The organism is Pseudomonas anguilliseptica, from assembly GCF_900105355.1.
In the GTDB taxonomy this organism is placed as follows: domain Bacteria; phylum Pseudomonadota; class Gammaproteobacteria; order Pseudomonadales; family Pseudomonadaceae; genus Aquipseudomonas; species Aquipseudomonas anguilliseptica.
In genome coordinates, this window is record NZ_FNSC01000001.1 from 3065158 (window position 1) to 3122152 (window position 56995).

The window sequence follows — 56995 nt, forward strand, 5'->3', positions numbered from 1 at the left end:
CCAGTACGATGGCGGTCATCACGTTGTTGAGCAGGTCGCTGAGCATGCTCTGCACCTGCTGCGACTGATCCATGATGTAGCTGACCTTGAGGCCTTCGGGCAGCAGCGGCTGGGCCTTGACCATCAGCGCCTTGACCTGCTCGATGATGTTGGCGCCGCTGCGCTTGGACACCTCCAGCACCACCGCTGGCTGGCCATTGATCCGTGCGTAACCGGTGGGGTCCTTGAAGGTGCGGTGAATGGTGGCAACGTCGCCAAAGGTCACCACGCTATTGCCCACCACCTTGATCGGCATGGACAGCACGTCTTCGAGGTTTTCGATCACCCCAGGCACTTTCATGCTCATGCGCCCGGCGCCGGTGTCCAGGCTGCCTGCGGCGACCAGGCGGTTGTTGCGGCTGACCAGGTTGAACAGCTCGTTGTAATCGATGCCGTAGCTGTCGAGTACTTGCGGGTCGACGACGATTTCCAGCAGGTCTTCGCGGTCGCCGCCGATTTCCACTGAAAGCACTTCGGCGATGCCTTCGACGTTTTCCTTCAGGCGGCGGGCGATGTACACCAATTCGGTTTCGGCAATCGGCCCGGACAGGCCAATCGACAGCACCGGAAACAGCGCCACGTTGACTTCATTGACCGTGGGTTCCTCGGCCTCCTCCGGCAGCTTGCTGCGGGCGGTATCGACCTTCTCGCGCACATCGGCGAGGGCCAGTTTGGCGTTGAAGCCGGCATCGAACTCCAGGGTTACCGACGCATGGCCTTCGCTGGCCATGGAGCGCATTTCCTTGACCCCTTCGAGGCTGCGCAGCTCCTGCTCCAGCGGCCGTACCAGCAGGCGTTCGGCGTCTTCCGGGCTGATGCCTTCGAGAGTGACCGAGACATAGATGATCGGGATGCTGACATCCGGGTTGGCTTCCTTGGGGATGGCGAAATATGCCGCCAGCCCGCCGAGCATGAGAAACAGCAGCAACAACAGGCTGGTGCGGCTGCGATCCAGCGCCGCAGCGATCAGGCCATGCATATCAGCTACCCCCTTTGGCCAGCTGGCTGATCACCTGCTGGCCCGGCTCGACAAAGCCCTGGCCGAGGGTGATCAAGGCCACCTTGTCAGGCAGACCGCTGACCCAGGCGCCCTGGTTGTCGACGCTGATCAGCTGCACCGGGGTGAACTGTACTTGCTGCTGTTCGTTGACCCACTTGACGCCATGCCGGCCGGCTTTATCCAGGCTCAGCAGGGCGGGCGACAGGCGATGGGCCAGGGTTTCTCCGGTCTGTACATGCAGGGTCGCGCTGGCGCCTGCCAGGCGTAGGGCTTGCGGGTTGGCAACCTTGACCTCGATGCGGAAGCTGCGTGAGCCCGGATCGGCGGCGGCGATAAAGTGCAGCTCGCCCTGCAGTTCGCGGCCGTCGAGCAATTCGACTTTAACCGGTTGACCGAGCTTGAGCTGGATGACCTCCTGCTGGGCGATCTGCGCGCTGACCTTGAGCTGGCTGATGTCCACCAGGGTCAGCAGGCTTTGCCCGGGCTGGACGAAGTCGCCCAGCTCGACCATGCGCTGGTCATACACCCCGGCAAACGGCGCATTGATCCGTGTGTTGCGCAGCTGCAGGCGAGCGCTGTCGAGCTCGGCGCGCGCCTTGGCCAGCTCGCTTTCCAGGCGCAGCAACTCGTTGGCCGAGATCAGGCTGCGTTCGCGCAGACGTTTGGCCGCACTCACGTCGCTTTCGCGCTGGCGAACGTCGGCCTCGCTGCGCGCCACCTGGGCTGGGCGGTCATCGGCTGACAGGCTCAGCAGCAGTTGCTTGGCGTCGACGCGGTTGCCCTTGTCCTGATCCAGACGCGTCACCGTGCCGCTGATCTGCGAACGCAACTCGACCCGGCGCCAGGCCTCAATCTGCCCCTGTACCACATGCTGGCGCTGCATCGGGCTGGCTTCCAGCCACTGCGCTTCAACCTTGGTCAGACCCTTTTCCTCGGCAGGCGCATCGGCGGTGGCGGTTTCCTGGGCCTTGAACAGCGAACCGCTGAACAGCCAGAGCACGAGCAGCAGACTGATGGCGACGGCGATCAACCAGGGGCGTTTGGACAACTGACTGAACATGGTGGTTACTCGTGGCGATAGGGTTGAGCAAGCAAGTCGGCTGCCTGGGTGCGCAGGCCGGCAATGATGAAATCGGTGACGCGGGCGAAATACTCCTCCAGGGCTATCGGCTCGGCCCAGTGGGCAAAACCACCGGAGGCGATACGCGCCATCACCCCGTTGACGCAGGCTTCAACGCCCCACAACAGGTTCTGGCAGTCACTCTGGCTCAGCGCCTGGTTATTCAGGGCCACGCCGAGCATGTCGCCGAAGAACAGCTGGTACTCGCGCTCCATATCGAGGAACTGCTGGCGGTACGGGGCTTCCAGGCGCTCCTGAAACTCCGGGCGGTCGCAGTGCAAGCACAGCTGCGCCTGAATCGGGTTGTTCAGCATCTGCTCGAAGGCGCGACGAATGACCCTGCGCATGGCGTCCTGTGCCGGGCTGGCGGCATGCAGTTCGCGCAACTCCAGCAGGTTGGCGCGGCTGAGGTCGAGTACCAGGCGCGCATACAGCGCTTCCTTGCTGGGGAAGTGCTTGTACACCGTGCCTTTGCCGATGCCAGCGGCGAGCGCCACTTCGGCAATGGTCACGCGGTCCCAGGGCTGCTCGGCAAATAGCTGGCGGGCGGCGTCGAGGAGGGCATTCTCGCGTTGTTCAAACAGCAGATCTTGGTAGCGCATGGACAGTTATCGGAAGTCGTGACCAGCGGTCATGCTATGACTGTTGGTCACGATCGAGCAAGCCGGCAGTTGTAACAGGCTTTGCCGTGGCTTGATGCGAAAGGGCGATCAGGGTGCGTTGAACTGCTGCCAGAGTTGCGCGTAACGGCCGCTGTCCTTGAGTTCTTGCAGGCCCTGATCGAAGAGTTGCTGCAGGCGTTCGCTCTCAGGCAATTGACGGGAGAAGATCAGGCGGTAGTCCCAGGTTTCATAGATTTGCGTGGTGGTCAGGCGCGCCCGCTCCTTGGCGCTGAGCTGGCTGAGCACATGGCTGCCCGAGCCTTTGACGATGTCCACCGCATCGATGCGCCCGGCGGCCAGCTTGCGCAGGTTGATCAGTTCATCACCGCTGGCTTCGTACTGCACCCAGCCGCGCTGTTCGGCTTGTTCCAGCACTGGCATCTTCGCCGAACCGAGCGGAATGCCAATGCGCAGGCCGTTGAGCTGCTCGGCCCCGGTCAGACTGCCATCCCAGTTGATGGGCTTGTCGCGGCGGTAGAACAGCACCACTTCATCGCGATACACCACGGCGGAAAACAGGCAGTCGGCCTCGCGTTCTGGCGTGCGGCCCCAGATGGCCGAGGCTTGCCAGCGACCCTGCTTAACCTCGGTGTAGGCGCGCTTCCAGGGGAAGAAACCGTATTCCACGCTGAGGCCCTGGGTGGCAAAGGCTTCATTGATCAGCTGCGGCACCACACCATAGTGCGGCAGCGCCTCACCGATAAAGGGCGGCCATTCGCCGATGGCGATGCGGATATGTTCCTGGCTATGTGCGGGCTGGCAGAGGCCAGCACAGAGCAGCAGAGCTGTGAGCAAACGGCACATGCGGTGCTCGATATTTAGCTTGCGGGTCACTCAAGCTAAGCACAGTTGTTGCCGCTGCGGGATGGTGCATGGAAGCGCAGTAAGCTAATGCGTGCTTGGTTTAAGACAGGTTCCTGCAATTGTTCAAACACGTGCACAAGGCTAGACTGCCGCCATGAAAGCCTTTCGTCGTGCCTATCTGGTTTTGTTCCTGGCCCTGATTCTGCCTGTGCAGAGTCTGGCGGGTTTGCTGCAGGCCGGCGAAATCTGTCCGATGGGTCATGGTAGCCAACAGCAAATGGACTGCTGTGGCGAGATGGCAATGCCGGCCGGTAATCAGCCTTGCCCAGACATGCTTAAGTGTTCCACGGCAACTTTACCGTTGCTCGACAGCTATAGGCTTCCTATCAAACCCCTAGTCAATGCGCGTGGCCCGTTGTGGTTGGCGCATGCTGTACTCCCCTCGCGTCCTCAGTCCGCGCCTTGGCGTCCTCCCCGCGTCTGACTCCTGTTTCGTCATAAACGTCGCCGTGCCGTAATGGCAGCACGGTGGCTGTTGCGCGCCCTGAATGGGCTGCGATTTCGACAGGAGTTACCACTATGTACATGTTTCTCCCCAGCCCTGTTTGGCTGCTCGGGGCTCTGGCGGCTGCCTTGTTCAGCCTGCCTGCAGCAGCCCTGACCCTTGATGAAGCCTTGCGCCTTGCCGAGTACGAAGCGCCTTCGCTGACAGCGCAAGCCGCGCAGGTTGAGTCTGCGCGTAATTTAGCGATACCCGCTGGTGAGCTGCCGGACCCCAAATTGTTATTGGGTTTACAGAACGTACCCGTTGAAGGTAACAACCGTGGGCGCTTCGATGCCGAGCCGATGACCATGCAAATGCTTGGGGTGATGCAAGAGGTGCCCAGTCGTGCCAAGCGCAAGGCCCGAGTCGAAGTGGCAGAGGCAGGCGTCAAGCGCGCGACCCAGGAACAGCATGTGGAGCGACTCAAGGTACGTCGTGAAACCGCCTTGGCCTGGATCGAAGCACTCGGTATCGAGCAGAAGCTGGCGCTATTTAGTGACCTCTACGCTGAAAATAACCTGTTAGCCAAAGCCGTAAGTGCACGCATCAGCGCCGGTCGCGGCGCCACTGCCGACAGCATTGGGCCGAAGCAAGAGGCGGCGTTGCTGGCCGAGCAAGAGGATCAATTGACCCAGCAGCGCGTGCAGCAGCGCGCCACCCTGCGGCGCTGGGTAGGGCCGCGGGGCGACGAGTCGCTGGCAGGGCCGCTGCCGAATTGGCCGGTGGATGCCGCGCACTATCAGCACAATCTGCAACGCCACCCGGAGTTGGCGCTGTATGAGCCGATGGCTGTTGAAGCACAGGCCGAGATCCGTCAGGCCGTGGCCGAGAAAACCCCGGACTGGAGCTGGCAGCTGGCTTACCAGAACCGTGACGCTGCGTTCGGCGACATGCTCAGTGTGCAAGTCAGCTTCGATTTGCCGTTATTTCCCGCTTCGCGGCAGAGCCCGCGTATTGCAGCCAAGCAGGCGCAGCTCAACCAGCTGGAAGCCGAACGTGCCGCCGCTGAGCGTGAGCATGCGCAGCAGCTGGCCATTGACTTGGCCGAGTACCAGCGCCTTGAACGGGCACTGCGTCGCAGCCAGGGCAGCCTGCTGCCCTTGGCCGAGGAGAAAGTCGCGTTGAGCCTGGCCGACTACCGCTCCGGCGCCGGTGAATTGGCCAGCGTGATTGCCGCTCGGCGCGAATTGATTGAGACACGCCTGAAACACATCGACTTTGCACAGGCGCGCGCGCTCACCAGCGCCCGCTTGTATTTCGCGTATGAAGGGGCTGAGCAATGAGTGTCGCAACTGTAAAAGGCGCCGTGCTGATGAGTCTGATGCTGGCCGTAGGTGCTGCAGGAGGTTACTGGATCGCGCAGTCACCGATGCCCCACGGGGCTGATGCCCCCCAGATGGCGCCGATGGCGGATAAGGGCCAGGTGCTCTATTGGTACGACCCGATGGTGCCGCAACAGAAGTTCGACCAACCGGGCAAATCCCCCTTTATGGATATGCAGCTGGTGCCGCGCTATGCCGACGAGGGCGGCGACAGCGCCGCCGTCAGCATCGATTCCAGCATCAGCCAGAATCTGGGCATGCGTCTGGCATTGGTTACCCGGGGGGCTGCGGCAAGCAGCCTGGAGGTGGTTGGTAGCCTGGCCTTGAACAGCCGTGATGTGGCCGTGGTGCAGGCGCGCAGTGCCGGTTTCGTCGAGCGCGTGTATGCCCGCGCCACAGACGATGTGCTGCAAGCCGGTGCGCCGCTGGCCGATCTGCTGGTGCCGGCTTGGGTCAGTGCTCAGGAAGATTATCTGGCCCTGCGTAATGCGGGTGATTCTGGCTTGTTGAGCGCTGCGCGCCAGCGCATGCGTCTGGCTGGCATGCCGGAGGCGCTGATTGCTCAGGTCGAACGTAGTGGGAAGCTACAAACGCTGTGGACGGTCACCAGCCCCATCGGCGGTGTGCTGCAACAACTTGAGGTGCGCGAGGGCATGACCCTGGCGGCCGGGCAAACCCTGGCCACGATTAACGGTTTGCGCACGGTATGGCTGGAGGTGGCTGTGCCGGAGGCTCAGACCAAAGGGCTGAGTAAGGGGCAGCAGGTCGAAGCGCGTTTGCCGGCATTCGCTGGTGAAGTGCTCAGCGGCAGCATTGCCGATATTTTGCCCCAGGCCAATTTGGATAGCCGCACGCTGCGGGTGCGGGTCGAGTTGGATAACCGCGATGGTCGCTTGCGCCCGGGCTTAACGGCTCAGGTACGGCTGACTCGCCCAGCTGAGCGCGAGGTTTTGTTAGTCCCCAGCGAAGCGGTGATCCGCAGTGGTCGTCGTGCACTGGTCATGCTCGCCGAAGCTGAGGGGCGTTATCGTCCGGTGCAAGTGCGTCTGGGTGCTGAGGCCGAAGGTCAGGTCGAGGTGCTTGAAGGGCTCGCGGAGGGCCAGCAGGTGGTTGCTTCCGGGCAGTTCCTACTGGATTCCGAGGCCAGTCTGCGCGGTATTGAGGTGCAGGGGCTGGGTCAACCTGCCATCGATATGAAGCTGGAGGCGGCGCTGCACGAGGCTGAAGGGCAAATTGATGGCATCGAAGCGGATGGCGTGATGCTCAGTCATGATCCCTTCAAGACCTTGGGCATGCCCGGCATGAGCATGCTTTTCCCGCTTGCCAGCCCGGCGCTGTTAGAGGGCTTCAAGGTGGGTGACAAGGTCAAGGTCGGCGTGCGCGCCGATGACGATGGCCTGCTGATTGAACGCCTTGAACACGTGCCTTCGGCGCAGCAGCAGGTGCAACCATGATTGCCGCGCTGATTCGCTGGTCGGTGGCCAACCGCTTTCTGGTGCTCCTGGCCACCCTGTTTGCCACGGGGTGGGGCATTTGGTCGGTGCAAAACACGCCGATCGATGCCTTGCCGGATCTGTCCGATACCCAGGTGATTATCCGCACGCCTTATGCAGGGCAGGCCCCGCAGATCGTCGAGAATCAGGTCACCTATCCGCTGGCCAGCGCCATGCTCTCGGTGCCAGGAGCCAGCACGGTGCGCGGCTTTTCCTTCTTCGGTGACAGCTTCGTGTATGTCCTGTTCGAGGACGGCACCGACCTCTACTGGGCGCGCTCGCGGGTGCTGGAGTACCTCAGCCAGATCCAGGAGCGCCTGCCGGCCGGGGCCAAACCGGCCCTGGGGCCGGATGCCACCGGAGTCGGCTGGATCTACCAGTACGCCCTGGTCGATCGCAGCGGCCAGCACGATCTGGCGCAGCTGCGCGCCCTGCAGGACTGGTTCCTCAACTTCGAGCTCAAGGCCCTGGCCAATGTCGCCGAGGTGGCGAGCATCGGCGGCATGGTCAAGCAGTACCAGGTGCTGCTCGACCCGATCAAGCTGGCCAGCCGCGGCATCAGCCAGCAGCAGGTGGCGGCGGCCATCGGTGAGGCCAACCAGGAAAGCGGCGGCAGCGTGCTGGAACTGGCCGAGGCCGAATATATGGTGCGCGCTTCCGGCTACCTGCAGAGCCTCGCGGACTTTCGCACCATTCCCCTGCGCCTGGATGCCGGTGGTGTGCCGGTGACCCTGGGCGAGGTGGCGCATATCCAGCTCGGCCCGGAAATGCGCCGCGGCATCGCCGAGCTGGACGGCGAGGGCGAGGTGGTCGGCGGTGTGGTGATCCTGCGCAGCGGGGCGAACGCGCGCAGCACCATCGACGCGGTCAAGCGCAAGCTCGACGAGCTGCAGGCCAGCCTGCCCGAGGGTGTGGAGATCGTCACCATCTACGACCGCAGTCAGCTTATCGACCGCGCGGTGCGCAACCTGGGCGAGAAGCTGGTGGAGGAGTTCGTCGTCGTGGCCCTGGTGTGCCTGGCGTTTCTCTGGCACCTGCGCTCCTCCCTGGTGGCCATCGTCTCGCTGCCGCTGGGGGTGCTGATCGCCTTTGTCGTCATGCAGCAGCAGGGCATCAACGCCAACATCATGTCCCTCGGCGGCATCGCCATCGCCATCGGCGCCATGGTCGACGCGGCCCTGGTGATGATCGAGAACGCGCACAAGAAGATCGAGCACTGGCATGCCGAGCATCCGGGCCAGCAACTCAAGGGCGAGCAGCATTGGCAGGTGATAGGTGCGGCGGCGGTGGAGGTGGGCCCGGCGCTGTTCTTCAGCCTGATGATCATCACCCTGTCGTTTATCCCGGTGTTCACCCTGCAGGCCTAGGAAGGCCGCCTGTTCGGCCCGCTGGCCTTCACCAAGACCTACGCCATGGCCGCCGCCGCCGGGCTGTCGGTAACCCTGGTGCCGGTGCTGATGGGTTACTGGATTCGCGGGCGCATCCCGGACGAGCAGCGCAACCCGCTCAACCGCGGGCTGATCCGCCTCTACCAGCCGGCCCTGGAACAGGTGCTGCGCCATCCCAAGGCGACCCTGGTGCTGGCCCTGCTGATATTTCTCAGCGCGCTGTGGCCGGCCAGCCAGCTGGGCGGCGAGTTCCTGCCGCCGCTGGACGAGGGCGACCTGCTGTATATGCCCACCGCATTGCCCGGCTTGTCCGCGCAGAAAGCCGCGCAGCTGCTGCAGCAGAGCAACCGCATGATCAAGACGGTGCCCGAGGTGGCGCGGGTATTCGGCAAGGCCGGGCGCGCCGACAGCGCCACCGACCCGGCGCCGCTGGAGATGTTCGAGACCACCATCCAGTTCAAATCGCGCGAGCAATGGCGCCCCGGCATGACCGCGGAAAAGCTGGTGGAGGAGCTGGACCGCGCGGTGCAGGTGCCGGGTCTGGCCAACCTGTGGATTCCGCCGATCCGCAACCGTATCGACATGCTCGCCACCGGGATCAAGAGCCCGATCGGAGTCAAGGTCGCCGGCAGTGACCTGGCGCAGATCGATGCTGTGGCCCAGGCGGTGGAGCGGGTGGCGCGTACGGTGCCCGGCGTCAGCTCGGCGCTGGCTGAACGCCTTACCGGCGGGCGCTATATCGACATCGACATCGACCGGGTGGCGGCTGCCCGCTACGGCCTGAATATCGCCGAGGTGCAGGACCTGGTGGCCGGCGCCATCGGCGGGATGAACGTCGGCGAAACTGTCGAAGGCCTGGCGCGCTTCCCCATCAACCTGCGTTACCCGCGTGAATGGCGCGATTCATTGAGCCGTCTGCGTGAGTTGCCGATCTACACCCCGCAGGGTAGCCAGATCACCCTGGGCACGGTGGCCCAGATCGGTATCAGCGACGGCCCGCCCATGCTCAGAAGCGAGAATGCGCGGCCCTCCGGCTGGGTCTATATCGACACCCGCGGCCGCGACATGGCCTCGGTAGTGAGGGACCTGCGCCAGGCCATCGCCGAGCAGGTGCGCCTGCAACCCGGCATGAGCCTGAGCTTCGCCGGTCAGTTCGAATTTCTCGAACGGGCCAATGCGCGGCTCAAACTGGTGGTGCCAGCCACCCTGCTGATCATCTTCGTGCTGCTCTACCTGTGCTTCTCGCGCTTCGACGAGGCGTTGCTGATCATGGCCACGCTGCCGTTCGCCCTGACGGGTGGCATCTGGTTCCTCTACTGGCTGGACTACAACCTGTCGGTGGCCACCGGGGTGGGCTTTATCGCCCTGGCGGGTGTAGCGGCGGAGTTCGGCGTGATCATGCTCTTGTACCTGCGCAACGCCTGGGCCGAGCGCCAGGCGGCGGGGCAGGGCACACCGGCGGCATTGTTTGCGGCTATTCGCGAGGGTGCGGTGCAACGGGTGCGGCCCAAGGCGATGACAGTGGCGACCATCATCGCCGGTCTGTTGCCGATTCTGCTGGGCAGTGGCAGCGGTAGCGAGATCATGAGCCGCATCGCCGCGCCCATGGTCGGCGGCATGCTCAGTGCGCCGCTGCTGTCGTTGCTGGTGCTGCCGGCGGCCTATCAGCTGTTGCGCCTGCGCGAGTTGCGGTGTCAGGGGGAGGGCGCTGGGGCCGTGTCTGCTTTATCCGAACAGGAGCGCAGTTAGTGGGCAGGTGCCTGGCGATCAGCGTTCAGGCTTAAGTTATGGCAGGGAGTAGGCGGCTGGCTGTCCGGGTCACAGCAGCTCTGATGTAACCCGGATGGCGAGTTCACTCGGCCACCCGGGCGGGTTCAGCTGTATCACTGGCCTTGCTGCATGCCTTGGCGCATCATGCTCATCTTGTCCTGCATGGCCTTGTGGTGTTCGGCGCGGATTTTCTGTTTTTCCTCCGGGGTTTTGGCGGCGTGCATCTGCTGCATCATCTCGTGCATCTTGCCCATGTCCATGCCGCCCATCATGCCCATGCCTTGGCCTGCGGTGGCGGGTGGGGTGGCGGCACCTTGGGGGTGATGGGCCTCCTCGGCAAAGGCCGGGGCGGCCAGCAGTGCGCCGGTCAGGGCGAGGGCGGTCAGGGTCTTGTAGGTGAATGTGCGCATGGTGTTTCTCCTGCTGGGTTTTATTGGGTTTTGCGGATAACGCTCAAGGAAGCTCGCTTGAGCAGTAGGGAATTGGCGATCACCGACAGCGAACTGGCGGTCATGGCGATCACGCCGATCATCGGGTGGAGCAGGCCGACGGCGGCGATGGGAATGGCGGCGACGTTGTAGGCCGAGGCCCAGATCAGGTTTTCGACGATCTTGCGGAAGGTCAGGCGCGACAGCTGCGCGGCCTCCACCAGGCCTATCAGGCGTCCGCCGACCAGGATCACGTCGGCGGCTTCCATGGCTACGTCGGCGCCACTGCCGATGGCAATGCCGACATTGGCCTGCTTCAGGGCCGGGGCGTCGTTGATACCGTCGCCGACCATAGCCACCCACGGGCCGTATTCGGCTTGTAGCTGGCGAATCACTTCGACCTTGCCGCTGGGCAGGACACCTGCGTGTACGCTGTCGATGCCCACTTGCGCGGCGATATGGGCGGCGGCGCGCGGGTTGTCGCCGGTCAGCATCACGGTGTGGATGCCCAGGGCGCGCAGTTCGGCGATGGCGGCCTGGGCGTCCTCCTTGAGGCTGTCGGCCACCGCCACCACGCCGATCAAGTGTTCGGCGCGGGCCACATAGAGGGCGGTCTTGCCCTGGTTTTCCAGGGGTTCCAGCTGGCTGGCCAGGGCGGCGGTGTCCACCTGGCATTGCTGCATCCAGCGCGCATTGCCGACGCGGATCAACTGACCGTCCACCTGGCTCTGCACGCCCAGGCCGTTGAGCGCCTGGAATTCGCTCAGGGCACCCAGTTCCAGGCCGAGTTCCTTGGTGCGTTCGACCATGGCCTGGGCAATCGGGTGCTCGGAGCCGTATTCCACGCTGGCCGCCAGGCGCAGCAGCGCCTGTTCGTCGACTCCGGCGCTGGGCAGGCAATCGGTGACCACCGGCTTGCCCAGGGTGATGGTGCCGGTCTTGTCCAGCACCATCACCTTGATGTCCTTGAACATCTGAATGGCGGTGCCGGAACGGTAGAGAATGCCGCGCTCGGCGCCGCGGCCGGCACCCACCATCAACGCGGTCGGGGTGGCCAGACCGAGGGCGCAGGGGCAGGCGATCACCAGCACCGCGACCGCCGACAACAGCCCCGGCGACAGCTCTGGGTTGACCCAGGGCAACCAGGTTGCGCCCCATACCAGCACGCCGCGCAGCGATTCGCCCCAGAGCAGCCAGACCACCAGGCTGGCCAGGCTGATCAGCAGCACCAGGGGCACGAAGCGCCCGGTCACGCGGTCGGCGAACTCCTGGATCGGCACCTTGGAGCTTTGCGCGTGCTCGACCAGGTCGATCACCTGGGCCAGGAAGGTGTCCTGGCCGACCCTGGTGGCGCGCACGGTGAGCAGGCCTTCCTTGTTCAGGGTCGCGCCTATCACCGCATCCCCCGGGCCTTTCTCCTTCGGCAGCGATTCGCCGGTGGCCAGGGACTCGTCGACATGGCTGTTACCCTCGACCACTTCGCCGTCGCTGGGGATTTTCTCGCCGGGGCGCACCAGCATCAGGTCGCCGACCACCACGGCTTCGATTGGCACCTGGACTTCCTTGCCGTCGCGCAGCAGCACCGCGCTCTTGGCCCCCAGTTCCAGCATCTTGCGGATCGCTTGGGAGGCGCGCCCCTTGGCGCGGGCCTCCAGATAGCGGCCGATCAGGTGGAAGGTGGTGATGGTGGCGGCCATCTCGACGAAGGAGGTCATGGGGTAGATAAACCCTACCAGGCCGATAAAGTAGGGCGGCAGGCTGCCCAGGCTGATCAGCACATCCATATTGGCGGTGCGGTTGCGCAGCGCCTTCCAGGCCGATACATGGGTGCTGGCTCCAGCGATAAACACCGGAATGGCGGCGAGCACCACCACGATGGCCAGGTAGCCGGGCACCGCTACACCGGCCATGGGCAAAACCATCAGCAGCATGATCAGGGTCGCCGGTACGCCGGCTATCCACATGCGTCGCCAGGCGTCGCGCAGGTACTGCTCTTCCTCTGCGGCCCCTGTGGGTTCGCCCTCGGTAGTGGCCAGCACCGCCTTGGCCACCTGATAGCCGGCTTGCTCCACGGCCTGCTGGAGGGCGGGAAGGCTGGTCTGCTCGGCATCGAACTCGATGCGCACCTTGTGGCTGGCAATGCTGGTGCTCAGCTCGGCGATACCCGGCAGGCGCTTGAGCGACTGGCTGACCAGGCCGGCGCAATGGTCGCTACCCATGCCGGGCACTATCAATATCGCAGTCTGGCGACTGCCGATTGATTCGATCGCATTCATGGCCTGGGCTCCTGTTGAGCAGGCTTAGTGGCGGCAGTGCCGAACAGTTGTGGGATCAAGGCTGGCATTCGCGTCATCTGCTGGCGCCTCCTGGCTTAGTGCCGGTGATCGTCGTGCCTGCCATGGCCGCTGTGCATAAACAGATGCATCAGCGGGCACAGCAGCAGGATCAGATAGGGCAGGGCAGCGAGCAGATGGGTTTCGTGCTCTTCCCAGAGGAGAAACAGGGCGATGGTTGCGAAAAACACCAGTGCAGGCCAGAGGCGCCAGGGGTTGTTGGCGGCATGGGCGCGATGCGGGTCATGGGGCATGTGGGCACTCTCCAAAAAACCGAGGGGCGCAGCGCTATGCATGGCGTGGGCCGGCGCAGCGCGGCTGCGGGTTTTAGCAGGGGAGAGTGGCGCTATTCGTTATAGCGATGCAGCTGCTTGCGAATAGGCGCGGGTAGGCTGGGGTGGAATAAGGGAATGCGCAGTAAGCGGCCGCTGCGCCGCTGCAGATCCTTGAGCAGGCCAAGGCTACCAGCCAGGGCGAACAGGGCGGTCAAGGCCAGGAGCGTGAGCAGTTGCTGGTTGAACGGCGCGTTCTGCACGGCGCTGCAGCTATCCGCTATGCCATGTGTCATGGCTGGCATGCTCGTGGTCGCTGTAGGAGACGACCTCGGCGGCGTCGTGGACGTGGGCGCTGGCAACCTGAATATGGGCAAAGGAGCAGGCGAAAAGCAGCGCACACCAGAGCGCCAGCAGATGTCTGCTGAATGCTCTATGGCGGCTGCGCATCGCCTGGATCATGGAATTTTTCCGTGTCGATAAAATACTGACGCTTTGATTAAGGCTTAGTTGCAGCCATGCGCAATTGATTCAGATCACGGTTGTCGCAAGTCGTTATTGCGTGTGTGCAACGCCACTCTGTGAAGTTGGGCCAGCTGATCAGCGCGCCACGCTGACCCCTTCCAGATTGGCGAAGGAGGTGTCCTTGGCGGTGAGCAGGAAGTCGCGCATAAAGGGCGCATCGAGCATATCGGTGCGGATGCCGGCGTACAGGGTGGCGAACAGGCCCTTGTCGCCCAGGCGCTTGGCCGTGACATAGCCGCGCGAGCTGTATTCGTGCAGCGCCCAGTTGGGCAGGCCGCACACGCCCCGGCCGCTGGCCACCAGCTGCATCATCATCACCGTCAGTTCCGAAGTGCGTACCTGGACCGGCTCGACATCGGCCGGTTCGAGGAAGCGGGTAAAGATATCCAGGCGGTCGCGTTCCACCGGGTAGGTGATCAGGGTTTCCGTGGCCAGATCTTCGGGCTGGATAAAAGGCTTGGCGGCCAGCGGATGCTGGTTGGCCACGGCGAGCATGGCTTCGTAGGTAAACAACGGCACATAGGTGATACCGGCCAGCTCCAGCGGGTCGCTGGTCACTACCAGGTCCAGATCACCGCGCGCCAGCGCCGGCAGCGGGGCGAAGGAGAAGCCCGAGGCCAGATCCAGTTCCACTTCCGGCCAGGCATCGCGGAATTGGTCGATGGTCGGCATCAGCCACTGGAAGCAGCTGTGGCATTCGATGGCCATGTGCAGGCGGCCGGCAGTACCGCCGGCCAGGCGCGCCAGCTCGCGTTCGGCGCTGCGCAGCAGCGGCAATACCGTGTCGGACAGCTGCAGCAGGCGCAGGCCGGCGCTGGTAAAGCGCACCGGCTTGGTTTTGCGCACGAACAGCGGCATGCCCAGACGCTCCTCCAGCTCCTTGAACTGATGCGACAGCGCCGATTGGGTCAGGTGCAGGCGCTCGGCGGCATCCACCAGGCTTTCGCTTTCGCGCAGGGCGTGCAGGGTTTTCAGGTGGCGCAATTCGAGCATGGCGGGCCTCGGCGGGAGGGTAGGGTGGATGACGCTGTTTTCATCCACCATTGGCAAGCACCGGTGGTGGTGGATGGATGAAGCGTCATTCACCCTACATGAATAAAACTATAGATCAAGACGAATAGGTTGAGTTTGTCTCACGTAGGAGGTTTGTCGAGAATGGCGCCATCTTATTGATCTGCTGGAGCGTTTTGACATGGCCTTGTCTCATTCCCTGGGTTTCCCCCGTATCGGTCGCGACCGTGAACTGAAAAAAGCCCTGGAGGCCTACTGGAAAGGCGAGTTGGACGAGGCTGGCCTGCAAGCGGTTGGTCGCGAGTTGCGTGCGGCTCACTGGCAACTGCAGAAAGACGCAGGTATCGACCTGCTGCCGGTCGGCGACTTCGCCTGGTACGACCAGGTGCTCAGCCACTCGCTGACGTTCGGCGTGATCCCTGAGCGTTTCCGCCCGCATACCGGCAAGCCGACCCTGGATACCCTATTTGCCATGGCGCGTGGTGCCGTTGCAGACAAGAGCAGCAACAGCTGTTGTGGCGGGGCCCACGCTCAGCCCCTTCTTGCACAAGAGCTAACCAAATGGTTCGACACCAACTACCACTACCTGGTCCCCGAATTTACCGCCGATCAGCAGTTCCAGCTGAGCTGGGAACAATTGTTCGAGGAAGTCGAAGAGGCCCACGCTCTGGGCCATCGGGTCAAACCGGTGCTGATCGGCCCGCTGACCTATCTGTGGCTGGGCAAAGCCAAGGGCAGCGAGTTCGACCGTCTCGACCTGCTGGAACGGCTGCTGCCGGTCTACGGTGAAATCCTCCAGCGCCTGGCTGCTCAAGGCGTGGAATGGGTGCAGATCGACGAGCCGATTCTGGTGCTGGATCTGCCGCAAGCCTGGAAGAATGCCTTCGAGCGTGCCTACAACCTGCTGCAGCGCGAGCCCGGCAAGAAGCTGATCGCCACCTATTTCGCCGGCCTGGAAGACAACCTCGGTCTGGCCGCCAGCCTGCCGGTGGATGGCCTGCATATCGACCTGGTGCGTGCGCCCGAGCAGTTCCCCACCATCCTCGACCGCCTGCCGGCTTATAAGGTGTTGTCTCTGGGTGTGGTCAACGGCCGCAACGTCTGGCGTACCGATCTGCAGCAGGCCCTGTCGGTTCTGCAACAGGCTCAGGAACGTTTGGGCGAACGTCTGTGGGTCGCGCCAAGCTGCTCGTTGCTGCACAGCCCGGTCGACCTGAACCGTGAGGACAAGCTGGATGATGAGCTGAAAAGCTGGCTGGCCTTTGCCGTACAGAAGTGTGAAGAAGTGGCGCTGCTGACCACGGCCCTGAATGCCCCGCAGGAGGCTCAGGTGCAGGCCGCGCTGGCGGTAAGCCGAGCCGTGCAGGCCAGCCGAGCGCAGTCACCACGTATCCATAAACCAGCGGTGCAGGCCCGTTTGGCGGCCATTACCGCTGCCGACAGCCAGCGCCAGTCGCCATTTACCACGCGCATTGAGCGGCAGCGTGCACGGCTGCAGTTACCGGCCTTGCCGACCACGACCATCGGCTCGTTCCCGCAGACTGCGTCGATCCGCCTGGCGCGTCAGGCGTTCAAGGCTGGCAAGCTGTCGGCGGGGGATTACACCGAGGCCATGCACAGCGAAATCCGTCATGCCGTAGAGGTGCAGGAAAACCTCGGCCTGGATGTGCTGGTGCACGGCGAGGCCGAACGCAACGACATGGTCGAGTACTTCGCTGAGCAACTCGACGGCTATGCCTTCACCCGTTTCGGTTGGGTACAGAGCTATGGCTCACGTTGCGTCAAACCGGCGGTGATCTACGGCGATCTGAGTCGGCCCAAGGCCATGACCGTGAGCTGGATCGGTTATGCGCAAACCCTCACCCGCAAGGTGATGAAGGGCATGTTGACCGGCCCGGTGACCATGCTGATGTGGTCCTTCCCGCGTGACGATATTTCCCGTGAGCAGCAGGCGCGCCAGCTGGCTCTGGCCATTCGTGACGAGGTGGTGGACCTGGAAACAGCCGGGATCAAGATCATCCAGATCGACGAAGCCGCCTTCCGTGAAGGTCTGCCGCTGCGTCAGGCGCAGTGGCAGGGCTACCTGAACTGGGCCACCGAAGCGTTCCGCCTGTGCGCCTCGGGCGTGCGTGATGAAACGCAGATCCACACCCATATGTGCTACAGCGAGTTCAATGATGTGATCGAGTCCATCGCCGCCATGGATGCCGACGTGATCACCATCGAAACCTCGCGTTCGGACATGGAGCTGCTGGAAGCCTTCGAGCGCTTCGACTACCCCAACGACATCGGCCCCGGCGTGTATGACATCCACTCGCCACGGGTGCCGGACAGCAGCGAGATGGTCAAGTTGCTGCACAAGGCCGCGCAGCGTATTCCCGCCGAGCGACTGTGGGTCAACCCGGACTGCGGCCTGAAAACCCGCGCCTGGCCGGAGACCGAAGCGGCGTTGATCAATATGGTGGCGGCGGCTCGTCAGCTGCGTAGCGAACTGGCCTGATCCGCGGCCTGTCGCGGCTAAAGCCCCTGCCATGGCCCTGATCGGCTGTGGTGGGGGCTTGGTTTTGCTGGCAGCAAAAATACCGCTCGTCTTCCTTCATCAAATTGTCACGCTTGTGTGGCAGCGCACTCGTACAAACATCATCACACTCGCGTCTTAATGGGGGGCTGCGTTCTGCTGTCCCATGGCTGGGTGACGCCATGCGTAATTTGATTATTCTCGTCGCACTGCTGTGCGGCCTGCCGGCTTTTGCCGCACAACACTTGCAGTGTTCAGGTGCCAACGCTTACCGCGGAGGTCGGCGATGTGCGCCTGGCTTACCAGAGTATCGGGCGTGACACGGATCCGGCGTTGCTGCTGGTGATGGGCCTGGGTGGCCAGTTGATCCACTGGCCGGATGAGGTGGTCGAGCGCCTGTGCCAGCAGGGTTTTCGGGTGATCCGCTTCGATAACCGCGATGTCGGCTTGAGCAATTGGGTCGCTACGGCACCGGCAATCAACCTGACCTATGAAGCGCTGCGCTATCGCCTGGGACTGTCGGTAGCGGCGCCTTACGGCCTGCGCGACATGGCTCGCGATGCTCTGGGGCTGCTGGATAGCCTGAAGATCGAGCGCGCGCATGTGCTGGGCGCCAGCATGGGCGGGATGATTGCCCAGCATATGGCCGACCTTGCACCTGAACGGGTGCAGAGTCTGACGTTGGTGATGACCAGCTCCGGTGCCCAGGGTCTACCGGCGCCGAGCAGCGAACTGCTGAACCTGCTGGCCAAACGTGAAGCGCCCAACCGCGCGATAGCCCTGGAGCAGCAGGCCGATCTGCTGGCGGCGCTGGGCAGTCCGGCGGTCAGTGATGATCGGCAGTTGTTGTTACAGCAGGCGCAGGTTGCCTACGACCGGGCGTTCAACCCGGAAGGCGTGCAACGTCAGTTGCTGGCCATTCTCGCCGAACCGAGCCGGGTCGAACTGCTCAACCGCTTGCAGGTACCGACCCTGGTGGTGCACGGCACGGCTGACCCCCTGCTGCCGGTGATGCACGGTGTGCATGTGGCGGCGCATATCAAAGGCAGTGAGCTGCGCCTTATTCCGGGGTTGGCCCATCGCTTTCAGGATGCGTTCAAAGAACCGTTGCTAGCCGCAGTGCTGCCGCACCTGCAGGCGCATCGTTCTGGTCAGTCCAAAGAGTCCCGGCAGGTGTCTGGGCTCTTTGGGCTCATCCCCCATATCTAGGCAAACACACTGACCGTCTGACGACTGAGTACACAGGCGCGGCCATGTCTGTCCCACAGGGTGGCATCGATATGGCTGTAGCCATTTGCCGAGCTTTGAATCGCTGCGCGGTATTGCCACCAGTCATTGCCACTGCAGCTCTGCGGCACCTGCACTAGGCTCAGGGTCCAGGTCAATGAGCTGCCGCTTGCGGGCTTCTTCAACAAGCTGAACACCGCCGGCGGCCAGGGCATCCATAAGGGCCAACAGGGTACTGGGGCATATCATTGCCGGCGAGGCCTCGCACAGGCGAATCCAGCCGCCCATCTCGGTCTGCTGCCCACCCATAAAGGGCATCTTGCCCAGGGTGTAGCGGTAGTCGAAATACTGAGTGAAGTCCGGCGTCAGGCCGGGGATAAAGGGGAAGGCCTGCACCTGATCTGGCGCCGTGAAAGTCGGTGCATCAGGATGCTCCACCTGCACCACGGACTCGCGATCACTGCCGAAGCTGGCCAGCATCACCGCGCACACCTGTTCCTGCTGCAAGGCTGTGGCCTGCACCTGAGTCGCGGCCTTGCCTTCGCGCAGCAGGCGCACCTGCACCTGCAATGTACCCGGAGCCACTGGCGCGACAAAGGACAGCGACAGCGAACGCAGAGGGCGTTGGATGCCAAGCTCGATCTGTATCCGCTGCAGCATCACGGCCGCCACCAGCCCGCCGAAGGTAGCCCGCCCCTGGCCCCAGTTCTGCGGAATATCCAAGTTTTGCCCGGCGCTATCGCGCACGGCAACCAATACATCATTGAAATTCATAACGCCCCCCAATCCACTATGCAAATTGCAGTTCTGCCTCAGGCAACCTGCTGTCGGCCGCCCAGTTGCTCGTCAAGAAAACTGATGACCTGCTGTGCATAGCCCTCGGGCGCTGCGGCATAGGCATGGGTATGGCGGGCTTCGGGGACCTGCCAGAAACGGGTCGTGGTGCGTCCGCGTAGAGCCTGCCAGAGCAACTGACCATCGTGCACCGGGGTGAATTCATCGGCTTCGCCGTAGATCAGCAGCAATGCTGGGCTGCCCTGCAGTTGCTCGGCTGCATGCAGTGGGCGCAAGCGGCGCTCGCCGGCGGGGTAGACCAGCTTGGACAGCTGAATACCCATGCGGGGAATGGGGTAGCGCGACCAAAAGTGCAGCAGGGTTGGAAAGGCCGCCTCTAGTACCGCCGCCTTGAACGGGTGGGTTTCATCGGTCATTGCACACAGGCTCATCGCCGCGCCCATGGAGGCCCCCAGCACCGCCACCGGTAGTTGTGGGTACGCAGCCTGCAAGGCCTGCCCGGCGGCAAGCACATCCAAGTGGAAGTCCATGGTGCTGGAACTGCTCTCGCCAAAGCCGTTGAGGTCAAACAGCATCACGTGATAGTTAGCCTGACGCAGCAGTTCGGCATGGCCGTACTTGATCCAGAATCCCTTGGCCACGACACCCATGGGATGACACATGAGTACCGCCCCCTTGGCCGGTAAGCCGTGGGCCGGTGCCAGTAAGGCTGCCAGGCTTGCGCCGGATGCACTGGGTATGCGCATGGTTTGCCACTGACTCGGCTCGGCCTCTGTTGGCCAACGCCAGGGACGCACAAAACGGCCAAAGAAGGGTTTTTTAAAAAGTCGGTATGCTGCGTGCTTCATGCGGCTAACTCCATTGAATTATTTGTTATCGTGCCGTGTAAGCCCAGGCTATCCAGCAGTGCAGACGGCCACCATGGCGAGAAATGACAAATTACATGCGAGTTTTCGCGCCGTGAAAATCACCGGAATCTGCTGAAATGAATGTCACCCTGCTTATGGCCAATCAGTGCTCATCCACCAGCGTGGCGGCGGCCCTGGAGTTTTTCGAAACGGCCAACGTGCTGCAGCATTACGCGCAGGATAAGCAGGCCCGCCAGCAGGCCGGTGTTGCGCCACTCTTCCGTCTGCACACGGCATCGATGGATGGCCAGTCCGTGGCCTGTACCGGCGGCTTGCGTCTGACTCCGGACCTGGCTGTCGCGGAGCTGCCCATGGGCGAGCTGATTGTGGTACCGGGGTTTATGTTCAACATCCTCGGCGTACTGCCACAGTTGGGCAGCATGATTGACTGGCTGCGTCAGCAGCATGAGCAAGGCAGTTACATCGCCAGCCTGTGCACCGGGGCCTTTGTTACCGCCCAGACTGGCTTACTCGATGGCCGCAACGCGACCACCCATTGGGCTTTCAGTGAGCAGTTCGCCAGACGTTTTCCCCTGGTCAGGTTGCACCCCGAACGTACCGTGACCGATGACGGCCAACTGCTCTGCTCCGGCGGTTCCACCAGCAGCAGTGACCTGTTGCTGCACCTGATTCGCAAGTTTGCCTCTCCGCAACTGGCGGCCGAATGCGCCAAGAAACTGCTGGTGGATGTGGTGGCCCGCAGTCAGGCCCCCTACTCCAGCACGACCTTCAAGAAAGGTCATACCGACGCCGAGATTCTCAAGGTTCAGATCTGGCTGGAAAATCACCTGACTAGCCATGTCTTGTTGGAGCAGATGGCCGAACACTTCGGCCTGAGCCAGCGTAATCTGATCCGCCGCTTTAAAGACGCCACCGAACAAACGCCTATGCAATACCTCCAGGAGCTACGCATCGAAAAGGCTAAGTTGTTGCTTGAAAGCAGTCAGGCGGCCTTCGACCAGATCACGCTGCAGGTGGGCTACGAGGACGCCAACTCCTTCCGCCGTCTATTCAAGCAGCGGGTTGGCCTGGCGCCTAGCGCCTACCGCAAGCGCTTTGCCAGCAAGGCCCCCTGACAACCGTTACCGTCAGTGCAGCAGGCACCCGAGTGGCTTGCTATGGATGAGCGATGGGCGCACGTATGATGTCGCGCATATATTCAGTCGAGGCGTTTGTGCACGCGGGTCACGGCGAGACTGAGGGTCAGCAGGGTAAACAACAGCAAAGCCGCCAGCGCCGGCCACAGTTCGCTCAGGTTGGCACCGCGCAGCATGATGCCGCGTACCAGGCGTAGAAAATGCGTCAATGGCAATAGTTCCGCCAGCCATTGAGCGAGCTTCGGCATGCCGGCAAACGGGAACATAAAACCGGACAGCAATATCTGCGGCAGAAACGTGAAGAATGCCATCTGCATGGCTTGAAACTGACTGCGGGCGAGGGTTGAGACCAGTACGCCGAGCGCCAGGCTGGCGCAGATAAACACCAGTATCGCCATATACAACTCACCCAGTGAACCGCGCAGGGGAACGGCAAACAGCAGTTTTCCCAGAAGCAGCACCAGGCTGGCCTGCAGCAAGCCGATGGCGACAAATGGCAATACCTTGCCCAGGGTCAGCTCCCAGGGTGACATTGGCGTGGTGATGAGCATTTCCATGTTGCCACGCTCACGCTCGCGTACCAGAGCAATGGCCGTGAACATCACCATGGTCATGGTCAGAATCACGCCGATCAGCCCCGGCACCGTATTGACTGGTGCAAGGCGTTGCGGGTTATACAGGTTGAGCACTTCGATGCTGTTCACGTCATTGTGCGCGCGACCGGGAAGCGGGAAGGCTGCCAGCTGGCGCGCTGCTGATTGCACCACCTGATCGGAACCATCCACCACGATCTGCAGGGCTGGGCGGTCGGCCTGCTCCAGGCGCCGCTCGAAATCCCTCGGCAGCACCAGCGCGAGGTTGATCTTGCCTTGGCGCAGCAGTTCTTGCAGCTGCGCTGGGGAGCTTAATGAATAACGCAGGTTGAGTACCTGGCTGGCGCCCATTGCGGCCACCAGTTCGCGCGAGCGGGCGGTGTTCGATTGATCCAGAACTGCGGCATCGAGGTTGCGCACATCCATGTTGATGGCATAACCGAAGAGCACCAACTGCAGGGTGGGGATGCCGATAATCATGGCAAAGGTCAGGCGGTCGCGACGCAGTTGACGCAGTTCCTTGAGGACGATGGCGGCCAGGCGGCGCAGGTTCATACTGGGTGGCCTGCTGTAGGTTGGATGGCGTGAAGAGGGCGCTGAGTGACACTGACAAACACGTCCTCAAGATTCGCCGCTGCCGCTGTGATCCTGGCCGGGATACCGGCAGTCTTGAGGTGGGCAGCTATCAATTCGGCGGGGTCGCCGGCAGTGCTGGTCATCAGTACGCGCAGGGCGTTGCCAACCTGAGTCAGGGCCAGCACCCCAGATAGGCTTTGTAGGACTTGCTGTGCCAGGCGTGGTTGAGGGCATTCAACCAACAGGGGATGGCCAGGCAGGTTGGCCATCAGCTCACTGGGGCTGCCGTCGGCAACCAGGCGACCGCAATCGAGAATACCCAGGCGGGTGCAGCGCTCGGCCTCGTCCATGTAGTGAGTGGACACCAGCAGGGTGGTGCCAGCATCGGCCAGCTCGAACAGCGAGTCCCAGAACTCGCGGCGTGACTGCGGGTCGACCGCACTGGTCGGTTCATCCAACAACAGCAAGTCGGGTTTGTGCAGCACCGCCCCGGCCAGCGCCAAACGCTGTTTCTGCCCGCCACTCAGGGTGCCGGCGAGTTGCTTGCGTCGGTCGCCCAGCCAATAGCGCTGCAACAGTTCGTCGATTCGCTGGCGGGCCTGACGCCGATTAAGGCCCTGAATAGCGGCAAGGAACTCCAGGTTTTCGCTGATGCTCAGGTCTTCATACAGTGAGAACTTCTGCGTCATATAGCCAATACGTCGTTTCAGCGCTTCGGCATCACGGGGAATCTGGCTGCCCAGTACCTCAATACGGCCCGCGCTGGGCAGCAGCAGGCCACAGAGCATGCGAATGGTGGTGGATTTGCCGCAGCCATTCGGGCCGAGAAAACCGAAGACTTCGGCACGACGCACGCTGAGGTTGAGCTGATCGACGGCCAGCAGTTCACCGAAGCGTTTGCTCAGGCCTTCGGCGCGAATGACCAGATCATTCCCCGGCATGGTCAATACGCTCGGCGTGCAGTGGTAGTCCGGCGGGCAGCTGCCGCGCCGCATCGCCTTCGAGGACGGCTTCGGCGCGGTAGCTGAGGCGACTGGAATCATCACCGACCAGGGCATAGTAGGGGGTGAAGCTGGCCTCACTGGCAATGCTGCGGATACGCGCGGCGAAGGGTTCGGCGATGCCTTCGACCTGCACCCGCAGCCGATCGTCAATGGCCAGCCCGGTCCGTTGTGACGCCGGTATAAACAAGCGCGCATAGGGCGCTTGACCGCCCAGCAGGCTGACCAATGTGGCGCCGACCGGTGGCTGGTCACCCGGTTTGAAGGGCAGGGCATCGACGCGACCGGCATGCGGAGCATGCAGACTCAGGCGTTCAAGGTTGAGCTGCTGCTGTTGCAATACAGCGCGGGCGGCGGCCAGTGCGGCGCTGGCCTGTTCCAGTTGTTCCACACGGGTACCGGCAGTCAGTTCGTCCAATTGTGCGCGGGCGTTGTTCAGCTCGGCTCGGGCGCTGTCCCGGTTGGCACGGGCCTGATCCAGCTCGGCATTGGCGGCCATGCCACGCCTTTGCAGGGCGGCGATGCGCTGAAAGCTGCGTTCGCTCTCGGTCAGTTGTGCTTGGTTACGCGCCATCACGGCCTGGGCGGCTTCGATATTTTCCAGGCGAGCACCGTTGCTTAGTTCACGCCAGCGTGCGTTGGCCTGTTCGACCTCTGCCTGCGCCTGCGCCACACGGGCCTGTTGCCGGCGTGGGTCGAGCTCGAGCAGCAAATCCCCTGTTGCGACCTGATCCCCTTCGGCCACTACCCAGCGCAGAACCGGTTCTGAGGCTTCGGCGGGCAAGGCAATGCGATCCCATTCCAGGGTCCCCGGCAGGCTGTCGAGCGTTTGCGGGCCGCAACCTGAGCACAACAGGGCAACTGCCAGTAGCAGGTGTCTAGCGTTCATAGGGGTTCTCCAGGCCGTGTTCGAGCAGGGCGATGGTGTGACGGGCCAAGGCGTCATCATCCAGCTCGGCAGCGGGGAAAAAGCCGCGCCAGATCGGTGCGGCTGCATAGGGGAATAGGGTCAGACCGATCAGCGAAACCACCAGCAAACGCGGATCGAGGTCAGGGTTGAGGGCCCCGCGTTGCTGGGCCGCCGTGAAGCGCGCGGCAAGCATGTGCGGGAGCAGGGGAGCCAGGCGGCTCATCAGCAGATCACGTAAACCGCCGCCTTCGCACAGCACCTCGCGCACCCACAGGGGAGGGAGCCAGGGGTGCTGCGCGACGACTCCGCGCATGCCCTGGATAAATCCGCGGACAAGTTCGATGGGCTCATCGCCGGTCTGCCGCAGGTTTTGTCCCAACCCCATCAGTAATGGCAACAGCCGTTCTTCAACAACCGCTACGAGCAGTTTCTCCTTGTTACCGAAGTAGTAATTCACCAGCGCGGGGGTCACGCCAGCGGCACTGGCAATGGCACGCAGGCTGCTGTTGGCTATGCCCTGGTGGGAAAACGCGTGGAGTGCAGCATCCAGCAGGCATTCGCGCTGGGCGATGGACTCGCCGGCTGGGCGGCTGGGCGGCCGGGGGCGCGGGGTGTGGTCTGTGAGAGAGAGCGGTCTGAGGTCGTCATAAATTGAATTTAAATTTAAATTTAATTAAATGACAAAAGCGATTTTGTAACGGCCTTGGGGGTGTGTGGAGGGGGGATAGCAAGCCCAGCGGACAATTCATGTGTCCGCTGGGCTAACGGGCTAGCGCGTGCCGAGGAAGTCGCGCTTGCCGAGGTTGACACCGTTGTGGCGCAGGATGGCGTAGGCGGTGGTGTAGTGGAAATAGAAGTTCGGCATGACGTGGTCGAGCAGGAAGGCCAGGCCCTGGAACTGGGTTTCCTTGTCGCGACGCTTGAGGACTACGGTGCGCGCTTCGCTGTCGTCGATCTGCGCGGCGTCGAGGCTGTGCAGGAACTCCAGGGTCTTGCTGATACGTGCCTGCAGCTCGGCAAAGCTGGTTTCATCGTCGGCATGGCTCGGTGCGTCGACCCCGGCCAGCAGAGCCGCGCCGGCCTTGGCGCCGTCACAGGCGATCTGCACCTGGCGGCTCAGTGGGAACATATCGGGGGCCAGGCGCGCGTTGAGAAATATGCTCTGCTCGATCTTCTTCTCTTCGGCGTGGGTGGCGGCGAGGCCGAGGATGGTCGAGAGGTTGTTCAGCTGGCGGGTGAAGACCGGGATGGATGCTTGGTACATGGACAGGGACATGGCTATCTCCAGAAACGCCAATGCGCAGTGCCTTGGGCGCGGCTAAGTAGAAGGGCTGAGCACCGTCTCAGCTGTGGCGGTGCTCTTGGGCTTACAAGCTTAGAAGCAGATCAGGTTGTTGCTGCGCCGTTTCGCGCAGCCGAGCCGCGGCAGGTTGTTAGCCGATGGTGATGGGCGGCAGCTGAGTCAGTTCAACGGTCTGCGCCTTGCGCGGGGCGAGGATTTCCGCTTCGCCATCGACCACCAGCTCATCATTCTGGTTGAACACGCGGGTGGCTACACGCACGCGGAACTTCGGCAGTTTCTCCAGGATTTCCAGGCGCACGGTGAGGGTGTCACCGAGTTTCACCGGCGCGGTGAAGCGCATGCTCTGGCCGATGTAGATGGTGCCTGGGCCAGGCAGTTCGCAGGCCACGGCGGCGCTGATCAATGCGCCACTGAACATGCCGTGGGCGATACGCTCCTTGAACATGGTGGTGGCGGCGTATTCGGCATCCAGGTGCACCGGGTTGTGGTCGCCGGAGACCTCGGCAAACAGCTGGATATCGCGTTCGCTGACGGTCTTGCTGTAGCTGGCGGTCTGGCCGACTTCGAGGGCGTCGTAGGGCGTGTTGCTGCTCTGGGTCATGGGTGACTCTCTTGGCTCTGTTGGTGGCACTGGCGCGGTTGGCTGAGGGCCTGTTGCAACCAGTCGAGGATGTAGGCGGTGACTTCGTCGCGGTTGCTCTCGTTGAGCAGCTCATGACGCGCGTCGGGATAGAGTTTGACCTGTACGTGCTGGTTGCCGGCGGCGCTCAGAGCATTGCCCAGGTCCTGCTGACGACGGCCGTCGCTGACCGGGTCACAGGCGCCGCCAATCACCAGCAGCGGCAGGCTACTGTCGATCTGCGCAAGATTTTCCAGCGGGGTGATCTGTTGCAGCCCGCCGAGCAGGTCGACCCACAGCTGATTGCTGCAGCGGAAGCCGCACAGTGGATCGTTGATGTACTTGTCGACTTCCTGTGGGTCGCGGCTCAGCCAGTCGAAAGCGGTGCGGTTGGGCTTGAAGGCTTTGTTAAATGAGCCGAATGAAGCGAATTCGAGCAGGGCGCTGTAAGCCTGCGGGCCTTGTCGCCAGCGTTCGAAACGCGCTAGCAACTGGCCGGCGCGGTACAGCGCCACGGGCTGATAGTTGGAACCGGAAAGAATTGCGCCCTGCAGACTGCAGCTGTGTTGCATCAGGTAGGCCTGGCCGATGTAGCTGCCCATGCTGTGGCCGAGCAGGAAAATCGGCGTTTGCGGGTGAGTCTGGCGCATATGGTGGTTGAGGTTGGCCAGGTCATTGACCACCAGCTCCCAGCCCTTGCTGTCGGCATAGTGGCCGAGCAGGCCGTGCTCGGCGGTTTTGCCATGCCCGCGTTGGTCATGCGCGTAAACCTCGAAACCCTGCGCCACCAGTGCTTCGGCCAGGCGTGCATAACGCCCGCTGTGTTCGGCCATGCCGTGGGCGACCATCAGCAGCGCTTTTGGCGGCTGCTCGGCATACCAGCGGTTGACAAAGAGGGGCGCTGCATCGGTGCTGTTAAGCCAGAACGCTTGGTGGAGCATGGCGAATCCCTTAAGCCTGCAGAAGCTGCGCATTGTGCACCCCGCGCGGCGCGGCGCAAAGTCCGTGCGAGGTCAAGGGTTATGGCTGCGCAATATCTGCATATATTCGCCGCTGCTGTGTAGATCGCGCAGGCCCTGTTCAAACACGACACTCCAGTCCAGCTCGCCGGGCTTTGCCGGAACAAAACCGACCAGCAGCGGGATGCGCTCCAGCACATTGCCGTGCCAGCTAAGCTTGCCGCGCAGCTGCTCATCGTTGGCGACCAGGTGATTACCGACGATGCGCTCCAGCAGCACCATGTCGAAACGCCGGGCATTCAGTTTGCGCAGGTTGCTGATGTCGTCCACGGCGTCTTCGAGGGTCAGGCCGGCATCGAGAATATGTTGCGGGTAACCGTAACCGCGCACTATGCCCAGGGTTTTGCCGCGCAGTTCCTGCAGCTGGTTGAACTGCAGCGGATAGCCGTCGCGGATAAACAACCCCAGCTCGCTGTAGAACAGCGGGCGCGAGGGTAGCAGGCCTTCTTCTTTCACTTCCTTGGGCCACAGTGCCAGGGCGCCCTGGTAGTTACCGTTACTCAGCTCTACGCGCGCTCGCGCCCAGGGCAGAAAGTCGATTTGCAGCGGATGGCCGCGCACGGCAAAGGCGCGACGCGTCAGGGCGACGATGCTGCCGCCATTGGGCAGCTGTTCAGAGCTGTAAGGAGGGTATTCCAGGGTGGCCATACGCAGTTGTGGCTGGGCCTGCGCGAATTGCGCAAAGGATGGTCTGAAAAAGACTTCCTGATTTTGGCAAAATATCCGCACTCCACCCGCCGAGTTTTCCGATGAAGCAGATGACCTTCGCCGACGCCGAGTACGCCGGCAAGCGCAAGCAGACCCGCAAAGAATTGTTCCTGATCGAGATGGATCGGGTAGTGCCATGGAAAGGGTTGATCGCTTTGATCGAGCCGCATTATCCAAAGGGTGAAGGCGGCCGACCGTCCTATCCGCTGATGGCGATGCTGCGAGTGCATCTGATGCAAAACTGGTTCGGTTACAGCGATCCGGCGATGGAAGAGGCGCTGTACGAGACCACCATCCTACGCCAGTTTGCCGGGCTGACTCTGGAGCGCATTCCTGACGAAACCACCATCCTCAACTTCCGCCGCTTGCTGGAAAAACACGAACTGGCTGCCGGCATCCTGGCCGTGATCAATGGCTACCTGGGTGACCGTGGTTTGTCGCTGCGCCAAGGCACCATCGTCGATGCCACGCTGATCAACGCGCCGAGTTCAACCAAGAACAAGAACGGTAAGCGTGACCCTGAGATGCACTCAACCAAGAAAGGCAATCAGTATTACTTCGGCATGAAGGCGCACATCGGGGTGGATGACGAGTCTGGCTTGGTGCACAGCGTGGTGGGTACTGCCGCCAACGTGGCGGATGTCACCCAGGTCGATAAGCTGCTGCACGGCGAGGAAAACATGGTGGGGGCCGATGCCGGATATACCGGTGTCGAGAAGCGCCCCGAGCATGAGGGCCGTCAAGTGATCTGGCAGGTTGCAGCACGGCGTAGCACTTACAAGAAACTCGGTAAGCGCAGCGCGCTGTACAAAGCCAAGCGCAAAATCGAGAAGGCCAAGGCCCAAGTGCGAGCCAAGGTCGAGCATCCGTTTCGGGTGATCAAGCGTCAGTTCGGTTATGTGAAGACGCGCTTCCGTGGCCTGGTCAAAAACACGGCGCAACTGGTGACTTTATTCGCGCTGTCAAATCTGTGGATGGCGCGCCGACATTTACTGACGAATGCAGGAGAGGTGCGCCCGTAATGCTGGAAATGGCTGCCGCGAGGTGCTCGCGGCGGCTAAAAACACAGAAATGAGCCGGTAATCTGATCGTTTTTGATCGATTTATCACTTTCGAAATCAGCAGAGGCTGACGTCAGCCAGAAATGCATGGCTACTTCAGAGGATCCCAAAGAGAAACAGCAGGGTTGCAGCGAATAGAACGATAGGCATGGAGAGCCGTCAGCGCAGGGTGCAGATTGGTTATAGGCGGCGCGGCAGGATAGTTCCACAGGGAGCGGCAAGATTCAGTGCGTCAATGACGCTGTCCGGCTATTTGCCTGTTTGGCGTTAGCTGTTAACGTCCAGCCAACTCCGCAGCGCGGATCAGACCATCTCAGGGCAAGAGGATAAAAATAATGCAGCCTGATTTCTGGAGCGACAAACGCCCGGCCGGCGTACCCACTGACATCGACCTGGGGCTTACAAATCGGTTATTGAGGTGTTCGAGCGCTCGTGCAAGAAGTTCGCCGACCGGCCCGCTTTCAGTAACCTGGGTGTAACCCTGACCTATGCCGAGCTTGATCGGCTCTCGGCGGCCTTTGCCGCCTACCTGCAAAAGCACACCGATCTACAGCCGGGCGAGCGCATCGCCGTGCAGATGCCCAACGTGCTGCAGTACCCGATTGCCGTGTTCGGCGCGATGCGTGCCGGGCTGATTGTGGTCAACACCAACCCGTTGTACACCGCGCGCGAGATGCGTCACCAGTTCAAGGATGCCGGCGTGCGTGCGCTGGTGTACCTGAACATGTTCGGCAAGCTGGTGCAGGACGTACTGCCGGATACCGAGATCGATTACCTGATCGAAGCCAAGATGGGTGACCTGCTGCCAAGCCTCAAGGGCTGGTTGGTCAACACTGTGGTGAAGAAGGTCAAGAAGATGGTTCCTGACTACCACCTGCCGCAGGCAGTGGGCTTCAAGGATGCGCTCAAGCAGGGCCAGGGCCATGCGCTGAAGCCGGTCAAGGTCGGCCAGGAAGACATCGCCGTGTTGCAATACACCGGCGGCACCACCGGTGTGGCCAAGGGCGCGATGCTTACCCACGGCAACCTGGTGGCCAATATGCTGCAAGTCGATGCCTGTCTGTCGCAGCTGGGCAACGATGGCACCCCGCTGATGAAGCAGGGCCAGGAAATCATGATTGCGCCGCTGCCGCTTTACCATATCTATGCCTTCACCGCGAACTGCATGTGCATGATGGTTAACGGCAACCACAACGTGCTGATCACCAACCCGCGCGACATTCCCGGCTTCGTCAAGGAATTGGGCAAGTGGCAGTTCTCCGCGCTGCTGGGGCTTAACACGCTGTTTGTCGCGCTGATGGACAACCCCGACTTCAAGAACCTGGATTTCTCCCATTTCAAATTGACCAACTCCGGCGGCACGGCGCTGGTCAAGGCCACAGCCGAGCGCTGGCAGGCCATGACCGGTTGTCCGGTGACTGAAGGCTATGGCCTGACCGAAACCTCGCCGGTAGCCAGTACCAACCCCTACGGTGACAAGGTTCGCCTTGGGACGGTCGGCATCCCTGTTCCGGGTACGGCGTTCAAGGTGATCGATGATGACGGCGTCGAGCAGCCTCTGGGCGAACGCGGCGAGCTGTGCATCAAGGGGCCGCAGGTGATGAAAGGCTACTGGCAGCGCGAGGAAGCGACCGCTGAAGTGCTGGATGCCGAAGGCTGGTTCAAAACCGGTGATGTGGCGGTGATCGATCCGGATGGCTTTGTACGCATCGTCGACCGCAAGAAGGGCATGATCATCGTTTCCGGCTTCAACGTGTACCCCAACGAGATCGAGGATGTGGTCATGGCCCACCCGAAAGTCGCCAGTTGCGCGGCCATCGGTGTGCCGGACGAGAAGTCCGGGGAAGTGGTCAAACTGTTTGTGGTGGCGCGTGACAGCAGCCTCAACGCCGATGAACTGAAGGCCTACTGCAAGGAGAATTTCACCGGCTACAAGGTGCCCAAGCAGATCGTTTTCCGTGATTCGCTGCCGATGACCCCGGTCGGCAAGATTCTGCGTCGCGAGCTGCGCGATATCGCCTGATCGTTTCAAGGCCGTGACTGTTTCAGCGCATACCGCAGTGGCAATGGCGGGTGCGCTGAAATCCCTTCCGTCGCTGCGCAACGGCTATAGTCCGCCGGTTTCAGCGAAATTATGAAAATGACTGATTATTGAGTTGTGGTCACTTTTGTGACTGTTGCGGCGCTTATTGGTGCTAGTCGCTGTTTGGCAAAGCTGCTACTCTCGGGCGGCTTTTTTGTGATCCACCATCCATAGTGATCCGCCTTTTGGGCCGTCGCTGTATGACGTCAAAAATTGCTCACGGCAATTTTTTTGCCGTTCAAGTCGCAGAAAACACGTAAATCTACAATAAACAACCGTCTACGCGCGGTGAAGATCAAGCTGTTGCTGAGGAGTGGGCTTCCATGACCGAAAACTTTTGGAAGGATAAGTATCCCGTTGGGATTGCTGCCGAAATCAATCCTGACCAGTACCCGAACATCCAGGCGGTACTGAAAGAGTCCTGCCAACGCTTCGCCGACAAGCCAGCTTTCAGCAATATGGGTAAAACCATTACCTACGGTGAGCTGTACGAGTTGTCCGGCATCTTTGCCGCCTACTTGCAGCAGAACACCGACCTGCAGCCCGGCGACCGTATCGCCGTGCAACTGCCCAACGTGCTGCAGTACCCGATTGTGGTCTTCGGTGCTCTGCGCGCCGGTCTGGTGGTGGTCAACACCAACCCGCTGTATACCGCGCGGGAAATGGAACACCAATTCAACGATTCTGGCGCCAAGGCCCTAGTCAGCCTGGCCAACATGGCCCATCTGGCCGAGCAGGTACTGCCGAAAACCGGGATCAAGACGGTTATCATCACCGAAGTCGGTGACATGCTTTCGCCCCTCAAGCGCCTGCTGGTCAACAGCGTGGTCAAGCATGTGAAGAAGATGGTGCCGGCTTACAACTTGCCGCAAGCCGTTAAATTCACTGCGGCCATGGCCAAAGGCCGTGGCCAGGCACCCAAGGATGCCGCGCCGAACAATGGCGATATCGCCGTGCTGCAATACACCGGCGGCACCACCGGCGTGGCCAAGGGCGCGATGCTCACCCATCGCAACCTGATCGCCAACATGCTGCAGGTCAAGGCACTGATGGGCTCGGAAATGAGCGAAGGCAGCGAAGTGCTGATCGCGCCATTGCCGCTGTACCACATCTACGCCTTCACCTTCCATTGCATGGCGATGATGCTGATTGGTGGGCACAACGTGCTGATCACCAACCCGCGTGATCTACCAGCCATGACCAAGGACCTGGCCAAGTACAAGTTCACCGGTTTTGTCGGCCTCAACACCCTGTTCGTTGCCCTGTGCAACAACGAGGACTTCCGCAAGCTGGACTTCTCCACCCTGAAGGCCACCTTCTCCGGCGGCATGGCACTGCAACTGGCAACCGCCGAGCGTTGGAAGCAGGTGACTGGTTGCTCGATCTGCGAAGGCTTCGGCATGACCGAAACCAGCCCGGTGGCTTCGGCCAACCCGTTCAGCAATATCCAGATCGGCACCATCGGTATTCCGGTGCCGTCGACCGTTTGTAAGGTAATCGACGACGAAGGCGTCGAGCAGCCACTGGGTTCGATTGGCGAGCTGTGCGTAAAAGGCCCGCAGGTGATGAAGGGCTACTGGCAGCGCCAGGAAGCCACCGACGAAATCCTCGACGCCGAGGGCTGGTTGAAGACCGGCGATATCGCGGTGATCCAGGAAGACGGTTACATGCGTATCGTCGACCGCAAGAAGGACATGATTCTGGTGTCCGGCTTCAACGTCTACCCGAACGAGCTGGAAGATGTGCTGGCCACGCTGCCAGGCGTGCTGCAGTGTGCGGCCATCGGTGTGCCGGACGAGAAATCGGGCGAAGCGATCAAGATCTTCGTGGTGGTCAAACCGGGTGAAACCCTGACCAAAGAGCAGGTCATGGAGCACATGCGCGCCAACGTCACCGGTTACAAGGTGCCGAAAGCCGTAGAGTTCCGCGATGTGCTGCCGACCACCAACGTCGGCAAGATCCTGCGCCGCGAACTGCGTGACGAAGAGCTGAAGAAACTGGGCAAGAAATAACCGCCCGGTAAAACAAAACCCCGCATTGGCGGGGTTTTTTGTGCTTGGTTGAAAACCGCTCGGTCAGCCGGTGCGCCAGGTGATTTCCTCCACCCCATCGGCGCTGATGCGCATCCAACGGTCGGCTTGTTCATCGCTTTCTTCTTCCTGCCAGCCGCCCGGCGCGCAGCGCACTTCGACATTCAGTGCGGCGAAGGCGGCCTGGGCGCAGGCCAGGTCGTCGGCCCAGGGCGTGGCGTCGCTTTCCAGGAACAGGCTGTGCCATTTGCCGACTGCCTTGGGCAGCCAGGTGACGGGCACATCACCGGCCATGCACTTGAAGGTCTGGCCTTTCTGCTGCCAGGGCGTGCAGCGGCCCAGTGCGTTGTTCAGCCACTCGCCGATGGCGGTGTGGTCGGCATCTTTCAGGTAAATCTCGATATCCGGTTGGCGCATGGTCATAGTCTCTCGATCCAGTCGTAGCGGATGGCGACAGTCACGTCGCAGGGTTCGGCGATCACCGCCGCGCGGCGTTCGGCACTGGCACGCCAGCCGTGTGGGGTCATGGCCAGCAGGTCAGCACGGGCTTCGCTGCTGGACAGATGCAGATTGAACGTGAGTGTTTCGCTGTGAGCCAGGCGCATGCCCTCGGGGATCAGCTCCAGATGCTTCTGATCATCGTAGTCGCGCACTTCGTCATACAGCTTCTGCCGTAACTCCATCAGATGCTCACGGGTCGGGCCCATGCGCAGCAGGCCGCCACCGGGGGCGAGCAGGCGCTTGGCTTCCTGCCAGTCGAGTGGGCTGAAGACGCTGGCTAGCAGTTGGCAGCTGGCGTCACTCAGCGGCACGCGCGCCATGCTCGCCACCAGCCAGTTGAGCTGGGGCGCACGTTTGCAGGCGCGTTTGACTGCTTCGCGTGAGATGTCCAGGGCGTAGCCGTCGGTCTGCGGCAGGGCGTCGGCGATCTGCGCAGTGTAGTAACCCTCACCGCAACCAATATCCAGCCAGCGCGCCGGGCTATAACGGGCCGCCAGTTCGGCCAGGCGTTTGGCCAGTGGCGCGTAATGGCCGCCTTCGAGAAAGCGCCGCCGCGCCTCGACCATGGCGGCGTTGTCGCCCGGATCGCGGCTGTTTTTGTGCTGCACCGGCAACAGGTTCAAGTAACCCTGGCGCGCGCGGTCAAAACGGTGGTTGGCCGGGCAGGCGACGCCGTTGTCGAGCGTCTGCAAGGCTGCCTGGCAGATCGGGCAGATCAGACTCATGCGAGCAGATTGACCAGGGTTTGATAATAGATTTCGGTCAGCACATCCAGATCACTGGCCAGTACACGTTCGTCGACCTGGTGGATGGTGGCGTTGACCGGGCCGAGTTCGACCACCTGGGTGCCGAGGGTGGCGATAAAGCGCCCGTCGGAGGTGCCGCCGCTGGTCGATGGCTTGGTGTCGCGGCCGGTGACCGCCTTGATGCTGGCCGCTACGGCGTCGAGCAATGCACCCGGCTCGGTGAGGAAGGGCAGGCCGGAGAGCGCCCAGTCCAGCTCGAAATCCAGGCCGTGCTTGTTGAGGATGGCCTCAACACGCTGCTGCAGCCCCTCGACCGTCGATTCGGTAGAGAAGCGGAAGTTGAAGATGGCCTTCAGTTCACCCGGAATCACGTTGGTCGCGCCGGTGCCGGCGTTGAGGTTGGAGATCTGGAAGCTGGTGGGCGGGAAGAAGGCGTTGCCGTCATCCCAGTGCTCGGCGGCCAGTTCGGCCAGGGCCGGTGCGGCCAGGTGAATCGGGTTGCGGGCCAGGTGCGGGTAGGCCACGTGGCCTTGCTTGCCGCGTACGGTGAGGGTGCAGCCAAGCGAGCCGCGGCGGCCGTTCTTCACCACGTCGCCGACCAGGGTGGTGCTCGATGGTTCGCCGACGATGCACCAGTCCAGGCGCTCGTTACGTTCGCGCAGGCGTTCAACCACAGCCTTGGTGCCGTGGTGCGCCGGGCCTTCTTCATCACTGGTGATCAGAAAGGCGATACGGCCTTTGTGGTCCGGGTATTCGGCGACAAAGCGTTCAACGGCGATGATCATCGACGCCAAGCTGCCTTTCATGTCCGCCGCGCCACGGCCACAGAGCATGCCGTTTTCATCAATCAGTGCATCGAACGGCTGGTGCTGCCAGTTGTGTACTGGGCCGGTGGGCACCACATCGGTGTGCCCGGCAAAGCACAGTACGGGGCCCTCTTGGCTGCCGTGGCTGGCCCAGAAGTTGTCCACTTCTTCGATACGCATCGGCTCGATGGTGAAACCGCAGGCGGCAAGGCGGCGCGTCATCTGCTCCTGGCAGCCTTCATCAAGCGGCGTGACGGAAGGACGACGAATCAGCTCGCAGGCAAGCTCCAGCGTCGGGGAGAGGGGCGTGGCGTTGGCGGTCATTGCGGCTCCAAGGCGGCATCAAGCGGAAAGGCCGCCATCTTAAAGCAAAACGGCGGCCATTGGCCGCCGTCTGGCATTCAAGCCCGCCTGTAATCAGCTGGCACCGGCGGTTTCCTGCGTACTTGCCTGGGGCGCGGGCAGGGACGACAGCAGGGCCATAATCAGCGCCGCCAGGTACGGCAGCGACTGCACCAGTAGCATGGCCACCCAGAACTTCACATCGGCGCTGGGCAGGCCCTGGACGACGCTGATACCGATGGCCGAACCCCACAGAAGCAGCATGATGAACACTTCTTCGCGGGCCTCGGCCAAGGCCACCAGGATGCCGTGGTTGCTGGCCATCTTCGGTGTGCGGAAGAACGGGATGGTCTTGGTAAAGGTGCCGTAGAGCACTGCCTTGGCAATCGTGTGCGACAGCGCCAGCCCCGCCAGTGCAGCCTGGAACGAGCGCATCAGGTCGACGCCCATGGCCTTGCGGTAGAGGAACAGGATCTTGCCCAGCTTGAAGAAGAACAGCGCCAGGGGCGGGATGGCGAAGATCATCAGCGGCGGGTCGACCCGCTGCGGCACGATGATCATCGCCGCCGACCAGAGCAGTGCACTGACGGCGAAGAAGATATTCAGGCCATCGGCAATCCAGGGCAGCCAACCGGCGACGAAGTGATAACGCTGGCCGGTCTTGAGTTCGGAGTCCTTGCCGAGGAACAGGCTGCGTGCATGGCCTTTCATGATCTGAATGGCGCCGTAGGCCCAGCGGAAGCGCTGCTTCTTGTAGTCGATAAAAGTGTCCGGCATCAGCCCCTTGCCGAAGCTTTCGTGGGCGTAGGCGGCGCTATAGCCTTTCTCGAATACGCGCAGGCCCAGTTCGGCGTCTTCGCAGATGGTCCAGTCGGCCCACTTCAGTTCATCCATCACGGTGCGGCGGATCATGGTCATGGTGCCGTGCTGGATGATCGCGTCGCGGTCGTTACGGGTGACCATGCCGATATGGAAGAAGCCCTTGTATTCGGCGTAGCAGAGCTTCTTGAAGATGTTTTCGTTGCCGTCGCGGTAATCCTGCGGCGATTGCACCACGGCGATTTTCGGGTCGCTGAAGTGCGGCACCATGTACTTAAGCCAGTTCTTGTCGACGCAGTAGTCGGCGTCGATTACCGCTACCACTTCGGCTTCTGGCGCGGTGTGCGGCAGGATGTAGTTCAGCGCGCCGCCCTTGAAGCCGGCAATCGGCGAAACGTGGAAGAAGCGGAAGCGTGGGCCGAGAACCTTGCAGTAGGCTTCTACCGGCTCCCACACGGCCGGGTCCTTGGTGTTGTTGTCGATGATCAGGACTTCGTAGTCCGGGTAGTCCAGCGCTGCGAGGGCATCGAGGGTCTGTTTGACCATCTCTGGCGGCTCGTTGTAGCAGGGCACGTGGACTGACACCTTGGGCCGGTAGGCCGTATCGGCGACGACGGGTTGGAACGGTCGGCGGCGTGCGCGGGTCCAGGCGGTTTCGGCCAGTTCGTGGGCTTCGGTGAGCAGCACGATAAATACGCCGAAAGCGCCGATACCCAGTAACAGACCGACCAGGGTGCTGAACCAGGTGCTGTATTGCTGGCTGTAGTCGTAACCGATCCACACCAGGGCCGAGCCGCCGGCGAACGCGACAATGGTCAGGAAGGTGCGGCCGCGCTGGCGCAGGGCGCTGCCGTCGATCAGCATCAGCGCCAGGCTGAGCAGGGCCAGCACCACCGAGCCGATGGCCAGCAAACGCCACTGGGGAATCGCAACCACAGGGCCCTCGAAAGCGAACTTGGCCTGGCGCTCGAGGTTGTACACCCCCCAATAGGCGCCCACTGAGCCTTCATCGCTGGCCTTCCACGGCTGGTCGAAGGCTTCGATGACGAAGTAGTTGTAGCCCTTGGCGTTCAGCGCATTGACCAGGGTGCGCAGGTAGATAGCCTGGTCCGCCTGGGAGGCATCGGCGCCGCCGCGCATGCGCCCGTTGCTCGGCCAGCCGACTTCGGAGAGCAGCAGGTTTTTTTTCGGAAAGAGTCTTTTCAGGTCCTTGGCGCGCTCGAGGACGAACTTGGTGGCGTCCTCGAGCGGCACGAACTCCCAGTACGGCAGCACGTGGGCGGCGATCAGGTCGGTGTGCTGCGCCAGTTCCGGATGATCCTGCCAGATGTGCCACTGCTCGGAGGTGGTTACTGGCACCTTGACCGCCGCGCGTACACGATCGATGTAGGCAATCAGGTTCTCTGGCGTCACTTCAGTGCGGAACAGGGCTTCGTTACCAACCACCACGCGCACCACGCTGCGAGAGTTGTTGGCAATTTCGATGGCCTTGGTGATTTCCCGCTCGTTGCGCGCAAGGTCCGGACTGATCCAGATACCCAGGGTCACGCGCAGGCCGAACTCTTCAGCCAACTCGGGGATATTGCCCAGTGGGCCGTCTACCGAGTAGGTGCGAATGTTGTCGGTCTGGGTGCTCAGCAGTTCCAGGTCGGCGCGCATCTGCTCATCGCTGGGGTAGGTGTCCTGCTGCGGGTTTTGCCCGGCGCGGAAGGGCGAAAATGAATACCCGGAGATCTGTTCAGGCCAGTCTGGTGCGGTTATCGGGCGGTTATACAGTGCCCAGATACCGGTAAACACAGCGGCAATTGCCAGGAACATGACCAGGTTCAGTCCAAACTTACGCGAAGGCATAGTGTGCAGGTCCAGCGAAGGGGCAATAAAGAGCGACGAGCGTCGGGTGGCGCATGCTACGCCGCCGCCATTGGGCTGTATAGCTGGCTGGTCGGCATATTGATGGGGCGATTGTCGGTCTTGAAGGTTCCGATGATGGCGATATGCTATGACTGTTCATCGGTTAGGTAGGGCTAGACCAAGACAATGCTTGGGTGCAGCTCGTCGGCTACCTATAATGCGCGCCGCTTGTGGCTTGCGAGAGAGAAGAATGCCTGTGGATGAACAACGTTTTGCCGGAATCGCTCGTCTGTATGGTCGTCAGGGAGCCGAACGGCTGGCGGCTGCGCATGTGGCGGTGGTCGGTATTGGCGGAGTGGGTTCCTGGGCAGCCGAAGCACTGGCGCGCTCCGGGGTGGGCGAGATTTCCTTGTTTGATCTGGATGATGTTTGCGTCAGCAACAGCAACCGCCAACTGCATGCGCTCGACAGCACGGTCGGTCAGCCCAAGGTCGAGGTGATGGCGGCGCGTATTCGGGCGATCAACCCGGCCTGTGTGGTGCATGCGGTGGCGGATTTCGTGACGCGTGAGACCATGGCCGAGTACATCACTGAGCACCTGGATGCAGTGATCGACTGCATCGACAGCGTCAATGCCAAGGCTGCGCTGATTTCCTGGTGCAAGCGGCGCAAGATCCAGGTGATTACTACCGGCGGCGCCGGCGGGCAGATCGACCCGACGCAGATCCAGGTCGGCGACCTGAACAAGACTTGGAACGATCCACTGGCTTCCAAGGTGCGTTCCACCCTGCGCCGCGATTACGGCTTCTCACGCACACCAGGGCGCAACTACAGCGTGCCGTGCGTCTACTCCAGCGAGCAGCTGCGCTACCCCAAGGAAGACGGCAGCATCTGCCTGCAAAAACGCTTTGACGGGCAAAGCGTGCGCATGGACTGCGCTGGAGGGATTGGCGCGGTGATGATGGTGACTGCCACGTTCGGTATGGTCGCCGCCGCCAAGGCTGTGGACCGCCTGGTCGCCGGTACGCGGCGGCCCTCCGAGCGCGCCAGGGCGTCATGAGTTGCCGCCAGGCGGTAGTTGCTGCGGCCGATTCAGGCCTAGACTCTTACCTGTGATCGATTGTGAAGCGTTGATGTGCGGCTCTGACTGCGGCGTGGTAAGCGCTTCAGGTGGATTGGGAGGGGTTTGCGATGGCTGTCGTTGTCACTTGGCTGCGTTGTGCGGTGCTGTGCGCTGGGCTTGTATTATTCCTCGGGGTCCAGGCCCAGGCCGAGCAATTGGTGCGAATTGGTACGGGTGATTGGTCGCCTTACGTTGAGCAGCAGCGCGCCGATGCCGGGCCGCTTGGACGGTTGATTAGTGCGGTGTTCAGGCGTGCCGGTTACCGGGTGGAATATCACTATTACCCCTGGGTACGCGGCGTTCATCTGCTCAAGACTGGCCAGCTGGATGTGCTGATGCCTTATATCTGCAACCCGGAGCGGCAGCAGTTCAGTCTTTGCTCTGCGCCATTGCTACGCTCCGAGGCGGTGGTTTTTCATTTACGCGACAAAGCCTTTAGCTGGCAACAGTTCCGTGACTTTGAGGCCTATACGATCGCGCTTACTAAGGGCTACTCCTATGGGCCGGGCTTTGATGCGGCGCGGCAGAGCTTGGCCCTGAATATTCAGGAAAGCAGCAAGGAGGATGTTGGCATGCGCTTACTGTTGGCTGGTCGGGTGGATGTGCATTTGCAGGATCGGGCGGTGGGTTATGCCATGTTACGACGCTTGTTCACTGCTGAAGAGCAGCAGAGAATCGTTCATGATCCGAAACCAGTGAGTCGTGAGCAATTGGGCCTGCTGTTTCGCAAGAACGCAAGCGGTGAACAGTTGCGCCAGGCTTTCGATGCCGCCTTACGGCCCTTGCAGGAGAATGGCGAGTTACAGCGCTTGCAGGAGATGCTGGAGCGTGGTGAAGCTGCTGCTTGGGAGCCGCGACTCTAAACACTCTCTCCCTGGCTGATGGCACGCATGCTTTGCAGTACGGCATTCAGGCCGTTGCTGCGCGAAGGTGAGAGCTGTCGGCCCAGACCCAGTTGGCTGAACCAGTCAAGCATGTCGACGGCTGCCAATTCCTCGCTCAACAGACCATTGACCCGCGCCAGTAGCAGGGCCAGCAAACCACGCAGCAAGCGGGCATCGCTGGTAGCCTGAAAGTACCAGCGTCCCTCGTGTTGTTGGCCGAGCAGCCATACCTGGCTGGCGCAGCCCTGCACCAGATGCTCGTTGCTGCACTGCTCGGCAGGCAACGGCGCAAGACGTTCCCCCCAGTGCATCTGCAAGCGCGCGCGTTGCTCCCAGCCTGGGCAGGCGGCGAACGCTTGCAGGGCTTGGCTGGCGGCCGCCGGCAGGCTCATTGCAGCAGCTCCAGGGCTTGATCCAATGCGTTGAAGAAACGTTCGAGGTCGCTGCTGTCGTTGTACAAGCCCAAGGAGACGCGAATTGCGCCGCCAAGTCCAAGTCTGGCCAGCAGTGGCATGGCGCAGTGCTGGCCGGCACGCACGGCGATGCCTTGTTCGCAGAGTAACTGGGCCAGGTCGCTATGGTGGACGCCGGCCACGCTAAAACAAGCCAGGGCCACCTGCGGGGTGCCCAGCAACTGGATCCCGGCGCGGGCGTTGAGGCCGGTCAGCAGTTGCTGGTGCAGTGCGGCTTCGTGGGCGGTCACGGCGTTGGTATCCAGGCGGCTCAGGTAGGCCAGGCTGGCGCCGAGGCCGAGCACGCCTGCAATCGGTGGGGTGCCGGCCTCGAAGCCCAAGGGGGCAGGGCGAAAGCTAGCGTGTTGGTAGTCGCAGTGTTGCACCATCTCACCACCAAACTGCCAATGGGCCAAACGCGCCAAGGCCTCGGGTCGGCCATAAAGCACGCCGACGCCGTCCGGGCCGTAGAGCTTGTGGGCGGAAAATACATAGAAGTCGCAGCCCAGCGTCTGCATGTCCGGGCGGTCATGTACGGCGCCCTGGGCTCCGTCGATTACGGTCAGTGCGCCTTGAGCCTTGGCTAGGGCCAGCAATGGCGCCAACGGCAGCCAGCGGCCGAGTACATTGGACAGCTGGCTGACGGCCAGCAACCTGCAGCGCGAGCCGATAAGCTGGGCAGCGCTGCTAAGGTCGATGTCGCCGTGCTGATCGAGTGGGAGTACTACCAGCTTGAGCTGACGGCGCTGGGCCAGTTGCTGCCAGGGCAGCAGGTTGGCGTGGTGTTCGAGGGCGCTGATGACGATCTCGTCGCCAGGCTGGAACTGTTGCTCCAAACCGTAGGCCAGCAGGTTGAGGGCTTCGCTGCTGCCACGAGTGAAGATGGTCTGCTCGCTGCTGGCAGCATTCAGCCATTCAGCGACTTGCGCACGCACGGCCTCGAACGCACGGGTGGCGCGTTCGCCCGGCAGATGCTGGGCGCGGTGTACATTGGCTGCACCGTGTTGGTAATAGCCAGTCAGCGCCGCGATCATCGCCTGCGGCTTTTGTGCGGTGGCGGCACTGTCCAAGTAGGTCTGGCCTTCGGCTTCAAGAGCCAAAATGCCTGGAAAGTCGGTGCGCCAGGGAGAATGGATAAGCATGGGCAGGCAATCGAGACCTTAGGATGGGTTGAGCGTAGCAATACCCATAATGAGCGTGATGGGTATCGCTGCGCTCAACCCATCCTACAAAACTGCAGCGTTCGGCTTGCAGTTTGTCGCTAGGGTTAATTGTGCGCGTGTAGGGCTTCGTTCAGCTCAATCGCCGACTTGTGGGTCTTGCACTCCACGGCACCGGTTTGCGAGTTGCGGCGGAACAGCAGGTCCGGCTGACCCGCCAAGTCACGGGCCTTGAGTACCTTGACCAGCTGGTTGTCCGCATCGAGCAGCGCCACCTTGGTGCCGGCAGTGATGTACAGGCCGGACTCCACAGTGTTGCGGTCGCCCAACGGAATACCGATACCGGCGTTGGCGCCGATCAGGCAGCCTTCGCCGACCGAGATCACGATATTGCCGCCACCGGACAGGGTGCCCATGGTCGAGCAGCCGCCGCCCAGGTCCGAGCCCTTGCCGACGAATACGCCCGCCGACACGCGGCCTTCGATCATGCCTGGGCCAGCGGTGCCGGCGTTAAAGTTGACGAAGCCTTCGTGCATCACGGTGGTGCCTTCGCCCACGTAGGCGCCCAGGCGGATACGTGCGCTATCAGCGATACGCACGCCAGCCGGCACCACGTAGTCGGTCATTTTCGGGAACTTGTCCACCGAGAAGACTTCCAGCAGGTCGCCTTTCAGGCGCGCTTCCAGCTGACGCTCAGCCAGTTCGCCAAGGTCGACGGCGCCCTGGCTGGTCCAGGCCACGTTCGGCAGCAGCGGGAAGATCCCGGTGAGGCTCAGGCCGTGCGGCTTGACCAGGCGGTGCGACAGCAGGTGCAGCTTGAGGTAGGCCTCAGGCGTGCTGGTCAGCGCGGCGTCTTCGGCGAGTAGAGTGACCACCAGCGGCTTCTGGCTTTCGGCCAGGCGGGTGAGCAGGGCCGATTGCGCGGCATCGACATTTTTCAGCGCTTCGGCCAGGTCGCCGGCCTGGTTGTTGCTGATGGCGATGGCCTGGTTGCCACCCTGGTAGCCGAGTTTTTCCACCACTTTGGCGGCCAGCTCGCTGCTCGGGTTGAGCAGTGGCTGGGCGTAGAAAACTTCCAGCCAGGTGCCCTGACGGTTCTGGGTGCCTACGCCGAAAGCCAGGCTGAAGAGAGTTGTGCTCATGCTGTTTTCCTTACCGCAAATTCGTGTGAGCCGACTGGTTCAAACCAGCTCGGCGGCATAACGGTCGGCTTTGAAGCCAACCAGGGTCTTGTTGCCGAGATCCAGCACCGGGCGTTTGATCATCGACGGTTGGGCGAACATCAGTTCGATCGCCTTGTGCTGGTCGAGGTCGTTTTTCTGCGCCTCGTCCAGCTTGCGGAAGGTGGTGCCTGCACGGTTCAGGATGGTTTCCCAGCCATGCTCATTGCACCACTTCTCCAGGTTGCCACGGTCTATGCCGCAGGCTTTGTAATCATGAAAGGCGTAGCTTACCCCGTGCTCGTCGAGCCAGGTGCGGGCTTTTTTCATGGTGTCACAGGCTTTTATGCCAAACAGGGTCTTGCTCATCAGAGGCTCTTCACAAGGTCGCGGATACGTTCGGCAGCGGTCACGCATTCAGCCAGCGGCGCGACCAGGGCCATGCGCACACGGCCGGCACCGGGGTTGTGGCCGTCCACTGCACGCGACAGGTAGGAGCCGGGCACTACGGTGACATGCTCGCGGGCAAACAGCTCGCGGGTAAATGTTTCATCGTCTATCGGGGTTTTCGCCCACAGGTAAAAGCCGCCATCCGGGCGCTGTACATCCAGTACGCCATCCAGAATCGCCAGCACCGCCTCGAACTTCTCGCGATACAGGTCGCGATTGGCCTTGACGTGGGCTTCGTCGTTCCAGGCGGCGACGCTGGCCAATTGGGTTTGCACCGGCATGGCGCAGCCGTGGTAGGTACGGTACAGCAGGAATGATTTCAGAATGTCGGCGTCGCCAGCCACGAAGCCCGAGCGCAGGCCTGGCAGGTTGGAGCGCTTGGACAGGCTGTGGAACACCACGCAGCGTTTGAAATCATGTCGACCCAGTTCGGCGCAGGCGGTCAGCAGGCCGGCCGGCGGGGTGGTTTCATCGAAATACAACTCGCTGTAGCACTCGTCGGCGGCGATGACGAAGTCGAACTTGTCGGCCAGGGCGATCAGCTTCTTCAGCGTTGGCAGCGGGATCAGCGCGCCAGTGGGGTTGCCGGGCGAGCAGAGGAAGAGGATCTGGCAGCGTTGCCAGATCTCGTCACTGACCGCGTCGAAATCCGGGTTGAAACCGTGCTCTTCCAGGCACGGTAGGTAGTGCGGCTGCGCGCCGGCGAGCAGGGCTGCGCCTTCGTAGATCTGATAGAAGGGGTTGGGGCTGACCACCAAACCGTTCGCGTCACGCTTGACGACGGCCTGGGTAAAGGCGAACAGCGCCTCACGGGTACCGTTGACCGGCAGCACATGGCGCGCCGGTTCAAGTACACCGGCCGGCAGGCCGAAACGGCGACCGCACCAGTTGGCGATGGCTTCACGCAGCGCCGGAATGCCCAGGGTGGTCGGGTAGACCGCAAGCTGGTCGAGGTTGGTGCGCAATGCTTCAGCGACAAACTCCGGCGAGCGGTGTTTCGGCTCGCCGATCGACAGGGCAATCGGGCTCTTGTCGGTTGGAGCCTGCACGCTGCCCAGCAGGGCGCGAAGCTTTTCGAACGGGTAGGGCTGCAGCTGGTTTAACGCGTCGTTCATTGTTGCTTCCTGAGTTCTGCCTGCGCCCGCATCCTGGATGTCGGGCGGCTCAAGGGTATAAGAGCAAGTGGTTTAAATAACGATTCGGCTAGGTTCGACCTGCGTACCCGGTGCGTCGGAGAGCTGCGCGACCATGGTTTCCTGCAGGCGCGTGCACAGCTCGGGGTCGGACAGTGGCTGGTTGTGCGCATCGGTGACGAAGAACACGTCTTCCACTCGCTCGCCCAGTGTGGCGATCTTGGCGTTCTGCAGTGACAGGTCGAAATCGAGGAAGATTCGCCCGATCCGTGCCAGCAGGCCAGGGCGATCCGGTGCGGTGACTTCGAGGATGGTCACCGGTCGGTGCGCATCGTTGTGAATGGTCACCTGCGGCGCGAAGGCAAAGTGCTTGAGTTGGCGCGGTACGCGACGCTGGATGATGTTCGGGTAATCGTCCGGGTTCTTCAGTGCGTCGATCAGGCCCTGGCGAATTTCCTTGGTTCGCGCTGGATTTTCGCCAATCGAGCCGCCTTCACCTTCGAGCACGATATAGGTGTCGAGAGTGAACTGGCTGGTGGAGGTGAGAATCCGCGCGTCATGGATGTTCAGGTTAAGCTGGGCCATGGCCGCCACCGTCACGGCGAAGAAGTCGTGCTGGTCCTGGGCATAGATAAATATCTGCGTGCCGCCTTCGAACTCGCGCTGGGTGGTTTCCTTGATCAGCACCAGTGGGTTGCCATCGTTGGGGTGCTGGAGAATCGCTTCGGTATGCCAAGCCACATCGTTGGCGGTATGGCGCAGGAAGTAGTCGTCACCCAGTTGCGACCACAGCTGCTCGGCGTCGTCCGGGTCGGTGCCGCCGCGCACCAGGATGTCCAGGGCGGCGATCTGCGTCAGGCGAATCTGTTCTTCGCGGTCCAGCGGATTTTCCAGGCCGCGGCGCAAGGCGCGCTTGGTTTCGGTGTAGAGCTGGCGCAGCAGGCTGGCACGCCAGGAGTTCCACAGGCTGGGGTTGGTGGCGTTGATGTCGGCCACGGTCAGTACGTAGAGGTAATCCAGGCGGGTCTGGTCGCCAACCAGGCGGGCGAAGTCGAATATCACCTGCGGGTCTGAGAGGTCCTTGCGCTGCGCGGTGGTGGACATCACCAGGTGGTGCTGTACCAGCCAGACAATCAGTTTGGAGTCCCAGTTCGGCAGCTGGTGGCGCACACAGAAGGCCTCGGCATCCACTGCGCCGAGCTCCGAATGGTCGCCGCCACGACCTTTGCCGATGTCGTGGTAAAGCCCGGCCATGTAGATCAGTTCGGGCTTGGGTAGTTTGTCGATCAGCTTGCTGGCCAGCGGGAATTTTTCCGCCAGCTCGGTCCACTTGAATTTACGCAGGTGCTTGATCAGGTTCAGCGTGTGCGCATCGACCGTGTAGATGTGGAACAGGTCGTGCTGCATCTGCCCGACGATATGGCCGAACTCCGGCAGGTACAGGCCGAGGATGCCGTAACGGTTCATTCGCCGCAGGTTGCGGTGAATACCTTGCGGGCTTTTGAACAGTTCAACGAACAGACTGGTGTTGCGGATATCACGGCGGAAATCATCGTCGATCAGATGACGGTGCTCGCGCAGCAGGCGGATGCTGTTGGCACACACGCCTTTGATGTCGGGGTGCTGGGCCATCAGCACGAAGATTTCCATGATGGCAAACGGCGTACGCTTGAACACATTGGGGTGCGCGACTTCGATATAGCCATCACGCAGCAGGAAGCGGCTGTTAAGCGGCGTGGCCTGGCCAATTTCGCCAGCGTGCAGAATCTGCTCTTCGAAGTGCTGGACGATCAGATCGCTCAGTTCGGCGATCGCCATCACCACGCGGTAGTACTTCTGCATAAAGCGCTCGATAGCGCGCTTGCTGTCGCTTTCTTCATAGCCCAGTAGGGCCGCCACCTTGCTCTGATGGTCAAACAGCAGGCGGTCTTCGGCGCGCCCGGCAAGCATGTGCAGGGCATAGCGCACCTTCCAGAGGAACTCCTGGCTGGAGGCGAGCAGGGCGTATTCGCTTTCCAGCAAAAAGCCCTGGCCGACCATGGCGTGCAGGTTCAGCGTGCCGAAGTGCCGGCGCGCGACCCAGAGGATGGTTTGGATGTCGCGCAGGCCACCGGGTGAGCCTTTGACGTTGGGTTCCAGGTTGTATTCGGTGTCGTTGTATTTGCCGTGACGGGCGCGCTGCTCTTTATTCTTGGCCAGGAAGAACTGCTTGTTCGGCCACATCTGCTCGGTGCTGGTGACTGCTTGCATGCGCAGGCGCAGGCGCTCGGGGCCAGCGATGGTGCGGCTTTCCATCAGGTTGGTGATCACCGTCAGGTCGGCGCGGGCTTCCTCGGCGCATTCGTCCACGCTGCGCACGCTTTGTCCAACTTCCAGGCCGATGTCCCACAGTAGGGTGAGGAAGCGCTCGATGGGCTCGCGGAAGGTTTCGTGGTCGGCGTTGTCGAGCAGAATCAGCAGGTCGATATCGGAGAAGGGGTGCAGCTCGCCACGGCCATAGCCGCCGACGGCCAGCAGGGCGATATCGGCATCTTCACTCCAAGACAGGCGATCCCAGGCTTCGCGCAGGATCTGGTCGACAAACCAGGCGCGGTCCTCGACTAGGCGGCGTACATCACGGCCGCTGGTGAAGCGCCCGTCGAGCACTTCGCGGGCGTGGCGGATAGCCTTCTTGAACGCCGCAATAGGGCTGGCCTTGAGGGCCAGTTCCGCCTGGAACTGGCCGCGGTCGAACAGCTCGGGATCTACCTGCGGCATTGCGGCCTTCCTTCTATCTATACAGCAGACTCAGCGATAGGCTCAGGCCGATGTGCGGGCGATGGTATCGTCACTGCGCAGGGTGAAGATCTCGTAACCATCAGCGGTCACCAGAATGGTGTGTTCCCACTGGGCCGAAAGCTTGCGGTCCTTGGTGATTGCGGTCCAGCCATCACCCAACATGCGGGTTTCCGGGCGGCCCTGGTTGATCATCGGCTCAATGGTGAAAGTCATGCCTTCCTTCAGCTCCATGCCGGTGCCAGCGCGGCCGTAGTGCAGTACTTGCGGCTCTTCATGGAACACCGCGCCAATGCCGTGTCCGCAGTATTCGCGCACCACGGAGAAGCCATTCTTCTCGGCATGCTTCTGGATCACTTCGCCGATATCGCCCAGGCGCGTGCCGGGTTTGACCAGCTCGATACCTTTATACATGCATTCCTGGGTGATCTTGGCCAGGCGCTCGGCCCACTCCGGCACCTTGCCGACCATGAACATCTTGCTGGTATCGCCGTGGTAGCCATCCTTGATCACGGTGATGTCGATGTTGATCACATCGCCTTCTTTCAGTGGCTTGTCATTCGGGATGCCATGGCAGACCACATGGTTGACCGAGGTGCAGATCGACTTGGGGAAACCTTTGTAATTAAGCGGCGCGGGGATGGCCTGCTGCACGTTGACAATATAGTCATGGCAGATGCGATCAAGCTCTTCGGTGGTGACGCCGGGCTTGACGTGTTCGCCAATCATTTCCAGAACTTCGGCAGCCAAGCGACCGGCTACGCGCATTTTCTCGATTTCGTCGGGCGTTTTGATGGTGACGGTCATGTGCGGCTCTCGAACGCGAACAGAAAGGGCGACATCTTAACAGCTACAAGCCGCCAGCCATAAGCGCCACGTTAAACCTGCCGCTAACTTGGCTGCATATGTTGCTGTCTGTGAGTAGCTTGCTCCTGGCTTTTATGATATAAAACGCGCCGCTTTACGTGCTGTGTGCCCGAAAGCTTAAACCCACACACGTATCGACACGGTTTCCTGGGTGCCTTGCGACAAGTTCGCCGGGTTGGAGATCGGGATGCGTGGAGGCCTAACCCGACTTATCAAGGAACTATCATGTCCCAAGTCAATATGCGCGATATGCTGAAGGCCGGTGTGCACTTCGGCCACCAGACCCGTTACTGGAACCCGAAAATGGGCAAATACATTTTCGGCGCGCGCAACAAGATTCACATCATCAACCTTGAAAAAACCCTGCCAATGTTCAACGAAGCGCTGTCTTTCGTTGAGAAGCTGGCTTCGGGCAAAAACAAGATTCTGTTCGTAGGCACCAAGCGTTCCGCTGGCAAGATCGTTGCTGAAGAAGCAGCACGTTGCGGTTCGCCGTACGTCGATCATCGCTGGTTGGGCGGCATGCTGACCAACTACAAAACCATCCGCGCCTCGATCAAGCGTCTGCGTGATCTGGAAGTTCAGTCCCAGGACGGTACTTTCGCCAAGCTGACCAAGAAAGAAGCCCTGATGCGCACCCGTGATCTGGAGAAACTGGATCGCAGTCTGGGTGGTATCAAGGACATGGGCGGTCTGCCAGACGCTATGTTTGTGATCGACGTTGACCACGAGCGCATTGCTATCACCGAAGCCAACAAGCTGGGCATCCCAGTTATCGGCGTCGTTGATACCAACAGCAGCCCGGAAGGCGTTGACTACATCATCCCAGGTAACGATGACGCCATTCGCGCCATCCAGCTGTACATGGGTGCTATGGCTGACTCGGTAATCCGTGGTCGCACCAACGCTAACGGCGGCGCCGACGAGTTCGTTGAGCAAGCCCCGGCTGCAGAAGCTGCTGAAGGCTAAGTAAAACGCGCTTAGCGTTTGCTTAGTTCGCAAAAAAGGGGGGCTTTGCCCCCTTTTTGCCACCTTGAAAACCATCGTCGACGTGCAGTTGCAATCGTTTTTGGTCATTGTCGGCAATGCGTTACGAATTGAGCGCCCGTTTTCGCGGGTGGAATGGTTAACAACCTATCCAGAGGATTTTGAAATGGCAGAAATTACTGCAGCGTTGGTTAAAGAACTGCGTGAGCGTACTGGCGAAGGCATGATGGATTGCAAGAAGGCCTTGACCAAGGCTGGCGGCGACATCGAAAAAGCCATCGACGACATGCGTGCTTCCGGCGCGATCAAGGCTGCCAAGAAAGCTGGCAACGTGGCTGCTGAAGGCGCCATCAGCATCAAGGAAGATGGCAAGACTGCCGTCATTCTCGAAGTCAACTCGCAGACCGACTTCCTGGCTCTGCAGGACGACTTCAAGAACTTCGTGGCTGCCAGTGTCGAGAAAGCCTTTGCTGACAAACTGACCGAAGTTGAGCCGCTGATCGCTGCTCAGGAAGAAGCCCGTCTGGCCCTGGTTGCCAAAACTGGCGAGAACGTCAATATCCGTCGTCTGGCGCGTATTGAAGGTGACGTTCTGGGCTCTTACCTGCACGGCAACAAGATCGGTGTTGTGGTTGTGCTCAAGGGTGGCAACGTCGAGCTGGCTAAAGACATCGCCATGCACGTAGCCGCCAGCAACCCTGAATTCCTGCTGCCTTCGGAAGTATCCGCTGAAGCCATTGAGCGCGAAAAAGCCGTGTTCGTCAGCCTCAACGAAGACAAGATCAAGGGCAAACCAGCCGAGATCGTCGAGAAAATGGTTGCTGGTCGTATCCAGAAGTTCCTCGCTGAAGCCAGTCTGGTTGAGCAAGCCTTCGTTAAGGACCCGGAAATCAAGGTCGGTGCTTTGGCCAAGAAAGCCGGTGCTGAAATCGTTTCCTTCACCTACTTCAAGGTTGGCGAAGGCATCGAGAAGCCGGTCGACAACTTTGCTGAAGAAGTTGCTGCTCAGGTAGCTGCTGCCAGCAAGCAGTAAGACGGCTAATCGCTGTTGCCCCGAAGAGGCTGCCCGCTAACGCGCGCGGCCTCTTTGTCAAATTGAAGGCGCAGCTAAGCTGTGGAGTGGTTGGGGCCTTGGCGCCAATGGCTCGGGGTGCTGTCGAAGCGCTCGATAAAAGCGAACTTAAGGTTTGCACAGAATTCAAACGCCGCAGGAGAGACTCGCAATGGCTCAGCAGATGAGTGGTCGTCAACCGCGTTACAAGCGCATCCTGCTCAAACTTAGCGGCGAGGCCCTGATGGGGGCGGAAGATTTTGGCATCGATCCAAAGGTGCTTGATCGCATGGCGCTGGAAGTCGGCCAGTTGGTCGGTATCGGTGTGCAGGTTGGTCTGGTCATCGGTGGTGGCAACCTGTTCCGTGGCGCGGCGCTGAGTGCAGCGGGCATGGATCGGGTCACTGGCGATCATATGGGCATGCTGGCTACGGTGATGAATGCTCTGGCCATGCGCGACGCGCTGGAGCGTTCGAATATCCCGGCCATCGTCATGTCGGCGATCTCCATGGTGGGCGTCACCGATCACTACGACCGACGCAAGGCCATGCGTCATCTGAAAACCGGTGAGGTGGTGATTTTCGCCGCTGGCACTGGTAATCCGTTCTTTACAACCGACTCGGCTGCCTGCCTGCGCGCCATCGAAATCGATGCCGACGTGGTGCTCAAGGCGACCAAGGTGGATGGTGTGTACACTGCCGATCCATTCAAAGACCCGCATGCCGAGAAGTTTGATCGCCTGACCTACGATGAGGTGCTCGACCGCAAGCTGGGTGTAATGGACCTGACGGCCATCTGCCTGTGCCGCGACCATAATATGCCGCTGCGTGTTTTCAATATGAACAAGCCTGGTGCTCTGCTGAACGTTGTAGTTGGTGGCGCTGAAGGCACTCTGATTGAGGAAGATAAACATGATCAATGAGATCAAAAAAGACGCCCAAGTACGCATGCAGAAGAGCCTGGAATCGCTGGTTCACGCCTTCAGCCGAATCCGTACTGGTCAGGCTCACCCAAGTATCCTCGGTGGCGTGATGGTGCCTTACTACGGCTCCGACACCCCGTTGAATCAGGTGGCCAACGTCACCGTCAAGGACGCCCGTACCCTGCAGGTCGTGGCCTTCGAGCGCAACATGCTGTCTGCTGTCGACAAGGCGATCCAGAGCTCCGGTCTGGGCTTCAACCCGACCAACCTGGGTGAGCTGCTGCTGATCTCCATGCCAGCGCTGACCGAGGAAACCCGTAAGGGCTTCACCAAGCAGGCGCGTGATGCGGCTGAAGATGGTCGTGTAGCGGTGCGCAATATTCGTCGTGATGCTCTGAGCCAGTTGAAAGACCTGGTCAAGGAGAAGGAAATCAGCGAAGACGAAGAGCGCCGTGCGGCCGACGAAATCCAGAAGCTGACCGATAAGTTTGTCGCGGAAATCGAAGTGGCAGTGAAACAGAAAGAAGCGGATCTGATGGCCGTTTAACGGCCAGTATATCGTCATGGAAAAGACCAAAGACGGTAGTCCGTTCGCCGTGCCACGGCATGTGGCGATCATCATGGACGGTAACAATCGCTGGGCGAAGAAGCGTCTGCTGCCCGGCGTTGCCGGTCATAAAGCCGGTGTCGATGCGGTGCGTGCGGTGATTGAGGTGTGCGCCGAGGCGGGTGTCGAGGTGTTGACGTTGTTCGCCTTCTCCAGTGAAAACTGGCAGCGCCCGGCCGAGGAGGTCAGTGCGCTGATGGAGTTGTTCCTCGGTGCATTGCGCCGTGAGGCGAAGAAGCTCGATGCCAATGACATCAGCCTGCGCATTATCGGTGATCGCTCGCGCTTTCACCCTGAGCTGCAGGCTGCGATGTGTGAGGCCGAGGCGCAAACCGCAGGTGACAAACGCTTTGTCCTGCAGGTTGCAGCCAACTACGGTGGCCAATGGGATATCGCTCAGGCGGCGCAGCGTTTGGCTCGTGAAGTTCAAGGTGGTCATTTGCGCGCCGAGGACATTACCCCTGAGTTGCTGCAGAGTTGCCTGGTAACCGGTGATTTGCCGTTGCCGGATCTGTGTATCCGCACTGGTGGGGAGCATCGCATCAGTAATTTCCTGCTCTGGCAGCTGGCTTACACCGAGCTGTATTTCTCCGACCTGTTTTGGCCGGATTTCAAACACGACGCCATGCGCAAAGCCTTGGCCGATTTTGCTAGCCGCCAGCGCCGCTTTGGGAAAACCAGCGATCAGGTGGCTGCTGAGGCTCGTAGCTGATGCTCAAACAACGAATTATCACGGCGCTGGTGCTGTTGCCATTCGCCCTGGGTGGTTTCTTTCTGCTCAATGGCGCGCTCTTTGCGCTGTTTATCGGCGCAGTGGTCAGCCTGGGCGCCTGGGAGTGGGCGCGTCTGGCAGGATTTACTGCCCGGCTCCAGCGCGTGGCCTACGCCGCGCTGGTGGCTGTATTGTTGTTTGGCTTGTATCTGTTGCCCGCCCTGGCGCCTTGGGTTCTGTTGCTTGGGGTTGTCTGGTGGGGTGTTGCGACCTTTCTGGTCTTGGGTTACCCCGCCAGCAGTCGTTACTGGACGCAGGCTCCGGTCAGATTGCTGATCGGTTTGCTGATTCTGCTGCCTGCCTGGCAGGGTCTGGTGCTGTTCAAGCAGTGGCCTGAAGCAAACTGGCTGATTCTCGCGGTGATGGTGTTGGTGTGGGGCGCGGATATCGGCGCCTATTTCGCCGGCCGCCGCTTCGGCAAGCGCAAGCTGGCGCCGCAGGTCAGTCCCGGTAAGAGTTGGGAAGGGGTGTTTGGTGGCCTGCTGGCTACCTTGCTGATCTGTGTGGGCGTGGCGATTTACCGTGACTGGTCGTTTGTCGGCTTACTTATGGGGCTGCTTGGCACTGCTGTGGTGGTGCTGATTTCGGTGGTCGGCGATCTGACCGAAAGCATGTTCAAGCGCCAATCGGGGGTTAAGGACAGCAGCAATCTGCTGCCTGGTCATGGCGGTGTGCTGGATCGTATCGACAGCCTGACGGCGGCGATCCCGGTGTTTGCTGCGTTGCTGTGGTTGGCGGGCTGGGGCGCACTGTGAGACATCCGCAGCAGATTACCGTGCTGGGGGCGACCGGTTCGATCGGTCTGAGTACCCTCGATGTCATTGCGCGCCATCAAGAGCGCTATCAAGTGTTTGCGCTATCCGGTTTCAGTCGTCTGGCTGAGCTGGAAGCGTTGTGCATGATCTACCGCCCACGTTTTGCTGTGGTGGCGCAGGCTCTGGATGCTCGCCGCCTGCAGGAAGGTCTGCGTGCAGCTGGTCTGGCTACTCAGGTGTTGTATGGCCCCGAGGGCTTGTGTGAGGTGGCCGCGCATCCTGAAGTGGATACGGTGATGGCTGCTATCGTTGGTGCGGCAGGCTTGCCGCCGACCCTGGCAGCAGTTGAGGCTGGCAAGAAGGTGCTGCTGGCCAATAAAGAAGCCCTGGTGATGTCGGGTGCGCTATTTATGCAGGCAGTGCGTAAAAGTGGCGCTGTGCTGTTGCCAATCGACAGTGAGCATAATGCGATTTTCCAGTGCCTGCCGGGCGACTACGCCCGCGGCCTGCAGCAGGTCGGTGTGCGGCGTATTTTGCTCACCGCCTCGGGTGGGCCATTTCGCGAAATGCCGCTGGAGCAGTTGCATGCTGTCACGCCTGAGCAGGCGTGCGCACACCCGAACTGGTCGATGGGGCGCAAGATTTCGGTCGATTCGGCGAGCATGATGAACAAGGGGCTGGAGCTGATCGAGGCTTGCTGGTTGTTTGATGCCAGTCCTGATCAGGTTGAGGTGGTGGTGCATCCACAGAGCGTGATCCACTCGCTGGTTGATTATGTCGATGGTTCGGTACTGGCCCAGTTGGGTAATCCGGATATGCGCACGCCCATCAGTCATGCCCTGGCCTGGCCGGAGAGAATCGACTCCGGCGTCGCGCCGCTGGATCTGTTTGCCATTGCGCGGTTGGACTTCCAGGCCCCGGATCAGCAGTGTTTTCCTTGTCTGCGTCTGGCGCGTGAGGCAGCGCAGGCTGGCGGTACCGCGCCGGCTATGCTCAATGCGGCAAATGAAGTAGCCGTTGCAGCGTTTCTTGAGCGACGCATCCGCTTTCCCGAGATCGCGAGTATCATCGAAGACGTTCTGCATGCTGAGCCCGCCCTGGCGGTTGAGAGCCTGGATACAGTGCTGGCCGCTGATGGCCGAGCCCGCCATCTGGCTGAACAATGGCTGAGTCGGCGCTGATCGCCGACGCGGAGAAGTCTGATGAGTGCGCTTTATATGCTAGTTGGCACCCTGGTCGCTTTGGGTGTGCTGGTAACCATTCACGAGTATGGGCACTTCTGGGTCGCCCGTCGCTGTGGCGTCAAGGTGCTGCGGTTCTCTGTCGGTTTTGGTAGTCCGTTGCTGCGTTGGCATGATCGTCAGGGCACCGAATTTGTAGTGGCCGCCATCCCGCTGGGCGGTTACGTGAAAATGCTCGATGAGCGCGAAGGCGATGTGCCGCCGGAGTTGCTGGATCAGTCGTTCAATCGCAAATCGGTAAAACAGCGCATTGCTATCGTGGCAGCGGGGCCCGTAGCCAATTTCCTACTCGCACTGTTGTTCTTCTGGGTTGTAGCGATGCTGGGCAGCCAGCAGGTGCGCCCGGTTATCGGCGCGGTCGAAGCTGGCAGTCTGGCTGATGTCGCCGGCTTGCAGGTTGGTCAGGAAATTGTCGCGGTTGATGGCGAGCCCACCACCGGCTGGGCTGCAGTGAATCTGCAGCTGGTTAGTCGGTTGGGTGAAAGTGGTCGCCTGGATCTCGCGGTACGCGAACCGGGTTCCTCGGTCGACAGTCCTCGGCAGATCGTGCTGGATAACTGGCTGCGCGGTGCCGATGAGCCTAATCCTATCGCTTCATTAGGCATTCGGCCTTGGCGGCCTCTTGGTCCGCCGGTAGTTGTTGAAGTTATTCCTGGTAGTGTTGCGGATTCTGTGGGCTTGCAGCCGAAGGATCAGCTGATCTCGCTTTCCGGCGAGGAGTTTCTTTCCTCTGAGCACGTGGTGGCGCTCGCGAAGAGCTTTTCTGGTCAGTCTGTAGTTTTGGTTTATCGGCATGCGGGTGTTGAGCGTCAAGTCGCACTGAGCATTCCGTCTGATCCTGCAGTCGTTCGGAAAAAAGGTTATCTCGGTGCAGTGGTTTCATCAGGCGAATGGCCGCCTGAGATGCTGCGTGAAGTCAGCTATGGCCCGTTAGAAGCCATCGCCGAAGGTGCCAAAAATACCTGGGCAATGAGCGTTCTGACCCTTAATTCCCTGAAGAAAATGCTGTTTGGTGAGCTCTCGGTAAAAAACTTGAGCGGGCCGATAACCATTGCTAAAGTGGCGGGCGCTTCTGCTGAGTCAGGTTTGAGTGATTTTCTTAAGTTTCTCGCCTACTTGAGCATTAGTTTGGGGGTTCTTAATTTGTTGCCTATCCCCGTGCTGGATGGGGGGCATCTGCTTTTTTATCTGGTCGAGTGGGTGCGTGGTCGCCCGCTGTCGGAGCGGATACAGGGTTGGGGGATGCAGATCGGCATTAGTTTGGTTATCGGGGTGATGTTGCTGGCCCTGGTAAACGACTTGGGTCGCCTGTAGCCGCTGTTGAATTACGCTCTCGGTACGAACAAGGCGTGTCGCGCTAAGCGGCAGATTTTTTATTGTCAGTTGGAATAAGAAAGGACTTCATGAAACGTCTGCTGCTACCTGCGGTGCTTGCCGCACTGATGATCACCGAAGTTCACGCCGAGTCCTTCACCATCTCCGATATCCGGGTCACCGGTCTGCAGCGTGTTTCCGCTGGCAGTGTATTCGGTGCCTTGCCCCTTAATGTGGGAGCGCAAGCCGATGACCGGTCACTGGTTGAGGCTACTCGCGAACTGTTCAAAACCGGTTTCTTTCAGGATATCCAGCTCGGTCGCGATGGCGATGTGCTGGTTGTTACTGTGGTTGAACGTCCGTCGATTTCCAGTATCGAGATTGAGGGTAACAAGGCCATCAGCAGCGAAGATCTGCTCAAGGGCCTGAATCAATCTGGCCTGGCCGAAGGCGAGATATTCCAGCGCGCCACCCTTGAAGGTGTGCGTAACGAGTTGCAGCGCCAGTACGTTGCCCAAGGGCGTTACTCCGCCGAAATCGAAGCCGAAGTGATCCCGCAGCCACGTAACCGTGTGGCGCTGAAGATCAATATCAACGAGGGTTCGGTAGCAGCGATTCAGCACATCAACGTGGTAGGTAACTCGGTCTTTGCGGATGAGGACCTGATTGACCTGTTTGAGCTGAAGACCACTAACTGGCTGTCCTTCTTCAAGAATGATGACAAGTACGCCCGTGAGAAGCTCTCCGGTGACTTGGAACGTCTGCGTTCCTATTACCTGGATCGCGGTTATATCAATATGGATATCAGTTCCACTCAGGTATCCATCACCCCAGACAAGAAGCACGTCTATGTCACAGTCAACGTCGACGAAGGCGAGAAGTACACCGTGCGTGAGGTCAAACTCAGCGGTGAGCTGAAAGTGCCGGAAGAAGAAGTCCGTGCCCTGCTGCTGGTTCAGGAAGGTCAGGTGTTCTCGCGTAAGGTGATGACCACCACGTCTGAACTGATCACCCGTCGTCTGGGCAACGAAGGTTATACCTTCGCCAACGTCAACGGCGTTCCAGAAGCCCATGATGACGGCACCGTGTCGATTACCTTTGTGGTCGATCCAGGCAAG

The 56995-nt window shown here is 61.1% G+C and carries 49 protein-coding genes and 3 pseudogenes (2 of these 52 running past the window's edge); 20 read left to right on the plus strand and 32 right to left on the minus strand.

Annotated elements, in window-relative coordinates:
- The 4 genes from BLW24_RS14875 to BLW24_RS14890 all read right to left on the minus strand — a co-directional run.
- Positions 1-1018: the beginning of an efflux RND transporter permease subunit gene (locus BLW24_RS14875; protein WP_090383043.1), read on the minus strand. Its footprint begins 2117 nt before the window's first position; 1018 of the gene's 3135 nt are visible here — the first part of the coding sequence; it begins with the start codon at positions 1016-1018; its stop codon lies off the left edge, out of view.
- A gap of 1 nt (position 1019) precedes the next feature.
- Positions 1020-2099: an efflux RND transporter periplasmic adaptor subunit gene (locus tag BLW24_RS14880; RefSeq protein WP_090383046.1), complete on the minus strand. Its 1080-nt coding sequence runs from the start codon at positions 2097-2099 to the stop codon at positions 1020-1022.
- 5 nt (positions 2100-2104) lie between these two features.
- Entirely contained in the window at positions 2105-2761 is a 657-nt protein-coding gene (locus BLW24_RS14885; RefSeq protein ID WP_090383049.1) for a TetR/AcrR family transcriptional regulator, read from the minus strand.
- A 108-nt stretch (positions 2762-2869) separates the two neighbouring features.
- Entirely contained in the window at positions 2870-3655 is a 786-nt protein-coding gene (locus BLW24_RS14890; RefSeq protein WP_167360379.1) for a substrate-binding periplasmic protein, read from the minus strand.
- Positions 3656-4204: 549 nt separating this feature from the next.
- Between BLW24_RS14890 and BLW24_RS14895 the strand changes: the two genes are divergently transcribed.
- From BLW24_RS14895 to BLW24_RS14905, 3 genes and pseudogenes are all read left to right on the plus strand, one after another.
- Positions 4205-5452 (plus strand): TolC family protein, encoded by a 1248-nt coding sequence (locus tag BLW24_RS14895; RefSeq protein ID WP_090383054.1) that lies wholly within the window; start codon positions 4205-4207, stop codon positions 5450-5452.
- A complete protein-coding gene (locus tag BLW24_RS14900) occupies positions 5449-6945 on the plus strand; it encodes an efflux RND transporter periplasmic adaptor subunit (RefSeq protein ID WP_090383061.1) in 1497 nt (498 codons plus the stop codon). The genes BLW24_RS14895 and BLW24_RS14900 overlap by 4 nt, the downstream gene beginning before the upstream one ends.
- Positions 6942-10121 (plus strand): annotated as a pseudogene (locus BLW24_RS14905) (efflux RND transporter permease subunit). Before BLW24_RS14900 ends, BLW24_RS14905 begins: the two are co-directional and overlap by 4 nt.
- A gap of 134 nt (positions 10122-10255) precedes the next feature.
- Here BLW24_RS14905 and BLW24_RS14910 read toward each other — a convergent pair.
- The 6 genes from BLW24_RS14910 to metR form a co-directional block, all read right to left on the minus strand.
- Positions 10256-10552 carry a hypothetical protein gene (locus BLW24_RS14910; protein WP_090383067.1) on the minus strand — a complete coding sequence of 99 codons (297 nt, stop codon included), beginning with the start codon at positions 10550-10552 and terminating at the stop codon, positions 10256-10258.
- A 20-nt stretch (positions 10553-10572) separates the two neighbouring features.
- Entirely contained in the window at positions 10573-12846 is a 2274-nt protein-coding gene (locus BLW24_RS14915; protein ID WP_090383072.1) for a heavy metal translocating P-type ATPase, read from the minus strand.
- Between the two features lie 95 nt (positions 12847-12941).
- Entirely contained in the window at positions 12942-13199 is a 258-nt protein-coding gene (locus BLW24_RS14920; RefSeq protein WP_420874997.1) for a DUF2933 domain-containing protein, read from the minus strand.
- A gap of 50 nt (positions 13200-13249) precedes the next feature.
- Positions 13250-13471 carry a hypothetical protein gene (locus tag BLW24_RS14925; RefSeq protein ID WP_167360380.1) on the minus strand — a complete coding sequence of 74 codons (222 nt, stop codon included), beginning with the start codon at positions 13469-13471 and terminating at the stop codon, positions 13250-13252.
- The gene (locus BLW24_RS25990) at positions 13449-13637 is read right to left on the minus strand and encodes a hypothetical protein (protein ID WP_090383088.1); all 189 of its coding nucleotides are present in this window, start codon (positions 13635-13637) and stop codon (positions 13449-13451) included. Before BLW24_RS25990 ends, BLW24_RS14925 begins: the two co-directional genes overlap by 23 nt.
- 138 nt (positions 13638-13775) lie before the next feature.
- Positions 13776-14693 carry a transcriptional regulator MetR gene (gene metR / locus BLW24_RS14935; RefSeq protein WP_090383093.1) on the minus strand — a complete coding sequence of 306 codons (918 nt, stop codon included), beginning with the start codon at positions 14691-14693 and terminating at the stop codon, positions 13776-13778.
- Between the two features lie 199 nt (positions 14694-14892).
- Between metR and metE the strand changes: the two genes are divergently transcribed.
- Positions 14893-17211 carry a 5-methyltetrahydropteroyltriglutamate--homocysteine S-methyltransferase gene (metE, locus tag BLW24_RS14940; RefSeq protein WP_090383100.1) on the plus strand — a complete coding sequence of 773 codons (2319 nt, stop codon included), beginning with the start codon at positions 14893-14895 and terminating at the stop codon, positions 17209-17211.
- Between the two features lie 200 nt (positions 17212-17411).
- Positions 17412-18438 (plus strand): annotated as a pseudogene (locus BLW24_RS14945) (alpha/beta fold hydrolase).
- Here BLW24_RS14945 and BLW24_RS27200 read toward each other — a convergent pair.
- From BLW24_RS27200 to BLW24_RS14955, 3 genes are read right to left on the minus strand one after another with little or no spacing between them, the layout of a single operon-like run.
- Positions 18435-18671 carry a hypothetical protein gene (locus BLW24_RS27200; RefSeq protein WP_420874998.1) on the minus strand — a complete coding sequence of 79 codons (237 nt, stop codon included), beginning with the start codon at positions 18669-18671 and terminating at the stop codon, positions 18435-18437. The pseudogene BLW24_RS14945 and the gene BLW24_RS27200 overlap by 4 nt on opposite strands.
- Positions 18562-19230 carry a thioesterase family protein gene (locus tag BLW24_RS14950; protein WP_167360382.1) on the minus strand — a complete coding sequence of 223 codons (669 nt, stop codon included), beginning with the start codon at positions 19228-19230 and terminating at the stop codon, positions 18562-18564. The genes BLW24_RS27200 and BLW24_RS14950 overlap by 110 nt, the downstream gene beginning before the upstream one ends.
- Before the next feature lie 38 nt (positions 19231-19268).
- Entirely contained in the window at positions 19269-20099 is an 831-nt protein-coding gene (locus BLW24_RS14955) for an alpha/beta hydrolase family protein (RefSeq protein WP_090383108.1), read from the minus strand.
- A 137-nt stretch (positions 20100-20236) separates the two neighbouring features.
- Between BLW24_RS14955 and BLW24_RS14960 the strand changes: the two genes are divergently transcribed.
- Complete coding sequence (locus BLW24_RS14960; RefSeq protein WP_090383115.1) at positions 20237-21235, plus strand: GlxA family transcriptional regulator; 999 nt, start codon at positions 20237-20239, stop codon at positions 21233-21235.
- Positions 21236-21318: 83 nt separating this feature from the next.
- Here the strand turns inward: BLW24_RS14960 and BLW24_RS14965 are convergent, their stop codons facing one another.
- The 8 genes from BLW24_RS14965 to BLW24_RS15000 all read right to left on the minus strand — a co-directional run bounded on the left by BLW24_RS14965 (position 21319) and on the right by BLW24_RS15000 (position 27925).
- Positions 21319-22404 (minus strand): ABC transporter permease, encoded by a 1086-nt coding sequence (locus BLW24_RS14965; RefSeq protein ID WP_090383122.1) that lies wholly within the window; start codon positions 22402-22404, stop codon positions 21319-21321.
- Positions 22401-23366: an ABC transporter ATP-binding protein gene (locus tag BLW24_RS14970; RefSeq protein WP_208600180.1), complete on the minus strand. Its 966-nt coding sequence runs from the start codon at positions 23364-23366 to the stop codon at positions 22401-22403. The genes BLW24_RS14965 and BLW24_RS14970 overlap by 4 nt, the downstream gene beginning before the upstream one ends.
- Positions 23353-24315 carry an HlyD family secretion protein gene (locus tag BLW24_RS14975; RefSeq protein ID WP_090383125.1) on the minus strand — a complete coding sequence of 321 codons (963 nt, stop codon included), beginning with the start codon at positions 24313-24315 and terminating at the stop codon, positions 23353-23355. Before BLW24_RS14975 ends, BLW24_RS14970 begins: the two co-directional genes overlap by 14 nt.
- Entirely contained in the window at positions 24305-24988 is a 684-nt protein-coding gene (locus tag BLW24_RS14980) for a TetR/AcrR family transcriptional regulator (protein ID WP_090383130.1), read from the minus strand. Before BLW24_RS14980 ends, BLW24_RS14975 begins: the two co-directional genes overlap by 11 nt.
- 117 nt (positions 24989-25105) lie before the next feature.
- Entirely contained in the window at positions 25106-25612 is a 507-nt protein-coding gene (locus BLW24_RS14985; RefSeq protein ID WP_090383137.1) for a DUF1993 domain-containing protein, read from the minus strand.
- A 157-nt stretch (positions 25613-25769) separates the two neighbouring features.
- Complete coding sequence (locus BLW24_RS14990; RefSeq protein WP_090248421.1) at positions 25770-26240, minus strand: MaoC family dehydratase; 471 nt, start codon at positions 26238-26240, stop codon at positions 25770-25772.
- Positions 26237-27199 carry an alpha/beta hydrolase gene (locus BLW24_RS14995; protein ID WP_090383140.1) on the minus strand — a complete coding sequence of 321 codons (963 nt, stop codon included), beginning with the start codon at positions 27197-27199 and terminating at the stop codon, positions 26237-26239. The genes BLW24_RS14990 and BLW24_RS14995 overlap by 4 nt, the downstream gene beginning before the upstream one ends.
- A 72-nt stretch (positions 27200-27271) precedes the next feature.
- Complete coding sequence (locus BLW24_RS15000; protein ID WP_090383146.1) at positions 27272-27925, minus strand: substrate-binding periplasmic protein; 654 nt, start codon at positions 27923-27925, stop codon at positions 27272-27274.
- A gap of 101 nt (positions 27926-28026) precedes the next feature.
- Between BLW24_RS15000 and BLW24_RS15005 the strand changes: the two genes are divergently transcribed.
- From BLW24_RS15005 to fadD1, 3 genes and pseudogenes are all read left to right on the plus strand, one after another.
- Positions 28027-29007, plus strand: a complete 981-nt coding sequence (locus tag BLW24_RS15005) for an IS5 family transposase (RefSeq protein ID WP_090375326.1) — start codon at positions 28027-28029, stop codon at positions 29005-29007.
- 374 nt (positions 29008-29381) lie between these two features.
- Positions 29382-31069: pseudogene (fadD2, locus tag BLW24_RS15010) on the plus strand (long-chain-fatty-acid--CoA ligase FadD2).
- Between the two features lie 383 nt (positions 31070-31452).
- The gene (fadD1, locus tag BLW24_RS15015; protein WP_090383152.1) at positions 31453-33141 is read left to right on the plus strand and encodes a long-chain-fatty-acid--CoA ligase FadD1; all 1689 of its coding nucleotides are present in this window, start codon (positions 31453-31455) and stop codon (positions 33139-33141) included.
- 63 nt (positions 33142-33204) lie between these two features.
- Here the strand turns inward: fadD1 and BLW24_RS15020 are convergent, their stop codons facing one another.
- The 4 genes from BLW24_RS15020 to BLW24_RS15035 all read right to left on the minus strand — a co-directional run bounded on the left by BLW24_RS15020 (position 33205) and on the right by BLW24_RS15035 (position 38224).
- Positions 33205-33576: a hypothetical protein gene (locus BLW24_RS15020; protein ID WP_090387753.1), complete on the minus strand. Its 372-nt coding sequence runs from the start codon at positions 33574-33576 to the stop codon at positions 33205-33207.
- A 2-nt stretch (positions 33577-33578) separates the two neighbouring features.
- Positions 33579-34385: a putative RNA methyltransferase gene (locus BLW24_RS15025; RefSeq protein ID WP_090383157.1), complete on the minus strand. Its 807-nt coding sequence runs from the start codon at positions 34383-34385 to the stop codon at positions 33579-33581.
- Positions 34382-35536, minus strand: coding sequence for a succinyl-diaminopimelate desuccinylase (gene dapE, locus BLW24_RS15030; RefSeq protein WP_090383165.1), 1155 nt, complete (start codon positions 35534-35536; stop codon positions 34382-34384). The genes BLW24_RS15025 and dapE overlap by 4 nt, the downstream gene beginning before the upstream one ends.
- 93 nt (positions 35537-35629) lie before the next feature.
- Entirely contained in the window at positions 35630-38224 is a 2595-nt protein-coding gene (locus BLW24_RS15035) for a glycosyltransferase (protein WP_090383168.1), read from the minus strand.
- Positions 38225-38474: 250 nt separating this feature from the next.
- Between BLW24_RS15035 and tcdA the strand changes: the two genes are divergently transcribed.
- Together tcdA and BLW24_RS15045 are read left to right on the plus strand one after the other, a co-directional pair.
- The gene (gene tcdA, locus BLW24_RS15040) at positions 38475-39284 is read left to right on the plus strand and encodes a tRNA cyclic N6-threonylcarbamoyladenosine(37) synthase TcdA (protein ID WP_090383173.1); all 810 of its coding nucleotides are present in this window, start codon (positions 38475-38477) and stop codon (positions 39282-39284) included.
- A 131-nt stretch (positions 39285-39415) separates the two neighbouring features.
- Positions 39416-40210, plus strand: coding sequence for a substrate-binding periplasmic protein (locus BLW24_RS15045; RefSeq protein WP_090383179.1), 795 nt, complete (start codon positions 39416-39418; stop codon positions 40208-40210).
- Here the strand turns inward: BLW24_RS15045 and BLW24_RS15050 are convergent.
- From BLW24_RS15050 to map, 7 genes are all read right to left on the minus strand, one after another.
- Complete coding sequence (locus BLW24_RS15050; RefSeq protein ID WP_090383185.1) at positions 40207-40623, minus strand: SufE family protein; 417 nt, start codon at positions 40621-40623, stop codon at positions 40207-40209. The two genes, BLW24_RS15045 and BLW24_RS15050, sit on opposite strands and share 4 nt — an antisense overlap.
- Positions 40620-41825 (minus strand): aminotransferase class V-fold PLP-dependent enzyme, encoded by a 1206-nt coding sequence (locus BLW24_RS15055; RefSeq protein WP_090383191.1) that lies wholly within the window; start codon positions 41823-41825, stop codon positions 40620-40622. The genes BLW24_RS15050 and BLW24_RS15055 overlap by 4 nt, the downstream gene beginning before the upstream one ends.
- A gap of 125 nt (positions 41826-41950) precedes the next feature.
- Positions 41951-42985 carry a 2,3,4,5-tetrahydropyridine-2,6-dicarboxylate N-succinyltransferase gene (gene dapD, locus BLW24_RS15060; RefSeq protein ID WP_090383198.1) on the minus strand — a complete coding sequence of 345 codons (1035 nt, stop codon included), beginning with the start codon at positions 42983-42985 and terminating at the stop codon, positions 41951-41953.
- 39 nt (positions 42986-43024) lie between these two features.
- Complete coding sequence (locus BLW24_RS15065; protein WP_090383203.1) at positions 43025-43372, minus strand: ArsC family reductase; 348 nt, start codon at positions 43370-43372, stop codon at positions 43025-43027.
- Complete coding sequence (gene dapC / locus BLW24_RS15070) at positions 43372-44568, minus strand: succinyldiaminopimelate transaminase (protein WP_090383209.1); 1197 nt, start codon at positions 44566-44568, stop codon at positions 43372-43374. Before dapC ends, BLW24_RS15065 begins: the two co-directional genes overlap by 1 nt.
- A gap of 72 nt (positions 44569-44640) precedes the next feature.
- The gene (locus BLW24_RS15075) at positions 44641-47343 is read right to left on the minus strand and encodes a [protein-PII] uridylyltransferase (protein ID WP_090383216.1); all 2703 of its coding nucleotides are present in this window, start codon (positions 47341-47343) and stop codon (positions 44641-44643) included.
- A 42-nt stretch (positions 47344-47385) separates the two neighbouring features.
- Entirely contained in the window at positions 47386-48168 is a 783-nt protein-coding gene (map, locus tag BLW24_RS15080) for a type I methionyl aminopeptidase (RefSeq protein WP_090383218.1), read from the minus strand.
- A 285-nt stretch (positions 48169-48453) separates the two neighbouring features.
- Between map and rpsB the strand changes: the two genes are divergently transcribed.
- The 9 genes from rpsB to bamA all read left to right on the plus strand — a co-directional run.
- Positions 48454-49197, plus strand: coding sequence for a 30S ribosomal protein S2 (gene rpsB / locus BLW24_RS15085; protein WP_090383221.1), 744 nt, complete (start codon positions 48454-48456; stop codon positions 49195-49197).
- Positions 49198-49381: 184 nt separating this feature from the next.
- Positions 49382-50248 (plus strand): translation elongation factor Ts, encoded by an 867-nt coding sequence (tsf, locus tag BLW24_RS15090; protein ID WP_090383225.1) that lies wholly within the window; start codon positions 49382-49384, stop codon positions 50246-50248.
- Between the two features lie 190 nt (positions 50249-50438).
- A complete protein-coding gene (gene pyrH / locus BLW24_RS15095; protein WP_090383228.1) occupies positions 50439-51188 on the plus strand; it encodes a UMP kinase in 750 nt (249 codons plus the stop codon).
- Positions 51178-51735, plus strand: a complete 558-nt coding sequence (gene frr / locus BLW24_RS15100) for a ribosome recycling factor (RefSeq protein ID WP_090383231.1) — start codon at positions 51178-51180, stop codon at positions 51733-51735. The genes pyrH and frr overlap by 11 nt, the downstream gene beginning before the upstream one ends.
- Before the next feature lie 16 nt (positions 51736-51751).
- Positions 51752-52507 carry a polyprenyl diphosphate synthase gene (gene uppS, locus BLW24_RS15105; protein ID WP_090383233.1) on the plus strand — a complete coding sequence of 252 codons (756 nt, stop codon included), beginning with the start codon at positions 51752-51754 and terminating at the stop codon, positions 52505-52507.
- A complete protein-coding gene (locus tag BLW24_RS15110; RefSeq protein WP_090383236.1) occupies positions 52507-53322 on the plus strand; it encodes a phosphatidate cytidylyltransferase in 816 nt (271 codons plus the stop codon). Before uppS ends, BLW24_RS15110 begins: the two co-directional genes overlap by 1 nt.
- On the plus strand, positions 53319-54503 hold the full coding sequence (gene ispC, locus BLW24_RS15115; RefSeq protein WP_090383239.1) for a 1-deoxy-D-xylulose-5-phosphate reductoisomerase: 1185 nt from the start codon (positions 53319-53321) through the stop codon (positions 54501-54503). The genes BLW24_RS15110 and ispC overlap by 4 nt, the downstream gene beginning before the upstream one ends.
- A 21-nt stretch (positions 54504-54524) precedes the next feature.
- Positions 54525-55877 (plus strand): RIP metalloprotease RseP, encoded by a 1353-nt coding sequence (gene rseP, locus BLW24_RS15120; protein ID WP_090383245.1) that lies wholly within the window; start codon positions 54525-54527, stop codon positions 55875-55877.
- 89 nt (positions 55878-55966) lie between these two features.
- Positions 55967-56995: the 5' end (the start) of an outer membrane protein assembly factor BamA gene (bamA, locus tag BLW24_RS15125; RefSeq protein ID WP_090383251.1), read on the plus strand. Its footprint extends 1320 nt past the window's final position; 1029 of the gene's 2349 nt are visible here — the first part of the coding sequence; the start codon lies at positions 55967-55969; the stop codon falls past the right edge of the window.

Excerpts from the sequence above, each read along its gene's own strand:
- BLW24_RS25990 (WP_090383088.1), bottom strand. The coding sequence starts at position 13,637 with ATGATCCAGGCGATGCGCAGCCGCCATAGAGCATTCAGCAGACATCTG.
- BLW24_RS14910 (WP_090383067.1), bottom strand. The coding sequence starts at position 10,552 with ATGCGCACATTCACCTACAAGACCCTGACCGCCCTCGCCCTGACCGGC.
- BLW24_RS14880 (WP_090383046.1), bottom strand. The coding sequence starts at position 2,099 with ATGTTCAGTCAGTTGTCCAAACGCCCCTGGTTGATCGCCGTCGCCATC.
- BLW24_RS14885 (WP_090383049.1), bottom strand. The coding sequence starts at position 2,761 with ATGCGCTACCAAGATCTGCTGTTTGAACAACGCGAGAATGCCCTCCTC.
- BLW24_RS14985 (WP_090383137.1), bottom strand. The coding sequence starts at position 25,612 with ATGTCCCTGTCCATGTACCAAGCATCCATCCCGGTCTTCACCCGCCAG.
- tcdA (WP_090383173.1), top strand. The coding sequence starts at position 38,475 with ATGCCTGTGGATGAACAACGTTTTGCCGGAATCGCTCGTCTGTATGGT.
- BLW24_RS14915 (WP_090383072.1), bottom strand. The coding sequence starts at position 12,846 with ATGAATGCGATCGAATCAATCGGCAGTCGCCAGACTGCGATATTGATA.
- BLW24_RS14960 (WP_090383115.1), top strand. The coding sequence starts at position 20,237 with ATGAATGTCACCCTGCTTATGGCCAATCAGTGCTCATCCACCAGCGTG.
- BLW24_RS14900 (WP_090383061.1), top strand. The coding sequence starts at position 5,449 with ATGAGTGTCGCAACTGTAAAAGGCGCCGTGCTGATGAGTCTGATGCTG.
- BLW24_RS15065 (WP_090383203.1), bottom strand. The coding sequence starts at position 43,372 with ATGAGCAAGACCCTGTTTGGCATAAAAGCCTGTGACACCATGAAAAAA.
- BLW24_RS15050 (WP_090383185.1), bottom strand. The coding sequence starts at position 40,623 with ATGAGCCTGCCGGCGGCCGCCAGCCAAGCCCTGCAAGCGTTCGCCGCC.
- BLW24_RS14970 (WP_208600180.1), bottom strand. The coding sequence starts at position 23,366 with ATGCCGGGGAATGATCTGGTCATTCGCGCCGAAGGCCTGAGCAAACGC.
- BLW24_RS15035 (WP_090383168.1), bottom strand. The coding sequence starts at position 38,224 with ATGCCTTCGCGTAAGTTTGGACTGAACCTGGTCATGTTCCTGGCAATT.
- dapD (WP_090383198.1), bottom strand. The coding sequence starts at position 42,985 with ATGAGCACAACTCTCTTCAGCCTGGCTTTCGGCGTAGGCACCCAGAAC.
- fadD1 (WP_090383152.1), top strand. The coding sequence starts at position 31,453 with ATGACCGAAAACTTTTGGAAGGATAAGTATCCCGTTGGGATTGCTGCC.
- map (WP_090383218.1), bottom strand. The coding sequence starts at position 48,168 with ATGACCGTCACCATCAAAACGCCCGACGAAATCGAGAAAATGCGCGTA.
- BLW24_RS15000 (WP_090383146.1), bottom strand. The coding sequence starts at position 27,925 with ATGGCCACCCTGGAATACCCTCCTTACAGCTCTGAACAGCTGCCCAAT.
- pyrH (WP_090383228.1), top strand. The coding sequence starts at position 50,439 with ATGGCTCAGCAGATGAGTGGTCGTCAACCGCGTTACAAGCGCATCCTG.
- metE (WP_090383100.1), top strand. The coding sequence starts at position 14,893 with ATGGCCTTGTCTCATTCCCTGGGTTTCCCCCGTATCGGTCGCGACCGT.
- BLW24_RS14920 (WP_420874997.1), bottom strand. The coding sequence starts at position 13,199 with ATGCATAGCGCTGCGCCCCTCGGTTTTTTGGAGAGTGCCCACATGCCC.
- rseP (WP_090383245.1), top strand. The coding sequence starts at position 54,525 with ATGAGTGCGCTTTATATGCTAGTTGGCACCCTGGTCGCTTTGGGTGTG.
- BLW24_RS15055 (WP_090383191.1), bottom strand. The coding sequence starts at position 41,825 with ATGCTTATCCATTCTCCCTGGCGCACCGACTTTCCAGGCATTTTGGCT.
- uppS (WP_090383233.1), top strand. The coding sequence starts at position 51,752 with ATGGAAAAGACCAAAGACGGTAGTCCGTTCGCCGTGCCACGGCATGTG.
- BLW24_RS27200 (WP_420874998.1), bottom strand. The coding sequence starts at position 18,671 with ATGCCCTGGCCGCCGGCGGTGTTCAGCTTGTTGAAGAAGCCCGCAAGC.
- BLW24_RS15025 (WP_090383157.1), bottom strand. The coding sequence starts at position 34,385 with ATGAGTCTGATCTGCCCGATCTGCCAGGCAGCCTTGCAGACGCTCGAC.
- BLW24_RS14975 (WP_090383125.1), bottom strand. The coding sequence starts at position 24,315 with ATGAACGCTAGACACCTGCTACTGGCAGTTGCCCTGTTGTGCTCAGGT.
- rpsB (WP_090383221.1), top strand. The coding sequence starts at position 48,454 with ATGTCCCAAGTCAATATGCGCGATATGCTGAAGGCCGGTGTGCACTTC.
- metR (WP_090383093.1), bottom strand. The coding sequence starts at position 14,693 with ATGCTCGAATTGCGCCACCTGAAAACCCTGCACGCCCTGCGCGAAAGC.
- frr (WP_090383231.1), top strand. The coding sequence starts at position 51,178 with ATGATCAATGAGATCAAAAAAGACGCCCAAGTACGCATGCAGAAGAGC.
- dapC (WP_090383209.1), bottom strand. The coding sequence starts at position 44,568 with ATGAACGACGCGTTAAACCAGCTGCAGCCCTACCCGTTCGAAAAGCTT.
- BLW24_RS14990 (WP_090248421.1), bottom strand. The coding sequence starts at position 26,240 with ATGACCCAGAGCAGCAACACGCCCTACGACGCCCTCGAAGTCGGCCAG.
- BLW24_RS15075 (WP_090383216.1), bottom strand. The coding sequence starts at position 47,343 with ATGCCGCAGGTAGATCCCGAGCTGTTCGACCGCGGCCAGTTCCAGGCG.
- tsf (WP_090383225.1), top strand. The coding sequence starts at position 49,382 with ATGGCAGAAATTACTGCAGCGTTGGTTAAAGAACTGCGTGAGCGTACT.
- BLW24_RS15110 (WP_090383236.1), top strand. The coding sequence starts at position 52,507 with ATGCTCAAACAACGAATTATCACGGCGCTGGTGCTGTTGCCATTCGCC.
- BLW24_RS15020 (WP_090387753.1), bottom strand. The coding sequence starts at position 33,576 with ATGCGCCAACCGGATATCGAGATTTACCTGAAAGATGCCGACCACACC.
- BLW24_RS14950 (WP_167360382.1), bottom strand. The coding sequence starts at position 19,230 with ATGAATTTCAATGATGTATTGGTTGCCGTGCGCGATAGCGCCGGGCAA.
- BLW24_RS15045 (WP_090383179.1), top strand. The coding sequence starts at position 39,416 with ATGGCTGTCGTTGTCACTTGGCTGCGTTGTGCGGTGCTGTGCGCTGGG.
- BLW24_RS15005 (WP_090375326.1), top strand. The coding sequence starts at position 28,027 with ATGAAGCAGATGACCTTCGCCGACGCCGAGTACGCCGGCAAGCGCAAG.
- BLW24_RS14995 (WP_090383140.1), bottom strand. The coding sequence starts at position 27,199 with ATGCTCCACCAAGCGTTCTGGCTTAACAGCACCGATGCAGCGCCCCTC.
- BLW24_RS14925 (WP_167360380.1), bottom strand. The coding sequence starts at position 13,471 with ATGACACATGGCATAGCGGATAGCTGCAGCGCCGTGCAGAACGCGCCG.
- BLW24_RS14965 (WP_090383122.1), bottom strand. The coding sequence starts at position 22,404 with ATGAACCTGCGCCGCCTGGCCGCCATCGTCCTCAAGGAACTGCGTCAA.
- BLW24_RS14955 (WP_090383108.1), bottom strand. The coding sequence starts at position 20,099 with ATGAAGCACGCAGCATACCGACTTTTTAAAAAACCCTTCTTTGGCCGT.
- BLW24_RS14895 (WP_090383054.1), top strand. The coding sequence starts at position 4,205 with ATGTACATGTTTCTCCCCAGCCCTGTTTGGCTGCTCGGGGCTCTGGCG.
- dapE (WP_090383165.1), bottom strand. The coding sequence starts at position 35,536 with ATGACCGCCAACGCCACGCCCCTCTCCCCGACGCTGGAGCTTGCCTGC.